Origin of the sequence: Burkholderia sp. WAC0059, from assembly GCF_002870125.1 — a bacterium.
GTDB lineage: Bacteria > Pseudomonadota > Gammaproteobacteria > Burkholderiales > Burkholderiaceae > Paraburkholderia.
In genome coordinates, this window is the sequence record NZ_PNEO01000019.1 from 57,672 (window position 1) to 115,342 (window position 57,671).

Consider the following 57,671-nt stretch of genomic DNA (forward strand, 5'->3'; position numbering starts at 1 on the left):
GCCGAGATCATGGCCGCCGCGAACTGCCGGTAGATGCCGCCGACGGTGCCCGGAAAGAACGCCATCGGCACGAACACGGCCGTCAGCACGGCGCTCACGCCGACGATCGCGCCGCCGATTCGGCCCATCGCCCGGCGCGTCGCCGCGCGCGGCGCGAGCCCTTCGTCCATGGCGCGGTGCACGCTCTCGACGACGACGATCGCGTCGTCGACGAGCATCCCGATCGCGAGCACGAGCCCGAACAGCGTGAACACGTTGATCGACAGCCCGAGCGCCCAGAGGATAGCGAGCGTACCCGTCAGCGTGACCGGAATGACGACGGCCGGCACGAGCGCGTAGCGCAGCTCGCGCAGGAACAGCCACATCACGAGGAAGACCAGCGCCACGGCCTCCGCGAGCGTGATCGCGACCTCGCGGATCGCGACGCGCACGTACTGCGCGGTGTCGAACGGAATCTGGATCGCCACGCCGGGCGGCAGCGTCTTCGCGAGTTCGGCGAGCCGCGCGCGGATCGCCTCCGAGGTTTCGAGCGCGTTGCCGCGCGGACCGAGCTGGATGCCGAGCGTCGCGGCCGGGCGGCCGTTCAGGCGCGACCAGTACGTGTAGTTGTCGCGTCCGATCTCGATGCGCGCGACGTCGGCCAGACGCACGGCGGCGCCGCTGGGCTCCGCCTTCAGCACGATCTGGCCGAACTCGGCCGGCGAGAGTAACTGGCCCCTCACCGTCACGGGCGCGTCGATCTGCTGGCCGGGCACGTAGGGCGCGTCGCCCATCGTGCCCGCCGTGACGGGCGCGTTCTGCGCGCTGACGGCATTCGTCACGTCCTCGGCCGAAAGCCCGTATTCGCGCAGCTTGATCGGGTCGAGCCAGATCCGCATGGCCTCGTTGGCGTCCCACTGCTCGACCGAGCCGACGCCCGGCGCGCGCTTGAGTTCGCGCACCACGTAGCGGCTCAGGTAGTCGCTGAGCTCGGCCGAATCGCGCGAGCCGTCAGTCGACGTGAGCGAGACGAGCATCAGGAACGTGTTCGCGGCCTTCACCACGTCGATGCCCTGCTGCACGACCTGCTGCGGCAGCCGCGCCTCGATCTGCTTGAGGCGGTTCTGCACGTCGACGAGCGCGATGTCCGGATTCGTGCCGGGCTGGAACGTCACGTCGATCTCGAGGTCGCCGAGCGCGTCGCTCGACGTTTCGTAGTACATGAGGCCGTCCGCGCCGTCGAGGCTCTGCTCGATGATGCTCGCCACGTCCTCGTCGGTCACTTCGGCCGCCGCGCCGGGCCAGGTCGTCGTGATCACGATGCGCGGCGGCGCGAGCAGCGGATACTGCGCGACAGGCAGTTGCGGCAGCGCGAGCAGGCCCACCACCACGACGGCGAGTGCCACGATCCACGCAAAAACCGGACGGTCGATGAAGAAGGACGGCAACCGGACCTCGCTCGTCAGCGCGCGTCGAACGGCGCCGCCGGCGCGAGACGCGCCATCCGGTAAACGTCGGCATACACGCCGTCGCGCAGCGCATAGCCCCGCGCGCGGCCCTCGATCCCGAAACCGGCGCGGCGGTACAACGCGAGTGCAGGCGCGTTGTCGACGTAGACGGTCAACTCGATGCGGCGCAGGCCGAACGAACGGTCCGCGCACTCCATGAGCGCGCCGAGCAACGCGCCGCCGATCCCGCGCCCCTGCCAGTCGTCGTGCACACAGAGCAGCAGCGAGGCGCAATGCGTGCGGCGCGGCGGCCTGAACGTCAGCGCGGCGAGGCCGACGGGCACGGACGTATCGCCCGCCGTCGCGACGAGACCGACCATGCCGTTGCCGTTCTGCTGCTTCTCGAACCACTGCCGCATCGATTCCGGCGTGCGGTACGACACGCCGAGCGTGTCGCGCCGCACGCCGGGCAAGCCCATCATGTCGGCCAGCGCCGTCATGTCGTCGGTCGCGACGGCGCGGATCGACACGCCGGCGCGCGCGGCCCGTGCGCGGCCGTCGGCCCGCTCGCGCACGGTTCGCGCATCTTGCACGTCTTGCGCATCGGCCGGGTCTGGGTCGGCGACTGCATCGTCGTGGGCCGCGTCCGCGAAACCGGTCAGCCGCGCCATCGCGAGACTGTCGGCCAGCACGCCGTCGCGCATCACGGCGCCGCGCTCGCGGGCCTCGACGACGAAGCCGAACTGCCGGTACAGCGCGAGCGCGGGCGCGTTGTCGGCGAACGCCCTGAGCTCGATGCGACGCAGCCCGAGCCAGTTGTCGGCGACGTCGAGCAACTCGCCGAGCAGCGCCGTGCCGATGCCGCGCCGGTGCCAGTCGGGATGCACGCTGATCCCGATGTCCGCCGTATGCGCGCGCCGCTTCGCGCCCGCGTAGAGCTCCGCACAGCCGACCAGCGTGCCGTCGATTTCGGCGACGAGCGCGACGGTCGACGGCGCAAGCTTCTCGATCCACTCGCGCGTCTTCTCGACGGGCGCGTGGGGCATGTGCACGTTCGCGTGATGAAACACGAGCGGATGCGAATGCAGCGCATGGACGCGCTCGGCGTCGGCCACGCGCAGCGCCCGCAGCGTCAGTCCCGGCGGACGGGGTTTTTTCTCGCGCGCGCCTGCCGTCATAACGTCAGCTCGAAGCCGCTCGTCAGAATGCCGGGCAGGCACTTGCCGCCCGTCGCACGCTCGCCCCACGTGTCGTCGCTCGGCAGCAGTTCCGCGTGGGCACCGATCTGTTCGAGCCGGTCGCCGAGCAGCCCGTACAGGCTGTCGTCGAAACGCATCGCCTCGAGCGGCGCGACGATCTCGCCGCGCTCGACCCAGAACGTCGCGAAGCGCGTCATCCCGGTCAGGCGGCAATGCATGAGGTCCGATACGTTCACGTACCAGAGGTTGCCGACGTAGATGCCCGTGTCGAGCGCCTTCAGCACGTCGGCCTCGGCGAGCGTGCCGGCCGCCATCGCCAGCGAGCGCGGATATTCGCCGGCCGGCGCGCCGTTCGGCGCGAGCCCGTATTCGCGGGCGCTGCGCGCGTCGGTCAACAGCCCCGCGCGCTGGCCGCCGCGCACGAGCTCGACGCTTTGCCGGCGATAGCCGTCCTCGTTGAAGCCGGGCGCGATGCCCAGTTCGAGCGACTCCGCCAGCCCGACGCGCGGGTCGAACGCGGCCTCGCCCGCGTGCAGCCGATGCAGGATACTGCGCGCGCTCGCGTTCGCGCGCGCCGAGAACCCGCTCCAGGCGACGACGTCGAACAGTTCGCCCAGCGCGGCCGGCGCGAGGAAGGCGCGATAACGGCCCGGCGCGAGGCGCCTCGGCTCGCGGCCGAGCACCGGCAGGCGCGCGGCGGCGGCCGCGACGCGCGAGGCGAACGCCTCGTCGCTCCAGTGCTCGCCCGCATAACCCGTCTTGATCGCGCGGCCGCTCGGGTCGTAAAGCGACCAGCTAAAGCTGAAGTTCGCGACCTCGTACCAGCCGCGCGTGCCGTGCGACGAGGCGAACCCTCGCGCGATCGTGCCGCCCGCGTAAAAGCCGACGAAGTCGAGCCCCTTCGCGCATGCCGCGACGAGACGCACGAGCGCGGCCGACTCCGGCAGTTGGCCCGGCGTGCGCGAGGCATGCTGCCAGGCGGCGGTCTCGTAGAGCAGATGCGGGTCGTCGGACGCATCGCGCAGGCTTTCGCGTAGCAAGGCCAGCTCGGCGCTGGCATCGTCGAGATCGGCATGCGGATCGCCCGACACCGTGAACGTCGAATACGCCTGGCGCGCGCCGGCGACGAGCCGCAGCGTGAGCCGTCCCTGCGAGACGCGGCCGATCTGGCGCACGAGCGCGCGGTTGAAGCGGATGAAATCCGATTCCTCGGCGGAGAACGAGAGCAGCGTGGTCTCGCCCGGCGCGAGCTGCGCCTCGATGCCCGCCGCGAGCGCCTCGAAGCGCGCCTGCCAGTCCGGCGCCGCGGCGCCTTTCCGAACGTTGTCGACCATCATGCGCCTCCGAATACGTCGACGTTGCCGAACACGCAGGCGGGCGAGGCGTGGCCGACGCGGATCACCTGCGCGGGCTCGCCCTTGCCGCACGTCGGCGTGCCGAACACGCCGCGCGTGCTCGCGTCGCCGACGGCCTTCAGGCTGCGCCAGAAGCTTGCCGAAATGCCGCGATAGTTGGGCTGGCGCACGACCGGCCCAAGCTTGCCGTTCTCGATGAGCTGGCCGAACTCGCAGCCGAACTGGAATTTGTTGCGATGGTCATCGATCGACCACGACGTGTTCGTGCGCATCAGGATGCCGTGCCCGATGCCGGCGATCAGCTCGTCGAGCGTCTTGTCGCCGGGCTCGACGTTCAGGTTCGCCATGCGGTCGATCGGCGGCCGGTTCCAGCTCGACGCGCGCGCGTTCGCGACGCCGGGCAGCCCCGCGCGCTGCTGCGAAAGCGTGCCGCCGAGCGGCCGTTCGAGCACGCCGTCGCGGATCAGGTACTGCTTCGTCGCGGCGGCGCCGTCGTCGTCGAACGCGTAGCTCGCGGCCTCCTCGCGCAGCGACGGGTCGAACGTCACGTTGAGCAGCGCGGAGCCGTAGCGGTACTGGCCGAACATCTCGGGCTTCACGAAGCTCCAGCCGGCGAAGTTGCGCTCGTCGCCGAGAATGCGGTCGAGCTCGAGCGGGTGCCCGATCGACTCGTGAATCTGCAGCATCATCTGGTCCGGCATCAGCAGCAGATCGCGCGGCCCGGACGGGCAGTTCGGCGCGGCGAGCAGTTGCAACGCCTCGTCGGCGATCCGCGCGCCCGAGCCCGCGAACGCGTAGCGGTCGAGCACCTCGATGCCGCCCTGCGCGAGCGTGCCGTAGCGGCCCAGCGAACGGATCTGCGTCTCGCCGTCGGCGTGCGCCGTCACCGAAAGCTCGGGCAACAGGTAGCGAAATTGCTGCTCGATCCGCACGCCGTCGCTCGTCAGATAGAGCTGCTCGCTATGCGTAACGCGCACGCTCGCGCAGCGCTCGACGATGCGCGAGCCGAGCGCGGCGGCCGCGCACTCGCGGCCGAGCCGGTCGAGCCATTCGGCGCGGCCCGGCAACGGCGCGTCGACGCCCGGCGACGCATACTCGCCGCTGGCCGCAGGCCGCGCGAGCTGCCGGTGGTCGATCAGCGAGCACGCGGCGCTCGCCTCGGCGCGCGCGGTCGCGGCGTCGAGCGCGGCCTGCAGCCCCGCCGCCGAGAGGTCGGCCGTCGCCGCGTAGCCGGCGCTCGCGCCGACCCAGGCGATCAGCATGGCGCCGCGATCGCGGTCCTGACGCAGCGGCTGCGCGATGTCGTTGCGAACCTCGTGCTCCTCGTAACGCTCGTCGAGCACGCGCAGCGACCAGAAATCGGCGCGATTGGCCAGCGCGCCGGCAGCGCGCAGCATGTCGTCCCGGCGAAGATTCGTCATGGCGTCGGCTCCTTCAGCGCGGCATCGCCCGCCGCCGGCACCGTCAGCGACGACGCGAGCAGCGCCTGCGTATAGGGATGTTTCGGCGCGTCCATCACGTCGAGCGTGTCGCCCTCCTCGACGATGCGCCCGGACTTCATCACGATCACGCGGTGCGCCATCGCGCGGATCACCGCGAGGTCGTGCGTGATGAACAGATAACTGAGCTGATACTTCCTCTGCAGCCCGGTCAGGAGCGCGAGCACCTGCTTCTGGATCGAGACGTCGAGCGCGCTCGTCGGCTCGTCGAGCACGATCAGCTCGGGCTCGACCGCGAGCGCGCGCGCGATCGCGATCCGCTGGCGCTGGCCGCCCGAGAATTCGTGCGGATAGCGCTGCATCGCGTCGGCCGGCAGCCCGACCTCGTCGAGCAGCGCGGCGATGCGCGCGCGCCGCTTTTCGCCAGCGATTTCGGGCCGGTGGATCTCGATGCCCTCGCCGACGATCTGCTCGATCGTCATGCGCGGCGAGAGCGAGCCGAACGGGTCCTGAAACACGACCTGCACGCGCGAATAGAGCTTGCGGCGCTCGGCCGTGGTGCGCGGGTCGAGCCCTTCGCCGTCGACGATGATCTCGCCCGCGGCCGGACGCTGCAGGCCGAGCACGGCGGCGGCGAGCGTCGATTTTCCCGAGCCCGACTCGCCGACGATCCCGAGCGTCTCGCCGCGCCGCAAGACCAGGTTCGCCTCGTGCACCGCGCGGAACGTCGAGCCGCCGAACAGTCCTTTCAGGCCCTTGCCCGCGGTCCGGTAGTCGATCGCGAGCCCCTTCGCCTCGACGAGGATCGGCGCCTTCGGCGCGACCGGATCGACGTCGCGGCTCGGCTCGCTGTCGAGCAGCCGCTGCGTGTACGGGTGCTGCGGATTCGCGAACAACTCGTCGGTGCGGCCCGTCTCGACGAGCACGCCCTTCTCCATCACGGCCACGCGCTGCGCGAAACGGCGCACGAGGTTCAGATCGTGCGTGATCAGCAGCACGGCCATGCCGTGCGCGGCCGCCTCCTGCTCCTGGAGTTCGAGCAGCAGGTCGACGATCTGCTGGCGCACCGTCACGTCGAGCGCGGTGGTCGGCTCGTCGGCGAGCAGCAGGCGCGGGCGGCACGCCAGCGCCATCGCGATCATCGCGCGCTGGCGCTGGCCGCCCGAGAGCTGGTGCGGGAAGCTGTCGATGCGGCGCTCCGGCTCCGGAATACCGGTGCGGCGCAGCAGCTCGATGCCGCGCGCGCGCGCCGCGTTCGGGCGCAGGCCCTCGTGCAGGCGCAGGCTCTCGGCGATCTGCTTGCCGATCGTGTAGAGCGGGTTCAGCGCCGTCATCGGCTCCTGGAACACCATCGCGATGTCCCTGCCGCGAATGCCGCGCATCTCGCGCTCGCTCTTCGCGAGCAGGTCCTCGCCGTCGAACAGCAGGCGGCCGCTGTACTGCGCGCCGGCGACGAGACGCAGGACCGAAAGCGCAGTCACGCTCTTGCCCGAGCCCGATTCGCCGACGAGCGCGACGCGCTCGCCGCGCGCGATCGACAGGCTCAGCTCGTGCACGACGGTCCGCTCGCCGAAGCGGGCCGAGAAGCCGTCGATCTGCAGCAGGGGAGGCGTGCCGTTCATCATTTGCCTCCCCCGAATGCCGAGCCGCGCGCGCGCGTGTCGAGCGCGTTGCGCAGCGCGTCGCCCATGAACGTGAGCAGCAGCAGCGTCACCACGAGCGCCGCGAAGGCCGACACCGAAATCCACCAGGCGTCGAGATTGTTCTTGCCCTCCTGCAGCAGCTCGCCGAGGCTCGGCGTCGGCGGCGGCACGCCGAGGCCGAGAAAGTCGAGGCTCGTGAGCGAGAGAATCGCCGCGCTCATGCGGAACGGCAGGAACGTGATGACGGGCGTGAGGCTGTTGGGCAGCACGTGGCGCCACATGATCTGCCAGTTCGAGAGGCCCATGGTGCGCGCCGCCCTCACGTAGTCGAGCGAGCGGTTGCGCAGGAACTCGGCGCGCACGTAGTCGGACAGCACGAGCCAGCCGAACATCGAGAGCAGGATGAACAGCAGCCACAGCGTCGGCTCGAAGATCGCCGCGAAGATGATGAGCAGATAGAGGTCCGGCATCGAGCTCCAGATTTCGACGAGACGCTGGCCGATCAGGTCGGTGCGTCCGCCGTAGAAGCCCTGCACCGCGCCCGTCAGCACGCCGATCGCGACGCCCGAGATCGTCAGCGCGATCGCCATCAGCACCGAGAGCCGGAACCCGTAGAGGAGCCGCGAGACCACGTCGCGGCCGAACTGGTCGGTGCCGAGCCAGTTGCTGCTCGACGGCGCGGCCGGAAACGGATGCTGCGCGAAATAGTCGATCGTGTCGTAGCGGTAGTGGTTCGGCGGATAGACCGCGAAGTTGCCGCCCGTCGTGATCTTCTCGCGGATGTACGGGTCGAGGTAGTTCGCCTGGGCCGGAAAATCGCCGCCGAAGAGCGTCTCGGGGTAGTCCTTGACGATCGGGAAGTAGTAATGCCCGTCGTAGCGGACGACGAGCGGCCGGTCGTTGGCGAGCACGTTCGCGAACAGGCTGATCACGAACAGCACGATGAAGATGATGAAGCTCCAGTAGCCGAGCCGCTGGGCCTTGAAGCGCAGCCAGGTGCGCCGCCACGGCGAGGGCGCCGCGACGGAAAACGCCGGCGCGCCGGCCTCAGCGGTCGAGGCTGCCGAACTGGATACGGGGGTCGACGAGGACATAGCAGACATCAGCGATAAGTTTGGTGACGAGACCGATCAGCGTGAACAGGTAGAGCGAGCCGAGCACGACGGGGTAATCGCGGCGGATCACCGAGTCGTAGGCCAGTTGCCCCATGCCGTCGAGCGAGAAAAGCGTTTCTATCAGCAGGTTGCCGTTCAGGAACGCGCCCACGAATGCGGTCGGCAGGCCGGTCAGGAGCGGAATCGCGGCGTTGCGCAGCACGTGCTTCCAGAGCACGTCGCGCTCGGGCGCGCCCTTCGCGCGCGCGGTCAGCACGTACTGCCGGCCGATCTCGTCGAGGAAGGTGTTCTTCGTGAGGATCGTGACGATCGCGAAGTTGCCGACGACCGAGGCCGTCACCGGCAGCACGATGTGCCAGAGGTAGTCGAGCACCTTGCCGAACGCCGAGAGGTCCCCGAAGTCGTCGGAGGTGAGCCCGCGCATCGGGAACAACTGCCAGAACGTGCCGCCGCCGAACAGCATCAGCAGCAGCACGCCGAGCACGAAGCCCGGAATCGCGTAGCCGACGAGCACGATCGCGCTCGAGATCGTGTCGAAGCGCGAGCCATTGCGCACCGCCTTCGCGATGCCGAGCGGCACCGCGATCAGGTAGGTGAGCACGACGGTCCAGATGCCGAGCGTGATCGAGACGGGCAGCTTCGAGAGGATCACGTGCCAGACCGTCGCGTGCTGGTAGTACGAGTTGCCGAGATTGAACGTCGCGTAATTCTTCAGCATCAGGAGATAGCGCGTGAGCGGCGGCTTGTCGAAGCCGTACTGCTTCTTGATCTCCTCGATCTGCTGCGGGTCCACGCCCTGGCTGCCGTGGTAGCCGCCGCCCCCGCTGCCGACCTCGCCGTGCGCGCTGCCATGGCGCAGTTGCGCGACCATCTGCTCGACGGGGCCGCCGGGCACGAACTGCGTGACGACGAAGGTGAGCGTCACCACGCCGATCAGCGTGGGGATCATCAGCAACAGCCGTCTGATTATGTAGGCAAACATCGGTGCTCCTCGGTGTTACGTCAAGCCCGGCGCCTGCGCGTCGGGATGCTTCACGAACCAGTAGTCGATGATCCAGTCCTCGTACTGGTACGTCGTCGGAATGACCTGCGGGTGGCCGAGCGTCGTCTTGTAGCCGATCCGCGCGTTGGGCAGGTAGTACTGCGGCACCACGAGATACAGGTTGATGAGCACGCGGTCGAGCGCGTGCGTGGCCGTCTCGAGTTCGCCGATCGTGTTGGCCTTGAGCACGTCGTCGACGAGCGCGTCGACGACCTTCGAGTGCACGCCCGAATAGTTCATCGAGCCGATTTCGTTCGCGGCCTTGCTGCCGAAACGCTGCAGCAGTTCCGAGCCCGGAATCGTGACGGGCGGATAGATCTGCGTCGTGAGGTCGAAGTCGAAATTGTCGAGCCGCTTCATGTAGAGCGCGCTGTCCAGCTCGCGGAAACCCGTCTGCACGCCGAGCGTGTTCAGCGCCTGCAGATACGGCAGGATCAGGCGGTCCATGCCCGGCTCGTCGTCGATTACCTCGACCGTGAACGGCGTGCCCTGCGCGTCGCGCAGCGCGCCGTCGCGGTAGTGCCAGCCGGCCTGCGCGAACAGGTCGCGCGCCTCGCGCAGGTTGGCGCGCAGCGAATGCGGCGGCAGCGTGGTCGGCTGTCTGATCATGGGACCGAACACGGCCGGCGGCAACTGGCTGCGGAACGGTTCGAGCAGCTTCAGCTCGTCCGCGTCCGGCAGGCCCGTCGCCGCGAACGGGCTCGCGTCGAAATAGCTGTTCGTGCGCCGGTACTGCCCCCAGAGCAGCATCCGGTTCATCCAGTCGTAGTCGAACGCGAGCGCGAGCGCTTCGCGCACGCGCGGGTCCTGGAACTTCGGCCGGCGCGTGTTGATCCAGAAGCCCTGCATCTGCGCCGGGCCGTCCGGGAACGTCGCCTTCGCGAGCATCCCGTTGCGGAAGTTCTTGCCGATGTACTGGCGCGCCCACATGTTCGACGAATACTCCATCCGGGCGTCGACGTCGCCGGCCTTGAACGCTTCGAGCGACGTGTACAGGTCGGCATACAGCTTGAACGTGATGCGCCTGAAGCGGAACATTCCGCGCCGCGACGGCAGATTCGCCGCCCAGTAGTGCGGGTCGCGCACGTAGGTGATCGTCTTGTTGTCCTTGCGCGACTCGATCAGATACGGGCTGCTCGCAATCGGCGCCGACGTCGCGATCTTGTCGAACGACGGACGCGTGCCGTCGGGGCGCATGCCCCACTTCGGCGAGAACACCGGCAGATCGCCCGCGATCAGCGGCCCGTCGCGCTCGTTCGTCATGAAGTCGAAGCGCACCGTCAGCCGGTCGATCACCTTCGCGTCCCGGATCACCGAGAACTCCGAGTTGAAGAGCGGCGAGGCCTGCGGACTCTTCAGCGTGTCGAACGAATACTTCACGTCGGCCGCCGTGATCGGGTCGCCGTTGTTGAAGCGCGCCCTCGGATCGATGCGGAACGTCGCCGACATCCGGTCCGGCGCCACCTCCACGTCGTCGGCGATCAGCGCGTATTCCGAGGCCAGCTCGTCCCAGCTACGCTGCATCAGCGTGTCGAACATCAGGTTCTGGATGTCCGGCGCAGGGTTGCCGACGACGAGGAACGGATTCAGCGAATCGTAGCTCGTCAGCTCGTTGTAATTCTCGAAGTTCAGCGAGCCCGTGTCGGGCGCGTCGGCGTCGGCGTAATCGAAGTGCGTGAAGTTGTCGGGATACTTCGGCGTGTCGTACTCGGCGATCGACGGACTCGCGAAACCCGGCGTCGCCGCGCACAGCAGCCCGAGCACGCACAGAAGGCCCGCGACGCCGACGCGCGCGCGGCGCGCCCGGGCGAGCGCGGGCCGGCGCGAAGCCATCCGCGCCGCGGTTCCCGGGCCAGGTAAGGTCAATTTCATCGTCAGCCTGCGTGGGCGGACGCGCCCGCCTGCGGCGCGTCCGTGTTGCGTTCGTACCAGTAGTCGATGGGCCAGTCCACGTCCTGGTACGAGACCGGCGTCACGGCCGGGCGCCCCAGCTTCGTGCTGTAGCCGATCCGCGTCCTCGGCAGATAATATTCCGGCACCAGGTAGTAGGAGTAGATCAGCACGCGATCGAGCGCGCGCGTCGCGGCCTCGAGCTGGTCGAGCGTGGTCGCCTTGAGCACGTCGCCGATCAGCGCGTCGACGGCCTTCGAGCGCACGCCCGGGTAGTTCTCCGAGCCCTGCTCCGACGCGGCCTCGCTGCCGAACCGGCGCAGCAGCTCGATGCCCGGAATCGTGACGGGCAAATACAGCTCCGTCATCATGTCGAAATCGAAGCTGTCGGTGCGCTTCATGTAGAGCGCGCTGTCGACCTCGCGAAACGTCCCGCGGATGCCGAGCAGGCCGAGCGCCTGCAGATACGGCAGATAGAGCCGGTCCATGCCGGGCTCGTCGTCGAGAATCTCGACCGTCATCGGCACACCCTGCGCGTTGCGCAGCGCGCCGTCGCGATAACGCCAACCCGCCTGCGCCAGCAGATCGCGCGCCTCGCGCAAGTTGGCGCGCAGCGAATGCGGCGGCAGCGTCGTCGGCTGCACGAGCATCGGGCCGAACACCCCGGGCGGCACGCTGCCGCGCCAGGGCTCGAGCAGTTGCAGCTCGGCCGCGCCCGGCGAGCCCTTCGCCGCGAACGGACTCGCGTCGAAATAGCTTTCGTTACGCACGTACTGGCCGTAGAACATCATGCGGTTCATCCACTCGTAGTCGAACGCGAGCGTAAACGCTTCGCGCACGCGCGGGTCCCTGAAGATCGCGCGGCGCGTGTTCATGATGAGCCCCTGCATCTGCGCGGGGCTGTCGGGAAACGTACCGGTCGCGAGCTTGCCGTTGCGGAAGTTCTTGCCGACGTAGCGACGCGCCCATTGCGTCGCGCTGTCCTCGACGTTCACGCTCGTGTCGCCGGCCTTGAACGCCTCGAGCTGCGTGTAGATGTCCGCGTACAGCTTGAACGTGACGTGCGAGAAATGGAACATTCCGCGCCGCGAGGGCAGATTCGCCGCCCAGTAGTGCGGGTTACGCACGTAGGTGATCTCGCGGTCGTCCTTGCGCGACTCGATCAGGTAGGCGCCGCTCGAAATCGGCGGCGCGTCGGAAATCTGGTCGAACGACGGACGCGTGCCGTCGGGACGCATGCCCCACTTCGGCGAGAATACGGGCAAGTCGCCCGCGATCAGCGGCGCGTCGCGCTCGCTCGTCGTGAAGTCGAAGCGCACCGTCAACCGGTCGATTACCTTCGCGTCGCGGATTACCGAAAACTCCGAATTGAAGAGCGGCGAGGCCTGCTCGCTCTTCAGCGTGTCGAACGAATACTTCACGTCGGCCGCCGTGATCGGGTCGCCGTTGTTGAAGCGCGCCTTCGGGTCGATACGGAACGTCGCCGACAGATGGTCCGGCGCCACCTCCACGTCGTCGGCGATCAGCGCGTATTCCGAGGCCAGCTCGTCCCAACTGCGCTGCATCAGCGTGTCGAACATCAGGTTCTGGATGTCCGGCGCCGGGTTGCCGCGGATGATGAACGGGTTCAGCGAGTCGTAGCTCTGTAGCTGGTTGTAGTTCGGGAACACGAGCGTGCCGTCGTTCGGCGCGTTCGGGTCCGCATAGTCGAAATGATCGAAGCCGGCCGCGTACTTCGGCTCGTCGTATTGCGCGATGGACGGGGCCGCCTGCGCCGCCTGAAACGTCGCGCCGAAGAACAGGCACGCCGTCGCCAACAGGGCCGCCGGTCCGAGCGGCGCACGGCCGCACCGGGCGAAGGCGGTCGTGCCCGGACCGGATCGCCCGAACGAAAACATCGCGAATCTCGTCATTCCATTGAAGCGCACAGAATCCTTGCTGCGGCGCACGCCGCCCGGGCCGCGCGACAACCCGCACCCCGATCCGTCATGCACCTAAAAAAACCGCTCCGGCTTTCATCGACGAAAGCCGGAGCGTGAGACACGGCCGAAACCCTGATGGTCGAAACCCTTGCGTCAGGCCTCAGAACCGGTAGGTCGCGCCGACCTGGCCATACACGCCCATGTCGGTGTAGAGCGACGTGTCGTAGTAGCTGCCGTCCCACTCCTGCCACGCGCCGTCGAACGGCGGCTTGTGGTTGAAGATGTTGTCCACGCCGGCATAAAGCGTCCAGTGCTTGAAGCCCGTATAGGCGGCGTAGAGGTTGAACTGGCTGTATGACGCGACGTCCGGCGCATCGAACTCGTCCTGCGTGTACGGACCTGTGTACTGCCAGGTCAGCGTGGTCGTCCAATGCCGGTTCGGCGACGCCCAGCTCAGGCTCGTATTGCCCTTCCAGCGCGGGAACGCGGCGCCGAACGGCGAGAGCAGGCCGAGGTTGTTGCCCGCGATGTCCTCGACCGGCAGGTCGACGCCGGCCGGCATCTTGAAGTGCCACACCCAGGCCCAGTCGGCCGAGAACGTGAACGTACCCAGTTTGGTCGGCAGACCCTGGCGGAACGTGCCTTCGAAACCGTCCGTGGTCATGAACGCGAGGTTGGCGAACTCCTCGTTGATGTACGTCGGCGTCGTGCCGTTGGCCGCGATGTAGTTGTTCACGGCCGTGGTCGGGTCGCCCGAGCCGATCACGTTGGTGATGTTGATCTTGTACCAGTCGAGGCCGATGTCGGTGTTGCGGGCCGGCGAAAGCTCGAAGCCGACGTTGTAGTTCTTCGTGCGTTCCGGCTGCAGGTTCGGGTTGCCCTGCAGCAGCTCCGTGACCGTGATCGGACCGTCGATCGAGTTGACCGACTGGTAGGCGATGTTGTTCTTCTGCGCTTCTTCGACGAGCGTCGGCGCGCGGAAGCCGCGGTCGTACGAAGCGTAGGCCGTGAACGCCTGCACCGGCTGGTAGCGCAACGCGAAGCGCGGCGAGAACGCGCCGCCCACGTCGCTGTAGTGGTCGTAGCGGCCCGACTGGCTGAACGTCAGGTTGCGCAGGATCGGAATGTCGAACTGGTAGTAGACCGCGCCGACGTTGCGCTGCCCGTCCACCGACTGGACGATCGGGTCGAGGATGGCGTAGGAGCCCGGACCGATGTATTCGCTCTGGTGCTGGAACTGCGCGCCGAAGCCGACGCCCACGTCGCCCGTGGGCAGGTGGAACAGGTCAGGCGTCGAAATCGTCGCGTCGACCGTGTCGAGCTTCGAGATGGCCTGATACTGGTTCGACTGGAGAATGCCCGGCAGGTTGTTCAGCGTGTTGCCGTCGAAGTCGGCCGACGACGTGGTGCTCAGGTAGTTGCTGAGCACGTTGGCGTTCACCTGGCCGCCCATGCTGTTGGACACCGAACTCTGCGAATGGCCGTACGACGCCGCCCAGTTCCAGGTCCCGAACTTGCTCGTGTCGAGTTCGCCCTTCAGGCCGGTCGACAGTCGGTAGAAGTTCGACACCGTGGTCTGCGACTGCTGTTCCGGGAAGAGATAGTTCAGCAGCTCGCCGTCGGTCGTCGCGTTGTTGAACGCCTGAATGCCGCCGGCCGGCGTGTACGTGAACGGCGTGGAATTCCCGCCGACGTGCGCGTAGCCGTTGCTGATCATCGTCGTGTCGTAGCTTTCCCAGGCGTCGGCCCAGGCCTGCACGTTGTCGTTGATCTTGAAGTCGCCGTGAATCTTGATGTTCGTGCGCTGGACCTCCGGCGTGACGTATTCCGCCGACGACTCGTTGGCCTGGCACACCGAACCGCCCGTCGCCACACCCGCCTCGGAGAGCTGCGACACGAGCAGGTTCTTCGAGCCGTTCACCGGCACGACCGAGCCGAAGCAGCCCTTCGTCGGACTCAGCACGCCCGTCGTGGGATTCTGGAAGAACGAAACCGGCTGGGTATTGAAGCCGCCGGCATAGCCGGTGTAGTCCATGTTCTCCGTCGTCGACCGGTCGTTCCAGGTGATGCCGCTCGAACGATAGTAGCTGGCCGCCGCCGTGATGTTGTAGCCGTCCGACACCAGATTGCCGAAGCCGCCGAGCGCGCTGAACGAAACGGTGCCCTGTCCGCCCTGGGCCGCGCCGCCGAGATTGCCGTCGAGCTGCAGGCCCTGGAAGTCGTGCTTCGTGATGATGTTGACGACGCCCGCGATGGCGTCCGAGCCGTACTGCGAAACGCCGCCGCTCTTCACCACTTCGATGCGGTCGACCATGTTGACCGGAATCGTGTCGAGGTCGAAGAAGGTATCGGTGCCGTTCGAGGCGAACCCGTAAGGCGCGACCCGCTGTCCGTCCACGAGCACCAGCGTGTACTTTTCGCTCAGGCCGCGCAGCGCGATGCCCGCGGCGCCCGGCGCGAAGTTCTCCGCGTCGTTTTCGTTCCAGCTACTCGCGGAGTTGGCCGTGAGCTGCTGCAGGTAGTTCGCCACCGTGGTCGAGCCGCTTTGCTGGATGTCTTTCTGCGAGATCACCTGGACCGAGTTGTAGCCGGTCTTGTCCGTCTGCCGGATCAGCGAACCCGTCACCTCGAACGTTTTCAGCTTCTGGCTTTTGCCGGTGCTGCTGCTCTGCGTGGCCGCGGCGCCCGAGGCCGGCGCGGCTGCCGCCGCGGTCGCGCCCGAAGCGGCCGCGGCCGGAACCGCAGCGCCCGGAGCGGCAGGAGTGGCGGTCGTCGCCGGCAGGCTCTGCGCGAACGCCGGCGCGGCCATTGCCGCGGACAGGCCGAACCCGGCCCACATGATGTGGCGGATGGCCAGCGTCAATGCCTTCTGTTTCATATTTCCCCTTCTTGCTCGTCGGTAAGGCTTGCCCCATGCGAAGCCAGCCTTATGGGCCGCCCCGCCCGTTTTTAAGGCGCTGGTGCGCCATGCCCTACGGGAGAACGAGACGTGCCATCCCCGAACGCCGCCCGGACTTCGCCGGATATCGACGCCGGGACACGCCAGTCTCCCGACACTCCATCAGTAGTACTCAGTACAACCCGTGAAGCGAACCTCTCGTTGCCAACCTGTCCGTACCTGCAGCCTTGTGGAACGATCCCGGGAGTCCGTCGAAGCGATCCGTCCGGATCGGCTGGAAATTCGAGGCCCCGCCGCGCTACTCAGATGCAGAACAATTTGAAATATATGTGAATCAAAATTTTTTTGATTACGCGAAACTAAATTTTTATTCGTGTTGCTTTTTTGCACTCTCGTGCCTTCGCGAATCGACGGGGCGAACCCATCCCCGCGCGCCACGCGTTCCGTTTTTTCGTTGCTGCAAGACGGCGGGGCGCTCGTCGCGGCGCCCCGCCGCCAGAGTCATTTCGCGGCGATCAACACCCACAGGCGGGCGAGCGCGCCCGCGCCGTCCGTACCCGTCACGGTACGGAACACCTGCACGGCCCGCGCCTTCTGCCCTGCGTAGTAATAGGCCTCGCCAAGACGCAGCCGCGCGACGTCCGGATGCGCGGCCCCCTTCGCGATCGCCGCGTTCATCGCGTCGATACCCTGTTGCGCGTGCCCCGCGAACACGAGATCGAATGCGCTGTCCACGGGATCGACGGGCAGGTCGTTGCCGTCGTTCTGGCCTTGCAGACGTCGCATGACGAGCGCCTGCAGGCGTTTTTCCCGGTCGGCCTGCGCGTCGTGGCCCAGCACGCCCGAGGCGTATCCCTGGTCCATCACCTGCTTCGCCTCGGCGGGCAGGCCCGCGACGAGCGCGAGCTGCGTCATTTCCATGTATTGATCGACCGTCGTCAGCGTGCCGTTCGCGCGACGCAGCCGGTAGATGTCGAGGTCGAGCGACGACACGTAGCCCGGCTTGCCGCGAACCGAATCGAACAGCCGGTCCTCGTACGCGGGCTGCGGGTAGTACGCCACGAGCGCCGCGAGCGCGGCGTCGTAAGCGCCGTCGTCTTTCGTCTTTTCCGCGCAGGTCGAAAGCATCTGCAGTTGCGACTGGTCGGGCGCGCGGCCGCTCCTCGCCGCGCCGTCCGCCACGGGCCGCAGCAGCGCGACAACGTTGGCGCAATCGCCGGACAGGAAATACGATTGCAGCAGCAGCTCGCGCATCTGCGGATCGGTGCCGCCCGCCTTCTCGTAGCGCTGCCCGGTGCGGATCGCCGCCGCGTAGTTCTTCTGCTGGAAATAGAGGCCCGCGAGCGCGGCGGAGAACTGCTGCTGGCTCGCGTTGTCCAGTTGGCCCGAGCCCAGCAGCGCCTCGTAAGCCTGGGCCGCGAGGCCCGTGTCGCCCGCCGCCATCGCGGCCGAGCCCTGCATCTCCTCGACGATGCGCGTCTCGTAGGGCGTCTTGCCCGGCACCGCGGCGGCCTGCGCGATCTTGCCGAGCGCGCCGCGATAGTTGTGCGCGCGATAGAGGTTCTGCGCGTCGTTGAGCGGCTTCGCCACGTCGGGACGCAGCGTATCCGCGGCATGGGCCGCACCCGGCAGTCCCGCCAGCGCAAAGAAACCACTGAGCGCGACCGCCACGGCGGTGCGCTTCACGCTACGGCAAATCGTCGTCACGCCTGAGTCCTTCCCTGATTCGTGTCGTTTCGCGGTGCGCGCAAGTCGCGCGCGTTCACTGCATGTATTGTTCGTTGCCGACGAGACCGATCTTCGTCGCGCCTTCGCGCTGGGCCGCGGCCATCACCTCGGCGACGACGCGGTACGGCGCGAGCCGGTTCGGCAGCAGATGGATCTCGGGCTGGTCCGGCTGCGCCGCGACGGCGGCCATGCGTTTTTCCAGATCGTCCCGGCCGGCGATCGGCGCGCCGTTCCAGGTCATCGTGCCGTCAAAGTCGATGTCGATCTGCACGACCTGCGGCTGCGTCGCCGGCGGCGGCGGATTGCCGACCGGCAGGTTCATCTGCACCGCGTGCATCTGGATCGGAATCGTGATGATCAGCATGATCAGCAGCACCAGCATCACGTCGATCAGCGGCGTGGTATTGATGTCGACCATCACGTCCGGCTCGCCGTCGCCGCCCCCGCCTGCGGGCACGTTCATCGCCATCGTTGAAACTCCTGTTACTCGCCGCGCGCGGGCGGCTGCGTGATAAACGACACCTTCGCGATGCCGGCCCGTTCGCACTCGGTGATCACGCGGCCGATGAACTCGTAGCGCGTGGCCTGATCCCCGCGCACGTGCACCTCGGGCTGCGGCTGCTGCACCGAAGCCGCCTTGAGCCGCGCGAGCAGCGTGGGCGCATCGACGAGCTTCTCGTTCCAGAAGAAGTCGCCGTCCTTGTTGACCGCGATCTCGATGCTGTCCGGTTTCGTCTGCAGCGGCGTCACCGTCTCTTTCGGCAACTGCACCGGAACCGTGTGCGTGACGACCGGAATCGTGATCAGGAAGATGATCAGCAGCACCAGCATCACGTCGACGAGCGGCGTCGTGTTGATGGCGGCGATGACCTCGTCGTCGTCATCTTCCTGCCCAACGTTCATTGCCATGGGTGTTCGCTCCGCTCGGTGGAGCTCAGGCCTGGCCGGCCGTGTTGGCGCTCACGACGCGCACGGCGCGCTTCGAGCCCGAGAGCAGCACGGTGTGCAGTTGCGCACCGAATCCGCGCACGCGCTCCATCACCGACTTGTTGCGACGCACGAGGAAGTTGTAGCCGAGCACCGCCGGCACCGCGACCGCGAGGCCGATCGCCGTCATGATGAGCGCTTCGCCGACGGGGCCCGCGACCTTGTCGATCGAAGCCTGGCCCGCGATGCCGATCGCGGTCAGCGCGTGATAGATGCCCCAGACGGTGCCGAACAGGCCGACGAACGGCGCGGTCGAGCCGACGGTCGCGAGGAACGCGAGGCCGTCCTGCAGGCGGTTCGAAACGCTCGTGATCGCGCGGTCGATCGACACCTGGATCCACGTGTTGCGATCCACCGCTTCGAGCAGCGCCTCTTCGTGATGCTCGCCGGCCTCGATCGCGGTCTCGGCGATGAAGCGGAACGGCGAGGCGTCGTCGAGCTGACCGGCGCCCTGGGCCAGCGACGGCGCGCTCCAGAGCTGCTCGTCGGCCGACTTCGCGCGACGGTTGGCGCGGGCCTGCTCGAAGAACTTGGTGATCATGATGTACCAGCTCCCCATCGACATCGCGACGAGCACGAGCAGCACGAAGCGCGCGACGAAGTCGCCGTTCGCCCACAGCGCGCCGAGGCCGTACGGGTTGGTCACTTCGGCGGTCGCGGCCGGCATGGGCGGCGGCACCGGCTGGTCGGCGGCCGGTTGCGCGGCCGACTGATCGGCGCCGGAGGCAACAGCCGTCGCGGCGGCGCTGGCCTGGGCCCACGCGGCCTGCGGAACGACGAGGGTACTGACTGCCGTGGCGGAAATCAGCAGGCTTGCCGCGATGGCGACGAAAGAACGCTTCTTCATAAATACTCCAAATGCATTCGTAGAATGTGTTGAACCAATCAACCTCTGGCCTCGGCGCCCTGCGCGTTCAGTTCAGGTTGAACGAGAACGGCACCTGCACGCGGACCGGTTGTCCCTGCGAAATGCAGTTGAATTTCTTCACGGCGTCGTAGGCCGCACGATCGAGAATCGGATCGGCGGACTGCGCAACGCTCTCGTTGGTGATGTGCCCTTGCGGGTCGACCACGAACTCGATGAGCACGTCGCCCGTGATGTTGTTTTCCTGCGCTTCCCTCGGATAGACCATCGAGCCGCGAATCTGGTCCGAATTCGGGCACACGACGCCGACTTCGTGGCTCACTGGTTTGGCCGGCGCCGGCGCCGGCGGCGCGACCGGGGCCGGCGGCGCGGGCGGCTGCACGACCGGGGTCGGCGTGGGCGTCGCCTGGTGCACGATGGTCGGCGCGGGCGGCGGCTGCACCGGCACTTCCGGCGGCGGCACGAACGGCGGCGGCGGCGGCGTGAACTTCGGTGGCGGCAGTTGCACGGTCGGCATCGGCGGCGGAGGCGGCGGCTTCACCGGCTCGATGATTTTCGTTTCGATGGGACGCGAGATGACCTGCACGACCTTGTTCGCCAGGCCGTTCATCAGCGCATAGATGAAGACGAGATGCAGGAGCAGGACGACCGCGATGCCGGCGTACCGACGCACCGGGTTCTGCTGGCGCCGCCCGTACTGATAAGGACGCCCAGGCACCGTCGATGCCGCGGACTGGATATTCCCTTCTACTTTCATGCCTGCTATCGCTCCACACACAGATATTGCCGATGTCCGCCCCGCCGAACGCAGCGACCCGTCGAAGGCCGCGTCGCGCGTGGAGCAGGACGGACATCATCGGAACCGGATCGGTTCGACAATGCCCTGGTCATCCGCCAGGACTCGCGCCGGATCGCACCGCGCCGGTCTAAGCCAGAATCGTGCCCGTTCGCCGAAAAATGCCGGAAGCGAATCGTTTGCTTTCAGATTTAAATGCTTTTGAAAGCAATGAAGGCAGAAACGGCTCCAAGCCCGGTCACCCTGGAGATGGGTCGAGAAGATAAGGATTTAAAAAACGCCGGTCAAACTTTTTTTGATTGGCGGAAAAGTGTTTAGAGGGTCTCCCCTAAATCAGGTAGGCCGAACCGTGTTTGGACAACCCGATCGCCGTCATGACGTCGACCGGGTCTGCGCCAGTGGACCAGGCATGCACCAGATGAGGGCGAAAGTATTGGCGAGGTGCCCGCGCGGGAATCGGACGGGGCACGGGTCGGCCGGCAGGAATCTGCCGGCCGGGAAGGCGGGAGCTTACAACGGGCAGACAGCGTGCATCAGTCGGCGGCGCGGGTTTTCTGCACCTGCTCGCCGAGCCCCTGAACGCCGAGCCGCATCGTCTGGCCGGGCTTCAGGAACACGGGGTTCGGCTTCACGCCCATGCCGACGCCGGGCGGCGTGCCCGTCGAGATCACGTCGCCGACCTGCAGGCTCATGCACTGCGAGAGGTACGACACGAGCTTCGCGACCGGGAAGATCATCGTGCGCGTGTTGCCGTTCTGGTAGCGATGGCCGTCCACCTCGAGCCACAGGTCGAGCTTCTGCGGGTCGGGCACCTCGTCGCGCGTGACGAGCCACGGGCCGATGGGGCCGAACGTGTCGAAGCCCTTGCCCTTGTCCCATTGCCCGCCGCGCTCGATCTGCCAGGCGCGCTCCGACACGTCGTTGACGACGCAGTAGCCCGCGACGTAGTCGAGCGCGTGCGCTTCGTCGACGTACTTCGCCGGCTTGCCGATGACGACGCCGAGTTCCACTTCCCAGTCGGTTTTCGTCGAGCCACGCGGAATGTCGACGTCGTCGTTCGGGCCGACGACGGCGCTCGTCCACTTGTTGAAGACGACCGGCTCGGCCGGGATCGGCATGCCCGCCTCGGCCGCGTGATCCGCGTAGTTCAGGCCGATGCAGACGAACTTGCCGATGTTGCCGACGCAGGCGCCGATGCGCGGATGGCCTTCGACGAGCGGCAGCGACGCCGGATCGATGGCGCGCAGGCGCGCGAGGCCCGCGTCGGTGAGCACGTCGGCGGCGATGTCCGGCACCTTGCCTTCGAGCGCGCGCAGCCTGCCTTCCGCGTCGAGCAGGCCCGGTTTTTCCTGGCCTTTCGGCCCATAGCGAAGCAATTTCATCGTTGTCCGTTCCTCGTGAAAAGGCCGGCCGCCGCGGGAAGCGTCCCGTGCGTCGGAACGCTTCCCGGAGCGGACCCGGCCCGTTGCAAAGCCGCTGCGCGAACGCCTTGCCCACCGGCGTGCGCAAGGCGTAGCGGTCATACCGGCGCGCATCGTCCGCCACCCGCACCCCACCCGCACCCGATTGCCACGCCTTGCGCACGCCGGCGCGCATCGCGACGCCGGCGTCGCCAACCCTAACACAGCCCAGGCCTTGCCGCAGGGTTCGCCGCCGGCGGCGAACCGGACCGCCGCTCGCCCGGCCCGCCTGTTTGAATTCGAATCGCCTATTCGAGCGCGAGCCGGAAGCCGACGATGCCGGGGTCGTCGGTCGGCGTCAGCGTGAAGCCGCACGTGCGCGCGAGATGGATCATCGCCGCGTTTTCGCGCAGCGCCTCGCCGAGCAGCCAGTGCGTGCCGCGCGAACGCGCATAGGCGATGATCCGCGCCATCAGCAGGCGCCCCAGGCCGCGCCCCTTCTCCGTCGACAGTACCGTCACGGCGAACTCGGCGGTCTCGTTGTCGGGGTCCGCCATGGCCCGCACCACGCCGAGCGTGCGCGGCGTGCCGTCCGCGTCGTCCACCGTCGCGACGAGCGCCATCTCGCGGTCGTAGTCGATCTGCGTCATGCGCGCGAGCTGCGAGTGGTCAAGGCTGCGCACCGCCGAGAAGAACCGCAGCCGCAGATCGTCCGGCGTCAGCGACTCGACGAACCGGCGATGCTGGTCCTCGTCCTCGGGCCGGATCGGCCGCACGGTCAGGCGCTGTCCGTGCCAGTCCAGCGTCTCCTCGAGCCGGGCCGGGTACGGCACGATCGCGAGCCGGCTGCGCGTCGCGGCCAGCGCGAGACGCGGCACCACGATCACGGTCCGCCGCGGCAGCACGCGCAGCACGAGCGTCATGCCGACGATCTCGCGCACTTCGCACACCGCCTGGGACAGGCCGGTCAGCGCGGCGAGCAGCGGCGCCGGCGCGATGCCCCGCATGTGGGGCGAGCGTTCGACGAACTCGCGCGCGAGCACCGGGCTCAGCGGCGGCAGGCCGTAGACGCGCAACGGCGGCGACACGCCGTCGACGGACGGCACGACGAAACGGAAGACGGGACCGAAGTTGTCGTCGTCGCGCAACTCGACGGACACGTCGACGACCGGCGGCTCGTCGGCCTGGTCGGCCTGTTTCTCTTCGTCCGCTTCGAGCCCGGGCGTCCGCAAGCCGAACGCGCCGAGCAGTTGCGCGGCGGCCTCGCCCGTCAGCGTCGTCTCGCCGGCCGCGAGCGAAGCGCGCGCAAGCGCCTGCGCCACCCCGATCGCCTCGCGGTTGCGCGCCGGGCCGCCTTCGGGCGTCTGCATCAGCAGCTCGCGGCCGAGCCGGTAATCGACGAGCCGCGTGAACGCGCGCGCGAGCCGCCACGGCGTCGTGTGCACGGGGATGCCGTGGGCATGGAGCGCGTCGCGCGTTGCCGTGTCGACGCTGCCGAAGAAGCAGGCGAGCAGCCCGCGATACGCGACGCGCTGCTGCCCGATCAGCACGCGCGCCACCTCGGCGGCCGGCGCGCTGTGGGTCGGCGCGTGGACGACGAACGCCGTGCCCGTCGAACGATGCGGCGCGAGCGTGCGCAGCGCGAGGCCGAAATGCTCGGGCCGCGCGTCGTCGCCGAGCAGCAGCGGGTTGCCCGGCTGCGCGCGCGGCAAGGCCGCCGCGATCGCGGCGACGGCCTCGTCGCTCCAGCGCGCCAGCGTGTCGCCGGCCGCGTCGAACGCATCGCTCGCGAGCGTCGCCACGCCGCGGTCGCTCGTGATCAGCGTCGCGGTGTCGCTCGCCGCGACGCGCCCCACGCCGAGCGTTTCGATTTCGTCGAGCAGATCGTCGAGCGTGTCGACGCGCACGAGGCCCGCGCGCCGGAACGCCGCCGTGTAGAGCGCATCGCCGGCCTCGCCGCGCCCGCTGCGCAACGCGAGCACGGGCTTGTTGCGGGCCGCGGCGCGCGCGGCCGACATGAACTTGCGCGCGGCGCGCACCGTGTCGAGTTCGAGCAGGATCGCGCGGGTGGATGGATCGCTCGCCAGATAGTCGAGCACGTCGCCCGCGTCCACGTCGGCTTCGTCGCCGAGCGCGACCGCGTGCGAAAAGCCGAGGCCGCGCGCGCCGGCCCAGCAGAGCACGGCGTTGGTCAGCGCGTTCGACTGCGAGACCCACGCGACGCCGCCCGGCTGCGCGATGCAGGCCGGCGCGCCCAGTTGCGCGCGCAGCGCCGGCGTCAGCACGCCGAGGCTGCCGGGGCCGACGATCCGCAGCAGATGCGGGCGGGCGGCCTCGAGCGCGCGGCGCAGATCGGCGCGGTCGCCGTCGGTGCGCGCCTCGCCGACGAGAATCGCCGCGCGCGTGCCCATGCCGCCGAGCCGGTGCACGAGCGCGGGCCAACTCGCGGGCCGCGTGCAGAGGACGGCCGTCGTCGGCGCCTCGGGCAGATCGCCGGCGTCGGCCAGCACCGCGTGGCCGCCGAAGCCGTCGCGCGCGTGCTTCGGGTTCACGGCCCAGAGCCGGCCGTCGAAACCGCCCTCCGTCAGGCGCCGCCAGACCATGTCGCCGAGGCTGCCCGGCCTCGGCGATGCGCCGATCACGGCGACCGACTTCGGCCGGAATACGGCATCGAGATTGCGTACCGTCACGGCATCCCCCCACCTCGTCGCGAATCGTCAGGAACCCGATCAGGATAGGCGATGCGCGGAGCGGGGGCGGGTTTTCCTGCCGCGGCCTTGCCTGTCGTGCCACGGCGGAGCGTCGCGGATCGGGGCGCGGGAGAAAAGAGGACGGGAGACGCGGAAAGGAAAGCAAGCAAGACACCGTGCCCGCGCGTTCCGCGCGCGGGCACGGCCGGCACTCACATCGCCTTGCGGAACGGCGCGCCCGAATGTTCGCGCAGCTCGTTGAACACGATCTTCGGCCAGGCCTTCTGCGCCACCTCGATCTCGGAGATATGCGAGGCGAGATAGGTCGGCGCATCCGAGGCGTCGAGCGCCATGCGGCCCGTATACGCATCGGTGAAGCGGCGCAGTTCCGCCGCGTCGTCGCACGTCACCCAGCGCGACATGCGGTAGCGCGCGGGCATGATCCGCACGTCGACCTTGTACTCGGCGGAAAGCCGGTGCGCGACCACCTCGAACTGAAGCTGGCCCACCGCCCCGAGAATCGTCGCGCCGCCCACGAGCGGCCGGAACACCTGGATCGCGCCCTCCTCGCCGAGCTGCCTGAGCGCCTCGCCGAGCTGCTTCGCGCGCATCGGATCGACGACCTCGATGGTCTGGAAAATCTCGGGCGCGAAGAACGGCAGGCCGACGAACTGCAGGTCCTCGCCTTCGGTCAGCGTGTCGCCGAGACCCAGCGTGCCGTGGTTCGGAATCCCGATGATGTCGCCGGGATACGCCTCGGCCACCGTCTCGCGCCGCTGCGAGAGAAAGCTCACCACGTTGTTGGCGCGGAACGTCTTGCCGGTGCGCGTCACCTTGAGCGCCATGCCGCGCTCGAAGCGCCCCGAGCAGACGCGGATGAACGCGACGCGGTCGCGGTGCGCGAGGTCCATGTTCGCCTGCACCTTGAACACGACGCCCGTGAACTTCGGCTCGTCGGGCTCGACCGGGCGCTGCACGGTCAGGCGCGCGGACGGCGGCGGCGCGAGCTCGACGAGCGCGTCGAGAATCTCCTTCACGCCGAAGTTGTTGATCGCCGAGCCGAACAGCACCGGCGACTGTTCGCCGGCCAGAAACGCATCGTGATCGAAAGCCGGCGTCGCGCCGGTAATCAGCTCGACTTCGTCTTTCGTGCGCTTCCAGTCGTAACCGAAACGGCGCTCGCCCTCTTCGTCGCTGATGCCCTGCAGCGTCTCGACCGCACCGCCGAGCGTCTGCTCGCCCGCGCGGAAGACGCGCACCTGGTCGCGCTGGATGTCGTAGACGCCCCGGAACGCCTTGCCCATTCCGATGGGCCAGGTGAACGGCACGGCGGCGACGCCCAGATGCTGCTCGATCTCGTCGAGCAGTTCGAGCGGCTCGCGCACCTCGCGGTCGAGCTTGTTGATGAACGTGAGGATCGGCGTCTTGCGGCTGCGGCAGACTTCGAGCAGCTTGAGCGTCTGCGCCTCGACGCCGTTCGCGCCGTCGATCACCATCACCGCCGCATCGACGGCCGTCAGCACGCGATACGTGTCTTCCGAGAAGTCCTCGTGGCCCGGCGTGTCGAGCAGGTTGATGACGGCGTCGCCGTACTCGAACTGCATCACCGAGCTGGCGACCGAAATGCCGCGCTGCTTCTCGATCTCCATCCAGTCGGAGGTCGCGAAGCGGCCGCTCTTCTTGCCCTTCACGGTGCCGGCGATCTGGATCGCGCCCGAGAACAGCAGCAGCTTTTCGGTGAGCGTGGTTTTGCCCGCGTCCGGGTGGGAAATGACCGCGAACGTGCGGCGGCGTTTGAGCTCTGACACTGACATCTACGGGTTATCGGATGAATTCGGACGGCCGCGCAAGACGCCCCGCCTCGCGCGGGGCGGCGTAGCGCCGGGAAAAGCCGGGAGTGCCGGAAATGCCCGGATCGGGCACGGGCGCGAACGACGCAAAGACGGCCGGGCCGACCGGCCCGGCATGGCGCCGGGACGAATGATACACGGCATTGACGCGGCATCGCCCGATGCCGGGACGGTGAGCTTTTGCGGGAGACCCGCGCGGGGAGCCGGAATGAAGAAACGGGACGAAGAGGCGGGCCCGGCGGAAAGTCGCGGGCCGTACCGGCCGCCGGGCCGCCTACCCGCCAGCCGATACGCGTCGGCACGCGCCATCCCGTTCGGGGCGAGCCCTTTCGGGAACGCCGCGGGCCGTCCGGAAAACGGCGCCCGTTACTTGATCAGGAAACGCTCGCGGTTCTTGCCCGCGAGCCACGCCGGCGCGCGACCGCGCCCGCTCCAGGTTTCGCCGGTCTTCGGGTTCTGGTATTTCGGCGGTAGCGGACGCTTGCGGGCAACCCCGTTACGGCGGCTGGTAAAGCCCAGCTCTTCCGCCGTAATGTCGTACTCGGCAATTTTTGCCCTGATTTCGGCAATGGCCTCGGCCACTTCCTTGTCGCGCGCCGCAGCGACTTCCTTGTGCAGCTTTTCCAATTGAGCGGTCAGTTGCTTGTAGCTTGCCATGCGTGGGGATCTCCATCCAGTCGGTGCGTAATCATAATCCGACCTCCCCCGTGCGAAAAAGTGCCTTATAACGACACACAACAACACAACGCCACGCGCTGCCCGATTCGAGCCGGCTATTCGATCCGTTTCGTGCGCGCCTCGAGCGCCTGCAGCGCCTCGTTGAGCCGCTTCACGCGCTGCGCCTGCGACGGCACGAGTTCCGCCGTCAGCACGGAGTCCACACGACTGCGCCAGTAAGCGAGCGGGATCCGGTCCTCTCCCGAAATACGTGTAATGACGTGTTCCAGATGCTCAATATCCTTTTCGAGCTGACGGTGATTCATTCGCGCCCCCGGTATTGCCGACTGATGCTCGAGGCGCATTAATGGCAATCCTCGATGCGTTTTTGCTCACCCGTCGGCTAAAAAATTCTACTGATTAGCCGCTATACCAGTCTGTAGCCAAACGGCGGTATTCTTTTGCAAATGACTGGCATGCCTGCCGGCCGACAATAAAGTCCGCGAGGCAGGTCATCGGTTGGCCGCCGCACTGAAACACGACGATATGTCGGTAGCGCTGGCGTAATGGCGGGTAAACCGGAGCAAGGTTAGCGGCCAATAACCGGCCTGTATATTCCTCATTTGTGGAACGCGGGCGCCGCCTGCCCGTGCGGGCAGGCTCCAAGCCATGGGGATGGAGTGAAAACGAACGAGGCCCAATATGACCGTCTGTTACACCTTATTTACGACACCCTCACCGATGGACACGAGTGGCGGACCTTTTATGCCGAACTCGCGGGACTAATTGATGCGTCGGCCATTCACATACTGGCTTTCGACCGGCAGCACGAAATTTTCTCTTTCAGCGACGGATTCAACATTTCGCCGGAAAGCGAGCACGAATATATTCACCGGCGCCATCGCGACGATCCGCGGCTGGCGTTGTTTTGGGCGTATCCGGTATCGAAGTGGTTCCACTGCGGAGAATATTTCGACGAGGCATTCGTCCGTGAAAATCGGTTTTTTCAGGAATACGCGATTCCGCTGGGCCGCCGTTATGTTTCGGCGTGCAAGCTGATCGGCAACGACGCGGTCACGGTCATCTTCGCCTGCCTGCGCCGCGCCGAGCAGGGGCCGTTCGATGCCGACGCGCTCGCGCTCCTCGAGCGGCTCACGCCGCACCTCGCCCGCGCCGCGCAACTACAGGTCTCGCGCTACGTGTTCTCCACCGATACGCTGGTCAGCCATGCCTTCATGAACCGCTGGCGCCAGCCGGTCATGCTCGTCACGACGAACGGCGAAGTGCTGCGCAGCAACGAGGCCGCGCGGCGACTGCTCGGCGCCACGACGCTCGTGCACCTCGACGGACGTTTTGTCGCACTGGCTGGGCCGCATCACGAACGCTTCATCGACGACATCGGCCAGAGCGAAATCCGGCTGCGCGGCGGCGAGGCCGGCGCGCTCGACGAGGCCACGCGCTTTCGCGTCATGCGCATCGTCGAGCCCGCCGGCAACGGCGCGACGGCGCCGGAGGACGTGCTCTACGCGTTCTACAACCTCATGGCGCCGGCCGACGGCGCGAGCGCGCGCGGCCTGCGCGCCATCGCGATGCTGGTCCTCTACCACCCGCGCTCGGCGCCGCCCGTGGACGAGCGCCTGCTCGCCACCGCCTTCGACCTGACGCCGGCCGAATGCCGGATCGCGCATCTGCTCGTCGAGGGCCTCACGCAAAAGGAAATCGCCGCGCGGGTCGGCGTGCAGCACGACACGGTGCGCAAGCAGCTTCAGTCGATCTTCCAGAAGACGTCGACCCATCGACAACCCGAGCTGCTGCGCCTGCTGCTGCATCTGCCGGGCAAGCGCGTGCCGGACCGGCCGGATCGGGACGACCCGGAAGAGGGATGAAGATCAATGTGCGCGGCAGGCGAACACGAGCGTGCGCGTCGTGTTCTGGACCGACTGGCCGATGGTGTCGTACCCGTCGGCGCCGCAACGCGCCTGCGCCTGCTGCGCGCAAGAGTCGCCGTCCCCGCCGGCCGGGCATTGCACCTGGGTGGTCTGACGGCCGTCCGAAAGGAACAGCGGCGGGCTGCCGCCGCATGCCGCCAGCGCGGCGAGCATCGCGCACGCCCCGACCTTGAGCGCGGCGCGGCGAAAGCGGATCGACAACGAACGAATACGAGTCATGGCATACCCCGTTGGGCATTGTTGTTCTTCGACGCTGCGATTGTGCCACGCCCGACGGCGCTTGCGCGGGTCGTCCCGCCCCTCACGGTGCGGCCGTCTCGACCCGGCGCCCGCTGGCGGCGTCGAAGAAATGCAGGCGCGAAACGGGTATCGACAGCTCGAGCACGGTCCCGGTTTCCGGCCGCTGATCGTGCGGCAGACGCACCGCAACGCTCTGCCGGCCCCAGCTCCCGTAGGCGAGATTGTCGGCGCCGAGCATCTCGCAGAAGTCGACCGTGAGCGGCACGTGCGCGCCGGCCGCGCCGAATCCGCCGTCCCGCGCGCTGGCGTGCTCGGGCCTCACGCCGAGCACGTATTCGCGCTGCGGCGCCAGCGTCGTACCCAACTCGCGCACGCCCTCGAGCGGGACGCGCGGCCCGTCCTCGATCTCGAACGCATGGCCGCCCGCCGAAACGCGCCCGCGCAGCAGGTTCATCGCGGGTGCGCCCATGAAGCTCGCGACGAACGTGCTCGCCGGCCGCTCGTAGATCCCGGCCGGCGAACCGACCTGCTCGATGCGCCCCTCGTTGAGCACGACGACGCGTTGCGCGAGCGTCATCGCCTCGATCTGGTCGTGCGTCACGTAGAGGCTCGTCGTGCGAAGCCGCGCGTGCAGCCGGCGCAGCTCGACGCGCATCTGGGCGCGCAGCTTCGCGTCGAGATTCGAGAGCGGCTCGTCGAACAGGAAGAGCGCGGGCTCGCGCACCATCGCCCGCCCCATCGCGACGCGTTGCCGCTGCCCGCCCGAAAGCTCGCGCGGCCGGCGCGCGAGCAGCGGCCCGAGCTCCAGCATCGCCGCCACCGCCTGCACGCGCTCGCGGATCGCCGCGGCCGGCACGCCGCGAATCTTCAGCCCGTAGGCGATGTTCTGCTCGACGCTCATGTGCGGATAGAGCGCGTAGTTCTGGAACACCATCGCCACGTCGCGCGCCTTCGGCTCGAGCGCGTTGACGACGCGCGAGCCGATGGCGATCTCGCCCGTCGTGACGGCTTCGAGGCCGGCCACGAGTCGCAGCAGCGTCGACTTGCCGCAGCCCGACGGTCCCACGAGCACGACGAACTCGCCGTCGTTCACGGAAAGATCGATGTCGCGCAGCACGGGCTGCCTGCCGTCGTAGGTCTTGCTGAGTCCGCTGATGGTGAGTGTCGCCACAGTCTGTCCCGTTCCTTGAATAGCGCGCGCCGCGCGCTCATTTTTCCGCGTCGATGAGCCCCCGGACGAACCAGCGCTGCATCGCGAGGATCACCGCGAGCGGCGGCAGCATGGCGAGCAGCGTCGCGCCCATGACGAGCTGCCACGGCGTGGCCGCGTCGCCGTCGGCGATCATGCTGCGGATGCCGACCACGGCCGTCGTCATCTGCGGGGCGCTCGTCGCGAGGATCGGCCACAGATACTGGTTCCAGCCGTAGATGAAGGTAATGACGAAGAGCGCCGCGAGGTTCGTCCTCGACAGCGGCAACACCACGTCGAAGAAGAAGCGCAGCGCGCCCGCACCGTCGATGCGCGCGGCCTCGACCAGCTCCTGCGGCAGCGTCAGGAAGAACTGGCGAAACAGGAACGTCGCCGTCGCGGAAGCGATCAGCGGCAGCGTGAGGCCCGCGTAGGTATTCGTCAGATGCATCGACGCGACGACCGAAACCGTCGGGAAAATGCGCACCTCGACGGGCAGCATCAGCGTCGCGAAGATCAGCCAGAACGAGAGCTGGCGCAGCGGAAAGCGGAAGAAGACGATCGCGTAGGCCGAAAAAATCGACACGGCGATCTTGCCCGCCGCGATGACGAGCGCCATGACGAGGCTGTTGAGCAGCATGCGCGCGAACGGCTCGCCGCTGCCGTTCACGCCCGTGTGCAGGACGGTCGCGAGGTTGGCGAGCAGATGCGTGCCCGGCACGAGCGGCATCGGCACGGCGAAGACCTCGCGCGTGCCCAGCGTCGCCGCGCAGAACGCGACGTAGACCGGAAACACGGTCAGCGCGACGCCAACCACGAGCGTCGCGTGGCAGGCTGCGTCGAGCCATTTGCGATGTTCGATCATGCGTATTGCACCCGCCGGTCGATGAAGCGGAACTGGACGATAGAGAGGCCGATCACGATCAGCATCAGCACGACCGACTGCGCGCCCGAGCTGCCGAGGTCGAAGCCGCGAAAGCCCTCGTCGAAGATCCGGTAGACGAGCGTGCGCGTCGCCTGCCCCGGCCCGCCGCGCGTCGCGGCGTCGATGACGGGGAACGTGTCGAAGAGCGCGTAGAGCAGGTTCACGACCAGTAGAAAGAAACTGGTCGGCGAAATGAGCGGCCACGCGATGTCGAAGAAGCGCCGCACGGGCCCGGCGCCGTCGATCGCCGCCGCCTCGACGAGCGAGCGCGGAATGGCCTGCAGGCCCGCGTAGAAGAACAGGAAGTTGTAGCTCACCTGCTTCCAGACCGAGGCGAGCACGACGAGCGTCATCGCCTGCCCCGGATTCAGCGCGTGATTCCAGACCACGCCGAAGCGGCCGAGCGCATACGTGATCAGGCCGACGCCGGGGTTGAACAGGAAGCCCCAGAGCACGGCCGCGATGGACGGCGCGACGGCGTACGGCCAGATCAGCAGCGTCTGGTAGATACGCACACCGCGCGCGACGTGATGGGCCGCCGCGGCCAGGGCCAGCGCCGCGACGAGGCCGATGACGGTCACAAGCGACGAGAACAGGAGCGTCGTGCCGAACGAGGCCAGATAGAGCGGATCGCCGAATAGCTGCGAGAAATTGGCGAAGCCGACGAACACGGTCGAGGTGCCGAACGCGTCCTGCATCTGCATGGACTGCCAGAGCGCGTCGCCGGCCGGCCAGACGAAGAAGACCAGCGTGACGACCAGTTGCGGCGCAAGCAGCAGGTAGGGCAGCGGGCTCGCGGCAAAACGCGGACTGCGGCGGGAACGGTCGGACATGGCGAACCTGCGCTTAACCGTGAACGTGAAAAAGGCGGGCCGCCTCGCCGGCGGATTGCGCCGGGCCGGGCCGTCTACTCTTTCTGCTGCTGCTCGAAGCGGCGCAGCAGCACGTTGCCGCGCGCGACGGCCGAATCGAGCGCGGCCTGCGGCGTCTTGCGGCCGGCCCACACCTCTTCGAGCTCTTCGTCCACGATGGTGCGGATCTGCGGCATGTAGCCGAGACGCAGCCCCTGGGTGAACGGCAGCGGCGGCTTGTTGAGCATCTGGCGGGTCGCCGTGTCGGCGCCCGGATGCGTGCCGTAGTAGCCCTGCTGGCGCGCGAGCGCGTAGGCGGCCTTCGTCACCGGCAGATAGCCGGTCTCCTCGTGCCATCTGGCCGCGACGGCCGGGCTCGCCAGATACGCGAAGAACTCCGCCACGCCCTTGTAGACGTCCGGGTTCTGGCCCGCGAGCACCCACAGGCTCGCCCCGCCGATGATCGCGTTCTGCGGCGCGCCGGGCACGGAGGGGTCGTAGGGCATCATGCCCGTGCCGAAGTCGAACTTCGCCGCCTGGCGGATCGTGGCGAGCGCGCCCGACGAGTTCATGGAGATGCCGCAATCGCCGCTGTAGAACTTCGCGTTCGCCTCGTCCTCGCGGCCCACGTAGGTGAACGTGCCCTGCTTCGCCATGTCGGCCAGGAACTGGATGTGGCGGACCTGCAGCGGCCGGTTGAATTCGAGCACGGCGTCGGTGCCGTCGAAGCCGTTGTTCTCCGACGCGAACGGCGCCGCATGCCAGGCGCTGTAGTTTTCGAGCTGAATCCAGCCCTGCCAGCCGGTCGTGAAGCCGCACGCCATGCCGCTCGCCCTGAGCTTCGCCGCGTCGGCGGCGACCTCGTCCCACGTGCGCGGAGGCTGGTTCGGGTCGAGCCCCGCCTTGCGGAACGCGTCCTTGTTGTAATAGAGGATCGGCGTCGAGCTGTTGAACGGCATCGAGACGAGCCGCCCCGTCCTCGATTCGCTGTAGTAGCTCGCGACGGCGGGCACGAAGGCGTTGCGGTCGAGCGGGATGCCCGCGTCCTGGAACACCTTCCAGACCGGCACGACGGCCTTTTTCGCGCCGATCATCGTGGCGGTGCCGACCTCGTAGACCTGCAGGATGGCCGGCGCGTCGCCGCTGCGCCAGGCCGCGATGCCGGCCGCGAGCGTCTGGTCGTAGCTGCCCTTGTAGACCGGGACGATCCGGTAGTCCTTCTGCGACGCGTTGAAGTCGTCGACGATCTCGTCGAGGTGCACGCCGAGCTGCGCCTCCATCGCGTGCCAGAACTGGATTTCGGTGACGGCCTGCGCCGTCTGGGCCGCGCCCAGCGTCAGCAGGACGGCCACGCCGGCCTTGAGAATCCGCGTCAGTTTCAACATGAGGTGTCCACAGGATGGGGGTCAGGCCTCAGTGCCCGTTCGTCCGGCAGGGCGCCGCCCGGTCACGCGATTTGAGGGCGCACTATAGGGGACGTATATGTCATGAAAGTGAAACAGACTGCGCGCCACCCGACCGCGACGGCCGGACGACCGGCGCGTCGCACCGCGCCGCCCCCGTCGATCGCCCGCGAACCCACGCCCCACGAAAGCCGGCCAGCCGAAAACGGCTTTCGTGCTAGGCTTTCGGGTTTCGTTCCGTTGATCCGTCCCGCTCCGGCGGGCAGCCGGAGGCGCCGCGCGCACCGGTTTTTCGTTCTTCGCTCACTGTCATGTCCGATATCTCCGCCCCGCTGCGACGCGCCCCGCGACGCTTCGACATCAATCCGAAACCGCTCGGTTTCTCCCTCGTCCTGATCGCGCTCGGCGCAGTCTGGCTCGCCGAAACCGTCAGCGGCCGCCAGGCGGCGCTCTACGTCGTCGGCGCGCTGCTCGGCCTGTCGCTCTATCACGCCGCGTTCGGCTTCACGTCCGCCTGGCGCGTCTTCATCGCGGACGGGCGCGGCACCGGCCTGCGCGCGCAGATGGTCATGCTGGCCGTCGGCGTCGTGCTGTTCTTCCCCGCGCTCGGCGCCGGCACGCTGTTCGGCCAGCCGGTGACGGGCCTCGTCGCACCCGCGGGCACCTCGGTCCTCGTCGGCGCGTTCATGTTCGGCATCGGCATGCAGTTGGGCGGCGGCTGCGCGTCCGGCACGCTCTACACGGTGGGCGGCGGCAGCACGCGGATGATCGTCACGCTGCTCGCGTTCGTCGTCGGCTCGGTGATCGGCACGGCGCACATGCCGTTCTGGACGGCGCTGCCCTCGCTCAAGCCGATCTCGCTCGTCAAGACGCTCGGCGTGGGCCCGGCCATCGCGCTCAATCTCGTGGTGTTCGCCGCGATTGCCGCGCTGACGGTGGTCATCGAGCGGCGCCGCCACGGCCGGCTCGTCGGCACCGCGCCGCGCGCGCCGCATGCCTCGCCCTGGCTGCACGGCCCGTGGCCGCTCATGGTCGGCGCGGTGGCGCTCGCGCTGCTCAACTTCGCGACGCTCGCGCTCTCGGGCCGCCCCTGGGGCATCACGGCGGCGTTCGCGCTCTGGGGCGCAAAGGGGTTCGCGGCGCTCGGCATCAATGTCGGCGGCTGGCCCTACTGGGCCAGCGGCGCGAACGCCGCCGCCCTCGCCGCGCCGGCGAGCCACGACGTCACGACGGTCATGGACGTGGGCATCGTGCTCGGCGCGATGGCCGCCGCCGCACTGGCCGGCCGCTTCGCGCCGGTCTGGCGGATGCCGCTGCGCTCGTTCGTGGCCGCCGTGGTCGGCGGGCTGCTGCTCGGCTATGGCGCGCGCCTCGCCTACGGCTGCAACATCGGCGCGTACTTCAGCGGCATCGTTTCGGGCAGCCTGCACGGCTGGCTCTGGCTCGTCGCCGCGTTCTTCGGCAACGTCGTCGGCACGAAGCTGCGGCCCGCGTTCGGACTGGAAGTGGAGCGAACCGGGCAAAGCGGCTGCTGACGCAAGCCGCCCGGGCGGCGCCGGCGTTACTGCGCGGTGCCCGCCTTCGTCAGCGCGAAAAGCGTGGAGCGCAGCGCCTTCGCGTGATCGCGCTGCAGGTATTGCTCGAACGCCTGCTGGGCGTCGACCCACAACGCGTAGGCTTTCTCGAAGCGCCGCCGGCCGCTCGCCGAGAGACGGAACGTCAACGCGCGCGCATCGTGCGGCGCCGCCGACGCCAGCACGAGCGCATCGCGCTGCAACGGCTTGAGCGCGCGCACGACAGTCGTGCGGTCCATCACGAGGTCGTCTGCCAGCTCGAGCACCGTGACGCCCGGCGTGCGGCTCAGGCGGGAAAGGATCGCGAACTGCGCGGCCGTCAGGTCCGCCTGCGAAAGGTAGCCCTCGTAGAGCTGGGTGACGAAACGCGACGCCTGCCGCAAGGCAAAGCAGTTGCAGTCTTCGCGCATTACCCGTTTCGTCATGTCCGCCAACCCGTGGTGATGGAACGTTTTCCTCGCGGCGCCCAGGCGCCCCCCGGCGCCCATCATACTTTCTCGAGCGCGAGCGCGATACCCTGGCCGCCGCCGATGCACAGCGTCACCACGCCCCGCCGGATGCCGTCGCGCTGCATCGACCACGCAAGCCGCGTGGTCAGAATCGCGCCCGTCGCGCCGATCGGATGCCCGTGCGCGATGGCCCCGCCCTCGACGTTGACGATGTCCGCCGGCAACCCCAGCGCCTGCATCACCGCGAGCGGCACGGCCGCGAAAGCCTCGTTGATCTCGACGCGCTCCACGTCGGCGAGCGACCAGCCGGCGCGCCGCAACGCGAGACGCACGGCCGGCACCGGGCCGAGGCCGAACATGCCCGGCTCCACGGCCGCCACGCCGTAGCCCGCGAGCCGCAGCATCGGCTCGATGCCGCGCGCCTCGGCAAAGCCGCGTTCGGCCACGAGCATGGCCGACGCGCCGCTGTTCAGGCCCGGCGCGTTGCCCGCCGTGATCGTGCCGTCGGGACGGAACGCCGGGCGCAGCTTCGCCAGCACGTCGACCGTCGTGTCTGGCCTCGGCGACTCGTCGACCTCGAAGCGCACGGCGCCGCGCCGGCCCGCCACCTCGACGGCGACGATCTCCTCACGAAAACGGCCGGCCGCCTGGGCCGCCGCGAAGCGCTGCTGCGAACGCTCGGCCCAGCGATCCTGATCGGCGCGGGTAAGATGCGCCCCGGTCACGAGGTCTTCGGTGTGCCAGCCCGAGTGTTCGTCCGAGAACGCGTCGACGAGACCGTCGCGCAACATGCTGTCGTGAATCTGCGCGGACCCCATCCGGTATCCCCAGCGCCCGCCGTCGAGCAGATAGGGCGCACGGTCCATGTTCTCCATGCCGCCCGCGAGCGCCACGTCGCTTAAGCCCAGCAGCACTTCCTGCGCCGCGCTCGCGATGGCCTGCACGCCCGAACCGCAGACGCGGTTCACGGTGAACGCCGGCACCTCGACCGGCACGCCGCCGTGCACCGCGGCCTGACGCGCCGGATTCATGCGATTGCCTGCCTGAATCACGTTGCCCATGACCACGGCGCCGAGCAGCGCCGGGTCGAGCTTCGCGCGCGCCAGCGTACCGCGCACTGCCGCCGCGCCGAGATCGACCGCGCTCGCCTCGCGCAGCGCGCCGTTGAAACCGCCGATGGCCGTTCGCACCGGATGACACAACACGACTTCGCGCTCGCTCATCATCGCGCTCTCCCGATAGAGTCCGTCATTTTCGCCGCGGGCAAGCCCTGCCGGCCATGGATGAAGCGGCTCCGGCGCGATGGACGAAACGCGCGCCGAAGCCGTTACGGTCATTCTAGGCATGCATATGCACAGAGACAAACCGTTTCTCCCGCAAGGCGGTTTGCCGCCGCTCCCGCCGGCCGTCAACCGCGCGGCGGCGCGGCCGCGACCACGTCGCCCGTCTCGCTCCATCCGCCGCCGAGCGACCGGTAGAGCGCCACGGCTGCCAGCGCGTGCGCGCGCTGCGCGTCGTTGAGCAGGTCCGCATCCTGAAGATAGGTCTGCTGCGCGCTCAGCACGTCGAGGAAATCGGTCGCGCCGCCCTTGTAGAGCTGGTTCGCCAGCGTGAGCGCCTGCCCCGACGCGGCGAGCGCGTCGGCGAGCCGCCGCGTCTCGCCGTCCGCGCTGACGAGGCTGCTGCGGTTGTCCTCGACGTCCTTCAGCGCTTCGAGCAGCGTCTGCCCGAGGCCAAGCTGCGATTCGCTCAGCCGGCTCTCGCTCGCGTCGATGTCCGCCGTGATGCGGCCCGCGCTGAAGATCGGGCTCGTCGCGTTGAGCGCGGCGCTGAACAGGTTGTCGGTCAGCGTCGGCAGCCCGAGATACGACGAGGCCAGCACGCCGTCGCTCAGGTTCAGCGAGAACTTTGGATAGCGCTCCGCGCGCGCGAGGCCGACCTGCGCCGCGCGCTGCTGCACCGTCGCGTAGGCCGCCAGCACGTCGGGCCGGCGCAGCAGCGCCGCCGAGGGCAGCATGCGCGGCACCGCGCCCGGCGCGGCCGGAATCGGCGCGGGCGCGGTCAGTTGCGCGAGCATCGGCGACTCGGGCGTGCGCCCCGTGTAGACCGCGATCAGGTTCAGTTGACGCTCGATCCCCGCCTCGGTCGGCGGAATCCGCGCCTGCAACTCGTCGAGCTGCGTCTGCGCGCGCGCCACGTCGAGTTTCGTGGAAAGGCCGTATTTCAGGCGCTGTTGCGTCAGTTGCAGCGCGCGTTCGCGGATGCCCACGTTGTCGCCCAGGATTTTCCGCTCGGCCTGGAACCAGCGCAGATCGACGTAGGCCGACGCCGTGTTCGCCGCGAGCGCGAGCCGCGCCTCGTCGAGCGCGTACCGCTCGCCGACAAGGCCCGCCTGGGCCGCGAGCAGGTCGAGCCGCGCGCCGCCGAACACGTCGGGCGTCCAGTTCAGCGAAGCGCCCGCCCCGGCCTCGCGCACGTAGCCGAGCGGCGGCGGCGCGTTTTCGCGCGTGTCGGCCGCCGTGGTGTCGAAGTCGAGTTCGGGCAGCAGCACGGCACGCTTCTCGCGCGCGAGAAACTCGGCCTGCTTCACGCGCTCGGTCGCCATCCGGAGGTCGAGGTTGCCCGCGAGCACGGTGGCGAGCAGCGCGTCGAGCGTCGGGTCGCCGAAGCGGGCCCACCATGCCTGCGCGTCGACGGCGTCTTGCGGCGCCTCGATGCGCCAGGCGGCGGGCGCCGTCGAGGCGACCGTCTCGTGCAAATCGGCGTGCCGGGCCGGCTGGAGTCCGCAGGCGGCGAGCGCGACGCTGGCCGCGAACGCGACGGCGAGGCGCCTCGCCGTTCGCAGGCGCCAAGCCGCGGCATCGGACGAATGAAGGAGGTTCGGGTTCATGGTCGATCTCAATGCGCGTCCGGCGGCGGCGCGCTCGTCGCGACGGGCCGGGAGAAAAGCGCGCTCGCGACGCCAACGACGAAGCACAGCGAGAGCACGAAAAAGGTATCGGAGAACGTCATGACGAGCGCCTCGCGCAACACGAGCGCATGCAGTTGCGCGAGGCCGGCCTCGCCGACGTTGAGCACGTCGCCGGCCGTGTCGCGCCAGTAGCGGGTCTGCCCCGCGAGCAGCGCCTCGACCTGGGGCTGCCCCGTCGTAATGCTTTCGTTGAGCCGCAGGTAATGGAAGTTGAGCCGGTCGTTGAGCATGGTCGAGCTGACCGCGATGCCGATGGCGCCGCCGAGGTTGCGCATCAGGTTGAAGAGGCCGCTCGCCGACTTGAGCCGCGCGGGCGGCAGCGAGCCGAGCGACATCGTGACGATGGGCGGCACCGCGAACTGCTGGCCGATGCCGCGCAGCGCCTGGGGCAGCAGCAGTTGCTGCCAGCCCCACTCGTGCGTGAGCGGCACGTACAGGTAGCAGCCGAGCCCGAAACAGACGAGCCCGAACAGCATCAGGAGGCGCAGGTCGACGAAGCGCGTCGCGAACGCGTACGTGACGAGCGCGATCAACTGGAACACGCCGACCGACAGCAGCGCGAGCCCGATCTGCAGCGAACTGAAGCCGCGCACCTCGGCGAGGAAAAGCGGCGTCAGGAACACCGACACGAAAATGCCGATGCCGGTCACGAACGAGAGCAGGCTGCCGATGCCGAAGTTGCGCACCCGCAGGGCGCGCAGATCGACGATGGGGTCGCGCGCGGTCAACGCGTGCACGACGAAGAGAAAGCCGCAGATAGCCGAGATCCACGTGCAGGTCAGGATCGCGTCGTCGCCGAACCAGTTCTTTCGCGGCCCCTCCTCGAGCACGTATTCGAGGCAGCCGAGAAAGCCGCTCATCAGCGCGATGCCGAGGTAGTCGCCGCGGCGCAACAGCGCGAGGTCGGGATCGTCGACGTGCACGTACTTCGGCACGAGCAGCGCCACGGCGATGCCGGGCACCACGTTCAGGTAGAACAGCCAGTGCCACGACCACTGGTCGGTAATCCAGCCGCCGACCACGGGTCCGACGGTCGGCGCGAGCGAGGCGAGCGCGCCGATGGTGGTCGCCGCAATCACGCGCTGCCGGCCCGGAAACAGCATGAAGGCGGTCGTGAACACGGTCGGGATCATCACCGCGCCGAGCGCGCCCTGCAACGCGCGAAAGACGATCATCGAGTCGATGTCCCAAGCGAGGCCGCAGAGCATACTCGTCAGCGTGAAGCCAACTGCCGAGGCGGCGAACAGCCAGCGCGTCGAGAACACCTTCGAGAGCCAACCCGACGTCGGGATGACGAGAATCTCGGCGATCAGATAAGCCGTCTGCACCCACGAGAGCTCGTCCTGACTCGCCGACAGGCCGCCGCCGATGTCGCGCAGCGACGAGGCGACGATCTGGATGTCGAGCGTCGCCATGAAAAAACCCAGGCACATCAGCGAAAACGCGAACACGCGCTGCGGCAGCGGCTGCGCGGCGGGGTCGAGCGGTCGGGCGGCGGTCATGTCGTGCGCCCCGCGCTCAGTGCGCCGCCGCGCGCGGCGCGGCGTCGTCCAGATGCACCTCGACCGTCGCCGAGAGGCCGGGGCGCAGCACGCCCTGCCGGTTGGGCGGCACATCGAGCCGGATGCGCACCGGCACGCGCTGCACGATCTTCGTGAAGTTGCCGGTGGCGTTCTCGGGCGGCAGCACGCTGAAGGTCGCGCCCGTCGCAGGCGCAAGGCTTTCGACGTAGCCGTGCAGCGTCCCGTTCGCCGCATCGAGCGTCACGTCGGCGCGCTCGCCCGCGTGCATCCGCTTTAGCTGGTCTTCCTTGAAATTGGCGTCGACCCAGAGGTCCGAGGCCGGCACCACGGTCAGGAGCGGTACGCCCGCGTCCGCGAGCATCCCGACCCGGGCGGTCCGGTTGCCGACGTAGCCGTCCACGGGCGAGCGGAGCGTTGTGTATTCGACGTTCAACTCGGCCAGCCGCCGCGCGGCCTCGGCCGTGGCCACGCGCGCCTTCGCGTCGGCAATCTGCGCACCGAGCACCTGAAGGTCGCGCTGCGCGGCCGTCACCGAGGCCGCGCTGCCTTGTACGGCAGCCTCGGCCTTCGCGTAGCTGGCGTCGGCCTGCTCGACGAGCTGGTCCGACACGGCCTCGTCCTTCACGAGCTGGCGGTAGCGCTGCTGGTCCAGCCGGCTGCGCGTCAGTTCCGCGGCAGCCGCGCGTTCCCCGGCCTGCTGCTGCGCGATGACGGCCGCCTGCAACGCGAGCCGCGCCTGTAGCTGCGCGAGGGCGGCGCGTGCGCCGTCTACCTCGGCGCCGGCCTGTGCGAGCCTCGCGTCGTAGTCGCGCGAATCGAGGCGGATCAGCACCTGGCCCGCCCGCACGAACTGGTTGTCGCGCACCGGGATCTGGGTCACGAAGCCGCTCACGCGCGGCGCCATGACCGTGACGTTGCCGCCCACGTAAGCATCGTCGGTCGCTTGAACGAAGCGCAGCACGAAGTACCAGTAGCCGGCCGCCGCGATCAGCACGACCGCGACGATCCCGAGCGCCAGCCCCATCCAGGACGCGCGCCTCGCCTGCATGCCCGTGACGGCGGGTTGCGGCGGGCCGCCGGCGGGAGTGGAAGGACTCGACATGATTTCACCTGTGTATATGCACTTTTAACGGTGCAGGAAAGTCTCTGAAACGGACGTGTCCAGATGCTACGGATTGGAAACGACGGCGCGCGTGACGCGGAACAGCTCGCGGCGCAGCCAGGCCGCGCGACGCGGGCCGAAGCGGCGCTCGAACTCGTCCTGAGCGGCCCGCCAGCAGACGAGCGCGCCTGCGAACCGCGCGCGGCCAGCGCCCGTCAGCTCTAGCTGCAAACGACGCGGACCGGCGCGCCGGCCCGGAATCGACACGTCGGCGACGAGACCGGCGCGCAGTAGCGGCCGCAGCGCGCGAATCAGCGTGGTGCGCTCCATCACCATGGCACGCGCCAGCTCGGCCATGGTCAGACTCTCGGCCCGGCCGAGCGCGCCGAGAATGCTGAACTGCGTCGGCGTCAGGCCCGCGGCCACGAGATGGCGTTCGTAAAGCTGCGACAAATGCCGGGCAGCCTGGCGAACGGCGAAGCAGTCGTCGTTCTCGGGCGCCTCGGCAAGGGGTCGGGAAGTCGCTTTTGTGTGCATATACACAGATTAATGGGAGATCGAACGCCGATCAACCGCCGCGGCACACATCAGATTCTGGACGCCGCGACAACAATCCGGTCTATCCGACCTAGCCGACCCATGCGGCGGCCGGCCTCAGGCCTGAACGGCCGGCAGGCCCTGCCCGGCCTCGCCGTAGAACGCCGTCGCGTGGTCGATGAACGCACGCACCTTCGCCGGCAGCAGCGTGCGCGTCGTATAGGCGAGCCGGATCTCGATCTCGCTGTCCACGATCTCGAAGTCGTCGAGTACCGCGACGAGCCGCCCCGAGGCGAGCGCATCTTCCACGAGTACCGCGGGCAGGATGCCGATGCCGAAGCCCTGCAGCACCATTTCGCGATTGAAGACGGGATTGTTCGAGACGACGTCGTGCCGGAACGGCACGATCCGTTCCTCGCCGTCGATCCGGAACGTCAGCGTCGGCTTGCGCAGCGACGGCGGCATCGAGACGAACAGATGGCCGGCCAGCTCGTCGGGATGGACGGGGCGGCCGTAGGCCTGCAGATACGCGGGCGCGGCGGCGAGCACGAGCGTAATGCGTTCGAGGAGCCGCGTCACCGTCGTGTCGTTGTTGAGCATGAACGGCAGCACGATGCCGAGATCGTAGCCGTCGGCGACGAGGTCGACGGGCCGCTCGGTCAGCGTCACGTCGAGGCGGACCTTCGGCTGCGCACGCTTGAAGCTCGAAATGAGCGGCACGAGCCGGCTCACGGTCGCCGTGGTGTGGGCGACGAGCCGCAGCACGCCGCCGGCCTCGCGCGTCTGGCCCGACGCGTCGGCCTCCAGCGCGTCGAGTTCGTCGAGCACGCGGCGGCAGCCTTCGTAGAAGCGCTCGGCCGTCTCCGTCAGCGAGAGCGAACGCGTCGTGCGGTGAAGGAGCCGGCTGCCGAGCCGCTTCTCGAGACGCGCGATCGCCCGCGACACGACCGGCGTGGTCAGCCCGTGCATGTCCGCCGCGCGCGTGAAGCTGCGGGCTTCGACGACCGAGCGGAAAATCCGCAGACTGTCGATGTAATCCATGGCCTCGTCTTATGCGATGTCGGTGGTCGGGGCGGCCGATGAACGGCGGAATCGGACGCGGGCGCGCCGCTTTCGGATCACGAAGCCGGCGCCTCTCCGGTTCCGAACACCTCGGCGCCGAAGCGCCGCCCCTCCTCGCTCAGGCACGCGGTGCCCCGGCCTTCCTCGTCGATCGTCACGACGGCGATCCCGCTGTCGACGAGCGCCGTGAGCTGCCGGCGCAGCGCGCTCATCGGCACGCCGGACTGCTTCGAAAGCTTCGCGAGCGACCACGGGCGCTCCGGCGTTTCCTGCTGCGCGCGCCAGAGCTGCGCGAGCACCGCGACCAGCACCGGATCGACTTCTTCGTTCATCTGCTTCTCCCTGGGTTCCTGCCGCGCGGCCCGCCGCGGGCCGCGCTCATGCCATCGACGCCACCAGCTCGCCGAGCGTCCTCAACGCCGCCTCGGTCTGCGCCGTCCACGGGTAACTGTAATTGAGCCGGATGAAATGATGGAAGTGGTTGTGCGTCGAGAACATGTAGCCTGGGCCGATCGTGATGCCCCGCGCGAGCGCCGCCCGGTATAGCTGCATGGAGTCGATGCGCGCGGGCAGCTCGACCCAGAGCACGTAGCCGCCCTGCGGCGACGAGATGCGCGTGCCGGCCGGAAAGAAGCGCTGCACCATCGCGCTCATGAGCCGCGCCTGCTGCCGGTAGAACCGGCGCACGCGCCGCAGGTGGCGGTCGTAGCCGTCGTGGCGCAGGTAGTCGGCGAGCGCGACCTGGGGCACCGAGGGCGTCGTGAGCGTGTTGAGGAACTTGAGCTTTTCCACCTGCATCCGGTAGCGCCCCGGCATGGCCCAGCCGATCCGGTAGGACGCGCTCAGGCTCTTGGAGAACGACGAGCAGTGCAGCACGAGCCCGCGCGCGTCGAACTGCTTGAGCGTGGAGGGCCGCGCGGCGCCGTAGTAGAGCTCCTGGTAGACGTCGTTCTCGATCGCCGGGATGTCGTGCGCCGCGAGCAGCTCGACGAGCTGCTGCTTGCGCGCGTCGGGCATCTGGAAGCCGAGCGGATTCTGGAAGTTCGGCATGACCATGCAGGCGGCGATCCGCTGCCGGGCGATGATGCGCGCCAGCTCCTCGATGTCGATGCCCTGGGTCGGATGCGTCGGCACCTCGATGGCGCGCATGCCGAGCCGCTCGATGGCGTGCAGCATCGCGTAGTAGGTCGGCGACTCCACCGCCACCGTATCGCCGGGCCGTGCGACGGCCTGCAGGCTCAGGTTGATCGCCTCGGTCGCGCCGACGGTGACGACGATCTCCTCCGGGTCCACCGGCGTGCCGCTCTCGGTGTAGCGGCGCGCGATCTGGCGGATCAGTTCGGGGTTGCCGGGCGGCAGGTCGTCGATCAGGTTCCAGCTCGCGTGGCGCCTCGCGATGGCGTTCGCGTACTGGTTGATGCGCCGCCACGGAAAGAGCGCCGGGTCCGGATAGGGCGAGCCGAGCGGCACCGCGTCGTGCGCCCCGATGTTGCGCAGCGTGGAAAGTACGAGCCGGCTCACGTCCACGGGCGCCGCCACGGCGGGCTTTTGCTGCGTCTCGTCCGCATGGTCGGCGCCGGCCCCGGCCGCGTTCGCGCGCTCGCGCACGAAGTAGCCCGACTGCGGCCGGCTCTCGATCACGCCGCGGCTCTCCAGCAGCGCGTAGGCGTGCAGGACCGTCTTGATGCTCACGTCGTATTGCTGGCTTGCCCGGCGCACCGACAGCACGCGCTCGCCGACACCGAACACGCCGCGCCGGACGGCGGCCTCGATCTGGTCGGCAAGTTGTTCGTAACGTTTCACGGGTCTCCAGCGCGAGGCATAAATGGGGAGCAAGTGTCTTAGTCTAAGACAAAAAGGCGAACTGTATCCCTCTGTTTTGTTGTTCTCTGTGATCTCGAATAAGCCGGGAACACAGTAAGCTTAGCTAATTCTGCAGACTGCCCTTATTCCGGGCTCCCCATCCATCATGAAAAAACCCCAGGCGCGCATCGAACCCTACACGCATCCGGCCGCAGGTTGGGGAGCGCTCAAGTACGTCGCGATCAACCTCATCAAGGAAAAGGTCGCGGGCACCAACTACCGCACGCTGTTCAAGCAGAATCAGCCCGACGGCTTCGATTGCCCCGGCTGCGCCTGGCCCGACCGCGAGCACGCCTCGACCTTCGAGTTCTGCGAGAACGGCGTGAAGGCCGTCGCGGCCGAAGCCACCAGCAAGCGCGTGACGCCCGCGTTCTTCGAGCAGTACACCGTCGCCGAGCTGATGGAACAGTCCGACTACGAGCTCGAGCAGCACGGCCGCCTGACCGACCCGATGGTCTACGACGCCGCGCGCGACCGTTACGTGCCGATCGAATGGGACGACGCATTCGCGCTGATCGCGCGGCACCTCAAGGCGCTCGACGACCCGAACCGCGCCAGCTTCTACACGTCGGGCCGCGCGAGCAACGAGGCCGCGTATCTGTACCAGTTGTTCGTGCGGCTGTACGGCACGAACAACTTCCCCGACTGCTCGAACATGTGCCACGAGGCGACGAGCCGCGGGCTGCCCGGCACGGTCGGCATCGGCAAGGGCACGGTCACGCTCGAGGACTTCGAGCACGCCGACACGCTGCTCATCTTCGGCCAGAACCCGGCGACCAACCACCCGCGCATGCTCGGCGAGCTGCGCGAGTGCGCGAAGCGCGGCGCCACCATCGTCTCGATCAACCCGCTCAAGGAGCGCGGCCTCGAGCGCTTCGCGAGCCCGCAGCATCCCGTGGAAATGCTCACGCTCGGCAGCACGCAGATCAGCTCGGTGTTCATCCGGCCGACCATCGGCGGCGACTTCGCGCTCATCAAGGGCGTGGCCAAGCGCGTGCTCGAACTCGACGACGAAGCGCAGGCGAAGGGCGCCGAACGCGTGCTCGACGTCGACTTCATCGCGGAGCACACGACCGGCCTCGAGGCGTTCGCCGCCGACCTGCGCGCCGAAAGCTGGGACACCCTCGTCGCCGAAGCCGGCGTGCCGAAGGAAGACGTGCTTAAGCTCGCGGACATCTACGTGAAGGGCAAGCGCGTCATCTGCACCTGGGGCATGGGCCTCACGCAGCACAAGAACTCGGTCGCGATCATCCAGATGCTCTCGAACCTGATGATGATGCGCGGCAACATCGGCCGGCTCGGCGCGGGCCTGTGCCCCGTGCGCGGCCACTCGAACGTGCAGGGCGACCGCACGGTCGGCATCGAGGAACGGCCGACCAAAGCGTTCCTCGACCGGCTCAGCAAGGTCTACGACTTCGAGCCGCCGCGCGGGCACGGCCTCGACGTCGTGAACACCATCCAGTCGATGATCGACGGCCACGTGAAGGTGTTCATCGGCCTGGGCGGCAACTTCGCGATCGCGACGCCCGACACGCCGCGCACCTGGGAGGCGATGCGCGCATGCGAGCTGACCGTGCACATCACGACCAAGCTCAACCGCAGCCATCTCGTGCACGGCCGCGACGCGCTGATCCTGCCGACGCTCGGCCGCACCGAAATCGACCTGCAGAACGGCGTGCCCCAGGGCGTGAGCGTCGAGGACTCGATGAGCATGGTCCACATCTCCTACGGGATGACCCGGCCGGCCTCGCAGAACCTGCTCTCGGAAATCGCCATCGTCGCCCGCATGGCGCACGCGACGCTCGGCAGCGCGAAGGTGGACTGGCTCAGGCTGGCCGGCAACTACGCGCTGATCCGCGACGAGATCGAGAAGGTGTTCGACGGCTTTCAGAACTACAACGAGCGGCTCAAGCATCCGGGCGGCTTCCACCTCGGCGTCGCCTCGCGCGACCGAGTCTGGAAGACGCCGAGCGGCAAGGCGCAGTTCGTCGTCCATGCGGTCGCGCTCGACACGCCGCTGCACCGGGCCCGCGCGAAGCACGGCGAGCGCCTCATGACGCTGATGACAACGCGCTCGCACGACCAGTACAACACGACGATCTACGCGCTCGACGACCGCTATCGCGGCGTGTTCGGCCAGCGCCGCGTGCTGTTCGCGAACCGTAAGGACATCGAGCGGCTCGGCTTCTCGGTCGGCCAGCGCGTGGACATCACGAGCGTCTGGGAAGACGGCATCGAGCGGCGCGCCGACAGCTTCCTGCTCGTCGAGTACGACATCCCACCCGGCTGCCTCGGCGCCTACTATCCGGAAACGAACCCGCTCGTGCCGCTCTCGTCGACGGCCGACGGCGCCGGCACCCCCACCTCGAAGTCGATCCCGGTGCTGCTCAGCGCTTCGGCCGAAACCCGGGCCGAAGCGGCCTGACCCGACACGGCGAACCATGCAATCGGCATGGTTCGCCGCTACATTGGCAAACGTTTGTTGTTTGTCACTGGCGCTATTGCGCGCGGAGCCTCCACTCCGCGCGCCTTTTTTCGGGTCCGCGAGGCACGTCCGACCGGCGCCCGGCCTGCATTCGACCTGCATCCCGCTCCGCATTTCGACCTATCCTCTATAAAGCTCGCCGCTCCTGCGGCCGATACCCTGTAAGGAGCGCCGTCTCCGCAGTCCGGCCCGCCGCGTTTTCGCGGCCGCGTGGCCGCCGGCGGCCCCTCTACGCATCACCGCAATAAAGCAGAGTGCAGCCCGCCGTCGCCGCGGCCCGCCAGCCGGGTCCGCGACATGACAGGACAGGAATGGCGCGTCGCGCCGCATGCCCGCCGCACGAGGCCGCGCATCGCTTTCGCGTGCGCCGGCCGCGCGGCGTCGCACGCCCGGCGCCCGACACGACAACGAGGCCGGGGACAGACCATGACACCGATGAAAGCGGACTCGCGCCGGCCGGGCGCGCGACGCGCGCGCGACACGCTCGTCGTGCTCGTTCCGCTCTGGCTCGTCGCCGTCGCGACGACGGTGCTCGCCTCGCTGAGCATCGCGGCGATGGCGATCCTGCCCGCCTGGGCCGCCGGCGAAAGTAGCTGGTCGAAAGCGCAAAAGGACGCCGTGCACGCGCTCGAACGCTACGCCCACGACGGCGACGAGCGCGATTACCAGACGTTCCTGCTGCGCCTCGCCGTACCGCTCTCGGACCGGGCCGCGCGGCTCGAGATGAATAGCGCGCAGCCGGACTTCGACCGCACGGCCCGCGCCCTCGTGGCCGGCGAGATTTCGCCCGACGACGTCTCCAGCCTGATCTGGTCCTACCGCCTTCTCGGGCATACGCGCTGGCTGGGCCCGACCGTCGGCTTCTGGGAGCTCGGCGACCAGTACGTCCTGCGGCTCGTCGACATCGGCGCCCGGCTGCACGCGCTCGCCGGCGAGTCCCACCTCGACAGCCCCGAAGCGGCCGACCTCGTCGCCACGGTGCGCGACATCGACCGCCAGCTCGCGCTCGTCGAGAACGGCTTTTCCGCCTCGCTCGGAACGATCGCGCATCAGACCCGCGATGCGCTGACGCTCGCCCTCGCCCTGTCCTCGCTGCTGATGCTCACCGGCGTCACGCGCTTCATTCGCCGCGCGCTCGCGCGCAGCGAACGCCTCGCCGCCGAGGTGCGCCGCAACGAGGAACGACTGCGGCTCGGCTTCGAGGGCATCAACGCGGGGCTCTGGGACTGGGACGTCGAGCGCAACACCTGCTATTTCTCGCACTGGATCTACGAGCAGCTCGGCTACGACAACGACGACGGCGCCCCGTTCGACACGCCCGACGCGCTGATCCAGCTCGTCCATGCCGAGGACCTCGCGCGCGTGCGCCTCGCGCTGCGCGGCCACCTCGCGCGACGCACGCCCTACGACGTCGAATTCCGGCTGCGCACGCTGATGGGCGGCTACCGCTGGTGCCGCGCCCGCGGCCGCGCCCTGCGCGACGCGCAGGGCGTGCCGGTGCGCATGGTCGGCTGCCTCTTCGACATTTCCGAGCTGAAGACCGCCGAGGCCAACGCCCATACGGAAAAGGAGCTGGCCGAGGTCACGCTCGCCTCGATCGGCGATGCCGTGATCCGCATCGACCGGGCCGGTCGCGTGACCTACTGCAACTCGATCGCCGAGACCATGCTCGGCCGCCCGACCGGCGAGATCCTGAACCAGCCGTTCGACGCGATCTGCGACCTGCGCGACGAAGCCGGCGCGAAGTACCCGGCGCCGCTCGTCGAGCGGCTCTGGGAGCGGCAGAACCGCGCCGACGGCGAGCCCGTCGCCGACCTCTACGTGACGCGCCCGGACGGCGCGCGCGTCGCCGTGGACTGCTCGGTATCGACGATGCACGACCCCGACGGCCAGGCCATCGGCACGGTCGCGGTGCTCTACGACGTGAGCGCGCTGCGCGAGCACGCGGCGCGACTCGCCTGGCAGGCGAGCCACGACGAACTGACTGACCTCTACAATCGCCGCGAATTCGAGCGCCAGCTCGCGGTGCTGCTCGAGGAAGGCGCGAAGACCCAGGCGGCCCACGCGGTCATGTTCCTCGACCTCGACCAGCTCAAGGTCGTCAACGACACCTGCGGGCACTCCACCGGCGACGAGCTGATCCGCCAGGTCTGCATGGCGTTGCGCAACGCGCTGCGCAGCGGCGACATCATCGCGCGGCTCGGCGGCGACGAATTCGGCGTGGTGCTGCCGCATTGCCCGGAAAAGGAGGCGCAACGGATCGCGGAGACGCTGCGCGAGGCGATTTCGCGCATCCGCTTCACGTGGGCGGGCCGCATCGTGCAGACGAGCGTGAGCATCGGCCTCGTCGGCAACGCGACCGTGCTGGCCTCGCTCAAGGAGGTGATGAAGGCCGTCGACGTCGCCTGCTACATGGCGAAGGAAAAAGGCCGCAACCGCGTGCACCGCTACCGGCACGACGACCGCGAGACGTCGACCACGCACACGCAGATGGCCTGGGTGGCCGACATCAAGGCCGCCATCGAGAACGACCATCTGTGCCTGTACGGGCAAAAGATCGTGCCGCTCGCCGGCCGGATCGACGCGGACGACGATCCGGCCGGCGAGGACGGCGAAGGCGCGCACGTCGAGCTGTTGCTGCGTATGCGCACGGCCTCGGGCGTAGTGGTGCAGCCCGCGTCGTTCATCGCCGCCGCCGAGCGCTACAACCTGATGCCCGAGATCGACCGCTGGGTCATCGCCAACGCGTTCTCGATGATCGCCGCCGGCACGCACCGCTTCAGCACCTGGTCGATCAACCTCTCGGGCGCGTCGCTCGGCGACGAGTCGCTGGCCGACTACATCGAGGAGCAGCGCCGCATCAGGAACATTCCGTTCGAAAAAGTCTGCTTCGAGATCACGGAGACGGCGGCCATCATCAACCTCCAGCGCGCCGTCGCGCTGATCGAGCGCCTGCGCGCCCAGGGCTGCCGCTTCTCGCTCGACGATTTCGGCGTCGGCATGTCGTCGTTCAATTACCTGAAACACCTCGACGTCGACTACCTGAAGATCGACGGCAGCTTCATCCGCGGCATCGTCGACAGCCCGCTCGACCAGGCCATCGTGCGCGCGATCAACGAGATCGCCCACGCGGCCGGCAAGGAAACCATCGCGGAGTTCGTCGAGAACGAAGCGATCATCCGCACGATCGTCGACATCGGCGTGGACTTCGCCCAGGGCTACGGCGTCGGCATGCCGACGCCGCTCGCGCCGGCTGCGCTCGGCCTCGCGTGAGGCGCGCGGCCGAGCCCGACCGCCTCCGGACCGCGACCGCTCAGGCCGGCACCACCGCCGTCGCGCTCAACTCCGCGCGCAACGTGCGCGCCGCCTGCACCATGTTGCGCAGCGCCGCCTCGGTTTCCGGCCAGTCGCGCGTCTTCAGCCCGCAATCGGGGTTCACCCACAGCCGCCCGGCCGGAATCACGGCGCACGCGCGCTCGAGCAGCGCGCGCATCGACTCGACCGACGGCACGCGCGGCGAGTGCACGTCGTACACGCCCGGCCCGATCGCATTCGGATAGGCGAACGCGCCGAAGCCGTCGAGCAGCGCCATCGCCGAACGCGACGTCTCGATCGTGATGACGTCGGCGTCGAGCGCGGCGATCGAGTCGAGAATGTCGTTGAACAACGAATAGCACATGTGCGTGTGGATCTGCGTGGCGTCCGACACGCCCGAGGCCGCGATCCGGAACGCGCGCGTCGCCCACGCGAAATAGCCGTCCCGGTCGGCTCGGCGCAGCGGCAGTCCTTCGCGGAACGCCGGTTCGTCGATCTGGATGAGCCGGATGCCCGCCTTCTCGAGGTCGATCACCTCGTCGCGGATGGCGAGCGCCAGTTGCAGCGCCGTGGCCGCGCGCGGCTGGTCGTCCCGCGCGAACGACCATTGCAGCATCGTCACCGGACCCGTGAGCATGCCCTTGACGGGCCGTTGCGTCAGCGACTGCGCGTGACGCAGCGTATCCACGGTCATCGGCTCGGGCCGGTAGACGTCGCCGTAAATGATGGGCGGCTTCACGCAGCGCGAGCCGTAGCTCTGCACCCAGCCGTTCGCGGTGATCGCGCAACCCCAGAGCTGCTCGCCGAAAAACTCGACCATGTCGTTGCGCTCGGCTTCGCCGTGCACGAGCACGTCGAGCCCCAGCGCTTCCTGGCAGCGCACGGTTCGCTCCGTCTCGGCGCGCATGCGCTCCAGATAGTCGAGCGCGCTCAGCGCGCCGCGCCGATGCGCGGCGCGCGCCTCGCGAATCGCGCGCGTCTGCGGAAACGAGCCGATCGTCGTGGTCGGCAACAGCGGCAACGCCAGCGCCTGTTGCTGCACGCGGCTGCGCTCCGCATAGGCGCTGCCGCGCCGCGCCATCGCATCGTCGACGGCGGCCACGCGCCGCTGCACGAGCGCATTGACGACCGCCTCCGAGCGGCGCCGGCGTTCGAGCGCGACGCCGGCCGCATCGAGTTTCGCGGCGACCGCGAACTCGTCGTGCAGGGCGAGCGCGATCGTGCCGATCTCGTCGAGCTTCTCGGTCGCGAACGCGAGCCACGACTTCAGCTCGCCGTCGAGCTTCGTTTCCGCGTCGAGCGAAACGGGCACGTGCGCGAGCGAGCACGACGCGCTAATCCAGAGCCGCTCGCCGCGCGCCTCGTGCAGCGGCCGCAGCGTTTCGGCGATCCGGCGCAGATCGGCCCGCCAGACGTTGCGGCCGTCGATCGCGCCCGCCGACAACACCCGGTTGGCCGGCCAGACCGCGTGCCACGCGTCGAGTTGCTCCGGCGCGCGCGCGAGGTCGAGGTGCACGCCGTGAACGGGCAGCGCGGCCACGCGCGCGGCGCGCGCGGCGGTCGACCCGAAGCCCGTGCCGAGCAGCACGTTCACGCCGCACCGGCCGAGCACGTCGTAGGCCGCATCGAACGCGTCGAGCCAGGCGTCGTCGAGATCGACGCACAGCGCCGGCTCCTCGAGCTGAACCCATTCGATGCCGCGCCGCCTCAGCGCCTCGAGCACGCGCGCATAGCGCACGGAAAGCCGCGCGAGCAGCGAAAGACGGTCGAACCCGGCGACATGGCTCTTCGAGAGCCAGAGGTAGGTCACCGGCCCGATCAGCACGGGCTTCACGTTCGCGCCGGTCGCGAGCGCCTCGTCCACCTGGTCGAAGAACCCGTCCACGCCGCTATCGAACGTGACGTGCGGCCCCAGCTCCGGCACGAGGTAGTGGTAGTTCGTGTCGAACCACTTCGTCAGCTCCATTGCCGGCTGGGAGGCGTTGCCGCGCGCCAGCTCGTAGTACCCGGCGAGCGTCAGCGCGCCCGGGTCGAAACCGAAACGCTGCGGCAGCGCGCCGAGCAGCGCGCTCAGATCGAGCATCGGATCGTACCAGGCGAAGTCGCCCACCGCGACGAAGTCGAGCCCCGCGTCGCGCTGCTGTTGCCAATGGCGCGCGCGCAATGCGCGGCCGACGTCGCGCAGATGCGTTTCGTCGGCCTCGCCGCGCCAGAACGCCTCCTGGGCGAACTTGAGTTCGCGCTGCAGGCCGATGCGCGGAAAACCGGAAATGTGAGTGCGTGCCATGAAAGCCTCTTCGTTCGTCGTCGTTCGAATGGGCGCCCATTGTCGAAGTCGGGGTATCATTCATCAAGCGATATGTTTTCACCGTTGTATGAGTCATATTCATATCCCGATTCGGGAACCCATCCATTCGCCGGCCGCCCTCCCGCCATGCTCGAGCTTCGCCACCTGCGCTCGCTGATCGCCATCGCCGATTCGGGCAAGCTCGTCGCCGCCGCCGCGCGCGTCAACCTGAGCCAGTCCGCGCTTTCGCACCAGATACGCGACGTCGAGGCCCACTACGAGGTCTCGCTGTTCGAGCGCACGCGGCAGGGGTTGCGCTTCACGACGGCCGGCGAGCGCCTGCTCGAACTCGCGCGCGAAACGCTCGCGGCCGTCGCCCGCGCCGAACGCGACCTCGTCCGCCTGAAGGGCGACGCGCGCGGCGAGCTGCGCATCGTGCTCGAATGCCATACCTGCTTCGACTGGCTGATGCCCGTGATGGACGAGTTCCGGCGGCGCTGGCCCGAGGTCGAGGTCGATCTCGTCGCCGGCTTCCATGCGGACCCGATGCGGCTCCTCGGCGAAAGCAAGGCCGACGTGGTGATCGGCTCGAAGCCGGCCGCGCGCCGCGGGCTGCACGTCGCGCCGCTGTTTCGCTTCGAGATCCAGGTCGTGATGGCCAACGAGCACCGGCTGCGCAACAAGCGCCGCGTCGGTCCCGACGATCTGCGCGGCGAAACGCTCATCACCTACCCCGTGCCCGAAGCGCGCATCGATCTGATCCGCGAAGTGCTCGAGCCGGCCGGCATCCGGCTCGAGCGGCGCACGGCCGAATTGACCATCGCGATCATGCAGCTCGTCGCAAGCCGGCGCGGCATCGCCGCGCTGCCGAACTGGGGCGTGAAGAACTACGTCGATCACGATTACGTGCTGGCCAAACGCGTCGGCGCGAAAGGCCTGTGGAGCGAGCTGTACGCCGTCGCGCCGGGCAGCGCGGCCCAGCGCCCCTACTTCGGGGACTTCGTGCGGATCGTGCGCGATACCTGCGCCGCGCAACTGGACGGCATCGAGCTGCTGGGGCCGTCGGCATGACGGAAACGTCACCGAAGCACATGGAGAAAAGAGCATGAAGAAGATATTGATCGTCGGCATCGGCGCGGGCGACCCCGACTACCTGACCGTCCAGGCCATCGCCGCGCTGAACCGGACCGACGTGTTCTTCGTGATGGACAAGGGCCCCGCGAAGGACAAGCTGATCGCGCTACGCAAGCTCATCTGCGAGCGCTTCATCGAGCCGGGCCGCGCGTATCGCATCGTCGAGGCGGCGAGCCCCGAGCGCCGGCGCGACGACGGCGAGACCCGCGACTACGAGGCCGCCGTCGACGACCTGAACCGCGACAAGCAGCGCGTGTTCGAGCAGTTGATCGGCGAGGCGCTGCCCGACGGACAATGCGGCGCGTTTCTCGTCTGGGGCGACCCCGCGCTCTACGACAGCACGATCCGCATCGTCGAAACCCTCGCCGCACAGGGACGGCATGCGTTCGACTACGAGGTGATCCCCGGCATCAGCAGCGTGCAGGCCCTCGCGGCGCGGCACCGCGTGCCGCTGAACTTCATCGGCCGCGCCGTCGAGATCACGACCGGACGCCGGCTCGCGGCCGGCTTTCCCGAGAACGTCGACAGCGTCGTGGTCATGCTCGACGCGCACAACACTTACCGGCAGCTCGCCGGTCAGGATCTCGACATCTACTGGGGCGCCTACGTCGGCACGCCCGACGAAATCCTGGTCGCCGGCCGGCTCGACGACGTGATGGACGAGATCGAACGCGTCCGCGCCGAGGCGCGCCGCAAACACGGCTGGATCATGGACACCTACCTGCTGCGCCGGCGCGGCGTGAAGGATTGAGGCTGCCGCCCGAACGCTGTCTTTCGCGCCCGCGCGCATTCGGGTTCGCGCAAACGTTCGCGCGCAGACTGAACCGCGTCGATCGGATGGATCAGCATGGATGCCGTGCGGACGGGACGCCGCTGCGCGACGCGAATCGTCCGCGCGAAGGTGAGGCGATACGGGAGCAAACGACCGGCAAACCCGCCTGCACCGTTACAGGGCGTACAAAAAAACGCGGTGGGCAAATAACTCGCGTTACACTGCTTTGCGGGCCGGACCGGCGAAGCCTCGCGGAAAACCTGCGTCATGCGCCTGCCGCGCGACAGTCAAAAGACGCCGCGCCGCCAGGCCCGTACAATGATCGACCAATCAAGCAAGAGGGCAACACCAATGCGCACGACCGGGTCTTCGGGAACCATGACCCTGCTCACCGAACACGACGACGCAACCGGGCGCGAACTGCGTTCGTTGCGGCTCGAATCGACGGCGGACGGCAAAAGCATCCTGCTGATCGAAATCGACGAGCGCAAACCGGGCATCCACCGCGAAGTGCGATACGAAATCACGCCGGCGGAATTGATCGCGGCCATTCGCGCCCAGGGAGCCGAGCTGCCGGGGGAGTCGCATAGCCGCTGAACGCGGCGGTGGGGCGCATGCCCCACTCATTCTCATCCGACCCTCACGTAGCGGCCGGGCAATCGTCAGACGCAAGCAAGGCGCGCCGCGCGAACCGGCCATGATTCGCGCGGCCGTCATCGAAATGCGTCCATAATCGCTGCGTCACCCAGCCCATTCCACCGGTTCGAACGACGCCAGCCAGTCCATGCTCCATGATCTCGTCGCGCGATACGGGCCCGCGTTCGTATTCGTGAATGTCCTTGCAGGATCGTTGGGACTGCCCGTGCCCGCCATGCCCGCGCTCGTGCTGTTCGGCGCCATGGCCGCGATGCATCCGGGATCGGTCGGCCAGCAGGTCGCGCCAGCGCTCGCGCTGTCGGTTCTCGCGACGCTGATCGGCGACAGCGCCTGGTTCGTCGCCGGCCGCCTCTACGGCGGCAACACGCTGAAAACACTCTGCCGGCTCTCGTTCTCGCGCGATACCTGCGTGAGGAAAACCGAACGCTTCTTCGGCCGCTGGGGCGTGCGCGTGCTCGCCGTCTCGAAGTTCGTGCCGGGCCTGTCGATCGTCTCCGTGCCGATGGCCGGCGCGATGGGCACCCGGTATCGCGAGTTTCTCGGCTACGACGCCGTGGGCGCGATGCTCTGGTCGGCGACGGGTCTCGTGGCCGGCATGCTGTTCGCGCCTCAGCTCAGCGTGCTGTTGAACGGCGCGAGCCGCCTCGGCCGCCTCGCGGCCGTCGTGGCGGCCGTGCTCTTCGCGTTCTATGCGGCCTGGCGCTGGCAGCGCCGGCGCCAGTTGCTCCGCAAGCTTGCGCATGCGCGCATCGGCGTCGAGGAGCTGTACCTCGCCATGCAGGACGAAGCGCCGCCCGTCGTGTTCGACATCCGCTCGGACGAGAAACGCAAGCTCGACCCCTACGTCATTCCGGGCGTGCAATTCGCCGACGAACGCCGGTTCGACGAGATCGTGGCGCAGTATCCGCCCGACCGGAAGATCGTGATCTACTGCTCGTGCCCGAACGAAGTTTCGGCGGCAGGGATGGCGCAACAACTGAAAAAGGCCGGATTCACCGACGTGCTGCCGCTGCTCGGCGGCATCGACGCGTGGCGCGACGCCGGGCACAGCCTCGAGCCGCTCGTCGCGGCGCCGGTGAGCGAACTCCCGGCAAGCCTGGCGGCAGACGGCGCCAGGGCCGCCTGACCGTCATCGCCCGTCAACGCCCTCATACGCCGCCCAGGAAACGCTTCCAATTCCGTCGGCAGCAGCCTGGTCAGCGATCCAGCTTGACGCGCAATTCGCGCGCGGTTTCGAGCAGCCCGTCGTAACCGGAACGGGCATGCTCGGGCAAGTCGGGGTCGCCGACCAGCGCGCCCAGCGTTTCGATGAGACTGTAGAGCAGGCCCTTCGCGGCACCCGCCGCGATGCGGCCCGACTGCACGCCTTCGTCCACGTGCGTAAGCGCCGCATTCAGGTGCTCCAGTTCGGGCCGGTCGTCGGACTTCGGCGTATCGCCCCCGGTGCGCGCATCGCGCTTTTGCGTATCGTCGCGGGTCATGATGAATGGACTCTCCCTCGTCAGGCAAAGCGAAAAATCTTTCGTTACCGTTATATACCGATCGCGTACGACCGTCCACGGAAGGGTCGGCCACGCCCCGAAAACCCTCACCTTTGCCGTATTCGCCGGCACGCGGCGATTCGATCCGGCGGCGGCGCCCCCTACCTCGCGCGACACGAATAGGCCTATTTTTAAGGGATAAAATGTGAATTCCCGTCGGTTTTCGAAGCCATCGTTCGCAGCGTTCCGGTGACGTCCGAGGCGCTCCGCGCCCGACTCCCGAAAAGCCTCACCTTGAGCCCTCCGCATTCCGCGCCTTGCGAAACGAAACACAATTTTCGAAACGAAACATGCCGCCCAAAGCGTCCGGACGGTTCGTCATTCCAGCGCTCTTTATCGGCGCAACCTGCGCGTGACCCGCGCCACGCCTGGCCCGGTTTCGGCAACCTCCCGTAAAGCCTCACCTCTGGGGCGCGCCGCGGACCCTGCCGGGAACTCGCCGCAAATCGCGGCGTCGGCTTGACGCTGCCGTCGCCGCGCTCCAGACTGAATGCCCCCGACGATCCAGCCGCAGACGCCGATGAACGCTCCCATCCCCTTCGTTCCCGACCGCTTCCACGAAGCCGCGCCGCATTATCTGAGCGGCCGCCCCGCCTATTCTCCCGCGCTGATCCGCCGGGTCGCGCAGATGCGCGGCCTCGACGGAACGCAGCGGCTGCTCGATCTCGGCTGCGGACCGGGGCAACTGTCGCTCGCGTTCGCGAGCTCGGTCGCGAACGCCGTCGCGATCGACCCCGAGCCGGCCATGCTCGCCATCGCGGCCGGACTCGGCATCGGGCTCGCGCCGAACATCGAATACCGGCAGGGCAGTTCGTACGACCTGTCCGGCGAGTTGGGGCGCTTCCATCTCACGGTCATCGGGCGCGCCTTTCACTGGATGGATCGCGCGGACGCGATCGCGCGGCTCGATGCGCTGACCGTCGACGGCGGCGCGATCG

45 protein-coding genes (2 of these 45 cut by a window edge) are annotated in these 57,671 nt (G+C 68.4%); 9 read left to right on the top strand and 36 right to left on the bottom strand.

The window, feature by feature from the left end; all coding sequences use genetic code 11:
• The 20 genes from CY652_RS18705 to CY652_RS18800 form a co-directional block, all read right to left on the bottom strand.
• Positions 1-1,427, bottom strand: the beginning of a protein-coding gene (locus tag CY652_RS18705) for a multidrug efflux RND transporter permease subunit (protein ID WP_102132215.1). Its footprint begins 1,798 nt before the window's first position; only the first 1,427 of its 3,225 coding nucleotides appear in the window; it begins with the start codon at positions 1,425-1,427; the stop codon falls past the left edge of the window.
• Between the two features lie 14 nt (positions 1,428-1,441).
• The gene (locus CY652_RS24925) at positions 1,442-2,605 is read right to left on the bottom strand and encodes a GNAT family N-acetyltransferase (protein ID WP_258002363.1); all 1,164 of its coding nucleotides are present in this window, start codon (positions 2,603-2,605) and stop codon (positions 1,442-1,444) included.
• The gene (locus CY652_RS18715) at positions 2,602-3,960 is read right to left on the bottom strand and encodes a TldD/PmbA family protein (protein WP_102132216.1); all 1,359 of its coding nucleotides are present in this window, start codon (positions 3,958-3,960) and stop codon (positions 2,602-2,604) included. Before CY652_RS18715 ends, CY652_RS24925 begins: the two co-directional genes overlap by 4 nt.
• Entirely contained in the window at positions 3,960-5,402 is a 1,443-nt protein-coding gene (locus CY652_RS18720; RefSeq protein ID WP_374703675.1) for a TldD/PmbA family protein, read from the bottom strand. The genes CY652_RS18715 and CY652_RS18720 overlap by 1 nt, the downstream gene beginning before the upstream one ends.
• Positions 5,399-7,045, bottom strand: coding sequence for an ABC transporter ATP-binding protein (locus tag CY652_RS18725; RefSeq protein ID WP_258002364.1), 1,647 nt, complete (start codon positions 7,043-7,045; stop codon positions 5,399-5,401). Before CY652_RS18725 ends, CY652_RS18720 begins: the two co-directional genes overlap by 4 nt.
• A complete protein-coding gene (locus CY652_RS18730; RefSeq protein WP_102132218.1) occupies positions 7,042-8,157 on the bottom strand; it encodes an ABC transporter permease in 1,116 nt (371 codons plus the stop codon). Before CY652_RS18730 ends, CY652_RS18725 begins: the two co-directional genes overlap by 4 nt.
• Entirely contained in the window at positions 8,111-9,160 is a 1,050-nt protein-coding gene (locus CY652_RS18735) for a microcin C ABC transporter permease YejB (RefSeq protein WP_102132219.1), read from the bottom strand. The genes CY652_RS18730 and CY652_RS18735 overlap by 47 nt, the downstream gene beginning before the upstream one ends.
• Positions 9,161-9,175: 15 nt before the next feature.
• Complete coding sequence (locus CY652_RS18740; protein WP_258002365.1) at positions 9,176-11,053, bottom strand: extracellular solute-binding protein; 1,878 nt, start codon at positions 11,051-11,053, stop codon at positions 9,176-9,178.
• A 41-nt stretch (positions 11,054-11,094) separates the two neighbouring features.
• Complete coding sequence (locus tag CY652_RS18745) at positions 11,095-13,008, bottom strand: extracellular solute-binding protein (RefSeq protein WP_102132261.1); 1,914 nt, start codon at positions 13,006-13,008, stop codon at positions 11,095-11,097.
• 184 nt (positions 13,009-13,192) lie between these two features.
• Complete coding sequence (locus tag CY652_RS18750; protein ID WP_102132221.1) at positions 13,193-15,910, bottom strand: TonB-dependent receptor; 2,718 nt, start codon at positions 15,908-15,910, stop codon at positions 13,193-13,195.
• A gap of 522 nt (positions 15,911-16,432) precedes the next feature.
• Positions 16,433-17,638, bottom strand: a complete 1,206-nt coding sequence (locus CY652_RS18755; RefSeq protein ID WP_102132222.1) for a tetratricopeptide repeat protein — start codon at positions 17,636-17,638, stop codon at positions 16,433-16,435.
• A 55-nt stretch (positions 17,639-17,693) separates the two neighbouring features.
• A complete protein-coding gene (locus CY652_RS18760) occupies positions 17,694-18,128 on the bottom strand; it encodes an ExbD/TolR family protein (protein ID WP_102132223.1) in 435 nt (144 codons plus the stop codon).
• A gap of 14 nt (positions 18,129-18,142) precedes the next feature.
• Positions 18,143-18,568, bottom strand: coding sequence for an ExbD/TolR family protein (locus CY652_RS18765; RefSeq protein ID WP_102132224.1), 426 nt, complete (start codon positions 18,566-18,568; stop codon positions 18,143-18,145).
• A gap of 25 nt (positions 18,569-18,593) precedes the next feature.
• Positions 18,594-19,493 carry a MotA/TolQ/ExbB proton channel family protein gene (locus CY652_RS18770; RefSeq protein WP_102132225.1) on the bottom strand — a complete coding sequence of 300 codons (900 nt, stop codon included), beginning with the start codon at positions 19,491-19,493 and terminating at the stop codon, positions 18,594-18,596.
• Between the two features lie 67 nt (positions 19,494-19,560).
• The gene (locus CY652_RS18775; RefSeq protein WP_102132226.1) at positions 19,561-20,268 is read right to left on the bottom strand and encodes an energy transducer TonB; all 708 of its coding nucleotides are present in this window, start codon (positions 20,266-20,268) and stop codon (positions 19,561-19,563) included.
• Positions 20,269-20,840: 572 nt separating this feature from the next.
• Positions 20,841-21,689 (bottom strand): ureidoglycolate lyase, encoded by an 849-nt coding sequence (locus tag CY652_RS18780; protein WP_102132227.1) that lies wholly within the window; start codon positions 21,687-21,689, stop codon positions 20,841-20,843.
• 326 nt (positions 21,690-22,015) lie between these two features.
• Complete coding sequence (locus CY652_RS18785) at positions 22,016-24,397, bottom strand: bifunctional acetate--CoA ligase family protein/GNAT family N-acetyltransferase (protein WP_102132228.1); 2,382 nt, start codon at positions 24,395-24,397, stop codon at positions 22,016-22,018.
• Positions 24,398-24,609: 212 nt separating this feature from the next.
• Positions 24,610-26,211 (bottom strand): peptide chain release factor 3, encoded by a 1,602-nt coding sequence (locus CY652_RS18790; protein WP_102132229.1) that lies wholly within the window; start codon positions 26,209-26,211, stop codon positions 24,610-24,612.
• A gap of 402 nt (positions 26,212-26,613) precedes the next feature.
• On the bottom strand, positions 26,614-26,904 hold the full coding sequence (locus CY652_RS18795) for an H-NS histone family protein (RefSeq protein WP_102132230.1): 291 nt from the start codon (positions 26,902-26,904) through the stop codon (positions 26,614-26,616).
• A 116-nt stretch (positions 26,905-27,020) separates the two neighbouring features.
• A complete protein-coding gene (locus CY652_RS18800; protein ID WP_102132231.1) occupies positions 27,021-27,230 on the bottom strand; it encodes a hypothetical protein in 210 nt (69 codons plus the stop codon).
• Positions 27,231-27,827: 597 nt separating this feature from the next.
• Here CY652_RS18800 and CY652_RS18805 point away from each other — a divergent pair.
• Positions 27,828-28,790 (top strand): helix-turn-helix transcriptional regulator, encoded by a 963-nt coding sequence (locus CY652_RS18805; protein WP_146010146.1) that lies wholly within the window; start codon positions 27,828-27,830, stop codon positions 28,788-28,790.
• Between the two features lie 3 nt (positions 28,791-28,793).
• On the opposite strand, the gene CY652_RS18810 is transcribed toward CY652_RS18805, so the two are convergent.
• The 5 genes from CY652_RS18810 to ugpB form a co-directional block, all read right to left on the bottom strand.
• Positions 28,794-29,072 (bottom strand): hypothetical protein, encoded by a 279-nt coding sequence (locus CY652_RS18810; protein ID WP_102132233.1) that lies wholly within the window; start codon positions 29,070-29,072, stop codon positions 28,794-28,796.
• An 82-nt stretch (positions 29,073-29,154) separates the two neighbouring features.
• Complete coding sequence (locus CY652_RS18815; protein WP_102132234.1) at positions 29,155-30,264, bottom strand: sn-glycerol-3-phosphate import ATP-binding protein UgpC; 1,110 nt, start codon at positions 30,262-30,264, stop codon at positions 29,155-29,157.
• Positions 30,265-30,301: 37 nt separating this feature from the next.
• Positions 30,302-31,147, bottom strand: coding sequence for a sn-glycerol-3-phosphate ABC transporter permease UgpE (ugpE, locus tag CY652_RS18820; protein ID WP_102132235.1), 846 nt, complete (start codon positions 31,145-31,147; stop codon positions 30,302-30,304).
• Entirely contained in the window at positions 31,144-32,040 is an 897-nt protein-coding gene (gene ugpA, locus CY652_RS18825) for a sn-glycerol-3-phosphate ABC transporter permease UgpA (RefSeq protein WP_102132236.1), read from the bottom strand. Before ugpA ends, ugpE begins: the two co-directional genes overlap by 4 nt.
• A gap of 74 nt (positions 32,041-32,114) precedes the next feature.
• The gene (gene ugpB, locus CY652_RS18830) at positions 32,115-33,443 is read right to left on the bottom strand and encodes a sn-glycerol-3-phosphate ABC transporter substrate-binding protein UgpB (RefSeq protein WP_102132237.1); all 1,329 of its coding nucleotides are present in this window, start codon (positions 33,441-33,443) and stop codon (positions 32,115-32,117) included.
• A 329-nt stretch (positions 33,444-33,772) separates the two neighbouring features.
• Here ugpB and CY652_RS18835 point away from each other — a divergent pair, with 329 nt between their 5' ends.
• Positions 33,773-34,996, top strand: coding sequence for a YeeE/YedE family protein (locus CY652_RS18835; RefSeq protein ID WP_102132238.1), 1,224 nt, complete (start codon positions 33,773-33,775; stop codon positions 34,994-34,996).
• Between the two features lie 26 nt (positions 34,997-35,022).
• On the opposite strand, the gene CY652_RS18840 is transcribed toward CY652_RS18835, so the two are convergent.
• The 9 genes from CY652_RS18840 to CY652_RS18880 all read right to left on the bottom strand — a co-directional run bounded on the left by CY652_RS18840 (position 35,023) and on the right by CY652_RS18880 (position 44,482).
• The gene (locus CY652_RS18840; RefSeq protein ID WP_102132262.1) at positions 35,023-35,460 is read right to left on the bottom strand and encodes a MarR family winged helix-turn-helix transcriptional regulator; all 438 of its coding nucleotides are present in this window, start codon (positions 35,458-35,460) and stop codon (positions 35,023-35,025) included.
• Positions 35,461-35,522: 62 nt separating this feature from the next.
• Positions 35,523-36,710 carry a thiolase family protein gene (locus CY652_RS18845; protein ID WP_374703676.1) on the bottom strand — a complete coding sequence of 396 codons (1,188 nt, stop codon included), beginning with the start codon at positions 36,708-36,710 and terminating at the stop codon, positions 35,523-35,525.
• Positions 36,711-36,892: 182 nt separating this feature from the next.
• Complete coding sequence (locus CY652_RS18850) at positions 36,893-38,374, bottom strand: efflux transporter outer membrane subunit (protein ID WP_102132239.1); 1,482 nt, start codon at positions 38,372-38,374, stop codon at positions 36,893-36,895.
• An 8-nt stretch (positions 38,375-38,382) separates the two neighbouring features.
• On the bottom strand, positions 38,383-39,957 hold the full coding sequence (locus CY652_RS18855) for a DHA2 family efflux MFS transporter permease subunit (protein ID WP_102132240.1): 1,575 nt from the start codon (positions 39,955-39,957) through the stop codon (positions 38,383-38,385).
• A 16-nt stretch (positions 39,958-39,973) separates the two neighbouring features.
• The gene (locus CY652_RS18860; RefSeq protein WP_102132241.1) at positions 39,974-41,080 is read right to left on the bottom strand and encodes an HlyD family secretion protein; all 1,107 of its coding nucleotides are present in this window, start codon (positions 41,078-41,080) and stop codon (positions 39,974-39,976) included.
• Positions 41,081-41,146: 66 nt separating this feature from the next.
• Positions 41,147-41,617, bottom strand: coding sequence for a MarR family winged helix-turn-helix transcriptional regulator (locus CY652_RS18865; protein WP_102132242.1), 471 nt, complete (start codon positions 41,615-41,617; stop codon positions 41,147-41,149).
• A gap of 117 nt (positions 41,618-41,734) precedes the next feature.
• Positions 41,735-42,658, bottom strand: a complete 924-nt coding sequence (locus CY652_RS18870) for a LysR family transcriptional regulator (RefSeq protein ID WP_102132243.1) — start codon at positions 42,656-42,658, stop codon at positions 41,735-41,737.
• Between the two features lie 77 nt (positions 42,659-42,735).
• Positions 42,736-43,011 carry a helix-turn-helix domain-containing protein gene (locus CY652_RS18875; protein ID WP_102132244.1) on the bottom strand — a complete coding sequence of 92 codons (276 nt, stop codon included), beginning with the start codon at positions 43,009-43,011 and terminating at the stop codon, positions 42,736-42,738.
• A 46-nt stretch (positions 43,012-43,057) separates the two neighbouring features.
• On the bottom strand, positions 43,058-44,482 hold the full coding sequence (locus CY652_RS18880) for an aminotransferase-like domain-containing protein (protein WP_102132245.1): 1,425 nt from the start codon (positions 44,480-44,482) through the stop codon (positions 43,058-43,060).
• Positions 44,483-44,648: 166 nt separating this feature from the next.
• Between CY652_RS18880 and CY652_RS18885 the strand changes: the two genes are divergently transcribed.
• Both CY652_RS18885 and CY652_RS18890 read left to right on the top strand, forming a co-directional pair.
• Entirely contained in the window at positions 44,649-46,967 is a 2,319-nt protein-coding gene (locus CY652_RS18885; protein WP_102132246.1) for an FdhF/YdeP family oxidoreductase, read from the top strand.
• Between the two features lie 486 nt (positions 46,968-47,453).
• The gene (locus tag CY652_RS18890) at positions 47,454-50,300 is read left to right on the top strand and encodes an EAL domain-containing protein (RefSeq protein WP_180970663.1); all 2,847 of its coding nucleotides are present in this window, start codon (positions 47,454-47,456) and stop codon (positions 50,298-50,300) included.
• Positions 50,301-50,340: 40 nt separating this feature from the next.
• Here CY652_RS18890 and metE read toward each other — a convergent pair whose 3' ends face one another.
• Positions 50,341-52,629 carry a 5-methyltetrahydropteroyltriglutamate--homocysteine S-methyltransferase gene (gene metE / locus CY652_RS18895; RefSeq protein ID WP_102132248.1) on the bottom strand — a complete coding sequence of 763 codons (2,289 nt, stop codon included), beginning with the start codon at positions 52,627-52,629 and terminating at the stop codon, positions 50,341-50,343.
• A 147-nt stretch (positions 52,630-52,776) separates the two neighbouring features.
• On the opposite strand from metE, the gene CY652_RS18900 reads away from it, so the two are divergent.
• The 4 genes from CY652_RS18900 to CY652_RS18915 all read left to right on the top strand — a co-directional run bounded on the left by CY652_RS18900 (position 52,777) and on the right by CY652_RS18915 (position 56,318).
• The gene (locus CY652_RS18900; protein WP_102132249.1) at positions 52,777-53,700 is read left to right on the top strand and encodes a LysR family transcriptional regulator; all 924 of its coding nucleotides are present in this window, start codon (positions 52,777-52,779) and stop codon (positions 53,698-53,700) included.
• A gap of 34 nt (positions 53,701-53,734) precedes the next feature.
• Complete coding sequence (gene cobF / locus CY652_RS18905; RefSeq protein WP_102132250.1) at positions 53,735-54,514, top strand: precorrin-6A synthase (deacetylating); 780 nt, start codon at positions 53,735-53,737, stop codon at positions 54,512-54,514.
• 372 nt (positions 54,515-54,886) lie between these two features.
• Positions 54,887-55,132, top strand: coding sequence for a hypothetical protein (locus CY652_RS18910; protein WP_102132251.1), 246 nt, complete (start codon positions 54,887-54,889; stop codon positions 55,130-55,132).
• Positions 55,133-55,319: 187 nt separating this feature from the next.
• On the top strand, positions 55,320-56,318 hold the full coding sequence (locus CY652_RS18915) for a DedA family protein/thiosulfate sulfurtransferase GlpE (RefSeq protein ID WP_102132252.1): 999 nt from the start codon (positions 55,320-55,322) through the stop codon (positions 56,316-56,318).
• 70 nt (positions 56,319-56,388) lie between these two features.
• Here the strand turns inward: CY652_RS18915 and CY652_RS18920 are convergent, their stop codons facing one another.
• On the bottom strand, positions 56,389-56,673 hold the full coding sequence (locus CY652_RS18920; RefSeq protein ID WP_102132253.1) for a hypothetical protein: 285 nt from the start codon (positions 56,671-56,673) through the stop codon (positions 56,389-56,391).
• A gap of 580 nt (positions 56,674-57,253) precedes the next feature.
• Between CY652_RS18920 and CY652_RS18925 the strand changes: the two genes are divergently transcribed.
• Positions 57,254-57,671, top strand: partial view of a class I SAM-dependent methyltransferase gene (locus CY652_RS18925; protein WP_102132264.1) — the 5' end (the start) only. It continues 422 nt past the right edge of the window; only the first 418 of its 840 coding nucleotides appear in the window; its start codon is at positions 57,254-57,256; the stop codon falls past the right edge of the window.

Bases quoted from the DNA above. Each gene is read 5' to 3' on its own strand.
- CY652_RS18850 (WP_102132239.1), bottom strand. From the start codon at position 38,374: ATGAACCCGAACCTCCTTCATTCGTCCGATGCCGCGGCTTGGCGCCTG.
- CY652_RS18765 (WP_102132224.1), bottom strand. From the start codon at position 18,568: ATGGCAATGAACGTTGGGCAGGAAGATGACGACGACGAGGTCATCGCC.
- CY652_RS18800 (WP_102132231.1), bottom strand. From the start codon at position 27,230: ATGAATCACCGTCAGCTCGAAAAGGATATTGAGCATCTGGAACACGTC.
- CY652_RS18865 (WP_102132242.1), bottom strand. From the start codon at position 41,617: ATGCACACAAAAGCGACTTCCCGACCCCTTGCCGAGGCGCCCGAGAAC.
- CY652_RS18910 (WP_102132251.1), top strand. From the start codon at position 54,887: ATGCGCACGACCGGGTCTTCGGGAACCATGACCCTGCTCACCGAACAC.
- CY652_RS18920 (WP_102132253.1), bottom strand. From the start codon at position 56,673: ATGACCCGCGACGATACGCAAAAGCGCGATGCGCGCACCGGGGGCGAT.
- CY652_RS18735 (WP_102132219.1), bottom strand. From the start codon at position 9,160: ATGTTTGCCTACATAATCAGACGGCTGTTGCTGATGATCCCCACGCTG.
- ugpB (WP_102132237.1), bottom strand. From the start codon at position 33,443: ATGTTGAAACTGACGCGGATTCTCAAGGCCGGCGTGGCCGTCCTGCTG.
- CY652_RS24925 (WP_258002363.1), bottom strand. From the start codon at position 2,605: ATGACGGCAGGCGCGCGCGAGAAAAAACCCCGTCCGCCGGGACTGACG.
- CY652_RS18870 (WP_102132243.1), bottom strand. From the start codon at position 42,658: ATGGATTACATCGACAGTCTGCGGATTTTCCGCTCGGTCGTCGAAGCC.
- CY652_RS18745 (WP_102132261.1), bottom strand. From the start codon at position 13,008: ATGTTTTCGTTCGGGCGATCCGGTCCGGGCACGACCGCCTTCGCCCGG.
- CY652_RS18890 (WP_180970663.1), top strand. From the start codon at position 47,454: ATGACACCGATGAAAGCGGACTCGCGCCGGCCGGGCGCGCGACGCGCG.
- metE (WP_102132248.1), bottom strand. From the start codon at position 52,629: ATGGCACGCACTCACATTTCCGGTTTTCCGCGCATCGGCCTGCAGCGC.
- CY652_RS18730 (WP_102132218.1), bottom strand. From the start codon at position 8,157: ATGTCCTCGTCGACCCCCGTATCCAGTTCGGCAGCCTCGACCGCTGAG.
- CY652_RS18780 (WP_102132227.1), bottom strand. From the start codon at position 21,689: ATGAAATTGCTTCGCTATGGGCCGAAAGGCCAGGAAAAACCGGGCCTG.
- CY652_RS18750 (WP_102132221.1), bottom strand. From the start codon at position 15,910: ATGAAACAGAAGGCATTGACGCTGGCCATCCGCCACATCATGTGGGCC.
- CY652_RS18770 (WP_102132225.1), bottom strand. From the start codon at position 19,493: ATGAAGAAGCGTTCTTTCGTCGCCATCGCGGCAAGCCTGCTGATTTCC.
- CY652_RS18855 (WP_102132240.1), bottom strand. From the start codon at position 39,957: ATGACCGCCGCCCGACCGCTCGACCCCGCCGCGCAGCCGCTGCCGCAG.
- CY652_RS18760 (WP_102132223.1), bottom strand. From the start codon at position 18,128: ATGGCGATGAACGTGCCCGCAGGCGGGGGCGGCGACGGCGAGCCGGAC.
- CY652_RS18840 (WP_102132262.1), bottom strand. From the start codon at position 35,460: ATGACGAAACGGGTAATGCGCGAAGACTGCAACTGCTTTGCCTTGCGG.
- CY652_RS18885 (WP_102132246.1), top strand. From the start codon at position 44,649: ATGAAAAAACCCCAGGCGCGCATCGAACCCTACACGCATCCGGCCGCA.
- cobF (WP_102132250.1), top strand. From the start codon at position 53,735: ATGAAGAAGATATTGATCGTCGGCATCGGCGCGGGCGACCCCGACTAC.
- CY652_RS18725 (WP_258002364.1), bottom strand. From the start codon at position 7,045: ATGATGAACGGCACGCCTCCCCTGCTGCAGATCGACGGCTTCTCGGCC.
- CY652_RS18915 (WP_102132252.1), top strand. From the start codon at position 55,320: ATGCTCCATGATCTCGTCGCGCGATACGGGCCCGCGTTCGTATTCGTG.
- CY652_RS18740 (WP_258002365.1), bottom strand. From the start codon at position 11,053: ATGGCTTCGCGCCGGCCCGCGCTCGCCCGGGCGCGCCGCGCGCGCGTC.
- CY652_RS18715 (WP_102132216.1), bottom strand. From the start codon at position 3,960: ATGGTCGACAACGTTCGGAAAGGCGCCGCGGCGCCGGACTGGCAGGCG.
- CY652_RS18875 (WP_102132244.1), bottom strand. From the start codon at position 43,011: ATGAACGAAGAAGTCGATCCGGTGCTGGTCGCGGTGCTCGCGCAGCTC.
- CY652_RS18720 (WP_374703675.1), bottom strand. From the start codon at position 5,402: ATGACGAATCTTCGCCGGGACGACATGCTGCGCGCTGCCGGCGCGCTG.
- CY652_RS18835 (WP_102132238.1), top strand. From the start codon at position 33,773: ATGTCCGATATCTCCGCCCCGCTGCGACGCGCCCCGCGACGCTTCGAC.
- CY652_RS18790 (WP_102132229.1), bottom strand. From the start codon at position 26,211: ATGTCAGTGTCAGAGCTCAAACGCCGCCGCACGTTCGCGGTCATTTCC.
- ugpE (WP_102132235.1), bottom strand. From the start codon at position 31,147: ATGATCGAACATCGCAAATGGCTCGACGCAGCCTGCCACGCGACGCTC.
- CY652_RS18845 (WP_374703676.1), bottom strand. From the start codon at position 36,710: ATGATGAGCGAGCGCGAAGTCGTGTTGTGTCATCCGGTGCGAACGGCC.
- CY652_RS18810 (WP_102132233.1), bottom strand. From the start codon at position 29,072: ATGACTCGTATTCGTTCGTTGTCGATCCGCTTTCGCCGCGCCGCGCTC.
- CY652_RS18860 (WP_102132241.1), bottom strand. From the start codon at position 41,080: ATGTCGAGTCCTTCCACTCCCGCCGGCGGCCCGCCGCAACCCGCCGTC.
- CY652_RS18795 (WP_102132230.1), bottom strand. From the start codon at position 26,904: ATGGCAAGCTACAAGCAACTGACCGCTCAATTGGAAAAGCTGCACAAG.
- ugpA (WP_102132236.1), bottom strand. From the start codon at position 32,040: ATGTCCGACCGTTCCCGCCGCAGTCCGCGTTTTGCCGCGAGCCCGCTG.
- CY652_RS18900 (WP_102132249.1), top strand. From the start codon at position 52,777: ATGCTCGAGCTTCGCCACCTGCGCTCGCTGATCGCCATCGCCGATTCG.
- CY652_RS18775 (WP_102132226.1), bottom strand. From the start codon at position 20,268: ATGAAAGTAGAAGGGAATATCCAGTCCGCGGCATCGACGGTGCCTGGG.